The following is a 54,913-nucleotide window of genomic DNA, read 5'->3' on the forward strand; positions in this document are numbered from 1 at the left end:
AATGACGACCAGCCGTATGAGTCGAGACGGCAGTGGCAGCCAGTGGTGACGACGTCACGGTGGTGCACGTCAGCTCCGGTCCGCACGACACGAGCGTCACCCTCGACCGGCCGGCGTTTCAGATCGTCCGGTCCGGCGCGACGGTCACGCCAATTCGTCACCAGCGCCGCCGGGGCGCTGGTCCGGGGCGTTCCGGTCCGCATCCGCGGCGGACGGGCGGCGCTCACCGTGCCCGCGCGGTCGGTGACGGCGTTCCTCATCGACGAGGTGCACGGCGTGGCTCGGGACGCGGCGCTCGTCCAGCCGGGGCGCGTCTATCGGTGGGTGCGTTTTTCACCGAGTGACCTGCGCGATAGGTGTCGATGTCTGTCTGTTGCGGTCGCCGATGACCGCTGCCCTGCCCTGCCCTGCGGCTTGCCGGGTTCTCGGGGGCTCCGGGCCCACGTGCGGTGCCCCCATACCCGACGGCGGCCCCGGTTCACCACGAGCGGGACTCCCGCGCCCGCCCTCGTGCGTGGGGGCGCCGCTCCCAGTGAACCGAGGCGACGAGCCGGGAACGCGACGGGCGAGGCGGTTGCCGCCGCAGGCTGGGACGTGGTGGCGCGGTGAATAGGTGTGGCCCGTGCCATATGAAGGTCTCATGGCTCTGACCGTGAGCGAACCGCCGCCGTCAAGCGCCCCGGTTGGCCTTGCCATCGAGCCGCAGCTCGGTGCTGGGGTCGCTGTGCGCGGTGCCGGTGCCGACGTGCTTGTCACTGATCGTCGTGCCGTTCTTGATCACGTGGACGAGGGCCATGGCGTGGCCTCGGCCGAGCGCATAGTCGTCCTTGAGCCACTGGACGATATCGTTCGCCTTGGTATCGGCGCTGTAGCCGCGCGTGTGTGCCTCGGCGACCAGGTCGGCCGGGATCTTGCCGGTCTTGACCTCGATCGCGTCGAGGTATGCCTGGAAGGACATGCTGGGCTCCTGCCTGTGGCGGATGTGAGGAACAGGATCGTAACGACGGGGTACGACTCTTTTCGGGTTCGCGTCATGGCGACCGGAGTCTTCCGTGGGAGGCTGCCCGGGTCGCTGAATGATCTGCGTGTTGGATGTCGATGTCTGCCTGTTGCGGTGGCTGATGACCGGTTGGTACGGGTTGGTCGACCGGTTTCGGTAGGGGGTGGGCGGGTGGATCGTGAGCAGATCTTGCGGTTGCTCGGTGAGCGGGAAGCGGTAGGCCGGGCTGAGGTGGCCAGGCTGGAGGAGGAAGCCGATCGGCTGGCGGTGTTGATCGAGGACTGCCGGCGGGAGGTCGATCGGCTCGCGGTCGCGCGGCGGAGGAGCCGCCGGGCGGGGTGCCGGCCGGTCATGACTTGCGCTTCGGCACCGACTTCGGCAGCGGCACCGGCGACGGCGCCGCCGCTGACCGCGGTGTGGTCAGCGGCCGAGGATCTCGACCTGGATCATTCCGCCCAGGGCGCCGGCGGGGCAGATCATGAACAGTGTCGTGACCAGGGCCAGGGCGATCCGTCGGGCGCGTTCCATGTCCGGGTTGAGGCGGTACACCGCCACCGCCGTGACCGACAGGCCGGGCAGCATCACCAGGTAGGAGTGCGGGCCGTTGGTGGTGCTGGTGACCGCGACCATGAGCACGAACCCGAGGGCGAGCAGCCACAGGTCGACGGGGCGGGGCGGCGCGACCTTCAGATCCGTCACGTCGATCTTCAGGGCACGGGCGATGTCGCCGCGGGTCCGTGCCGCCCGGACGTCCTCGGTGACCCGGATCAACTCACCGTCGATCACGCGGGCGTCCAGGTTCGCCAGGACGTGGTCCTTGTCCCGGTCGGTGACCAGGCGGCCGGCGAGCGCGGCGGCACGGCCGGCGTTCTCGGCGATCACCGGCCCACCCGAGGCGGCGTCGAAGTAGGACATCCGCTGGTTCCGCACGAAGACGAGGTCGTCGGCGCGCAGCGGCGTCTGCCCGGCGACGGCCCAGGCCGGACCGGAGCCGGTCCCGTCGATCCGCTGGAGGGTGATCCGCGAGTAGCCGCCGCCGAACGAGACCTTCTTGACCGCGTAGGTCTTCCAGTCGCGGTCGCGCCGGATGCCCGGCGGTTGCGCGGTGCTGAAGTCGTGGCGGCTCGGCGCCTGGCGGTCACCCGGGGTGGCGACGGGCGTGGCGCCGGTGTCGGTGCAGGGGTGTTTGGGCCACGGCGGCCCCAGGTCGTCGAAGAAGACGCGGCTGCCGTGCTGGTTGGCGTAGAAGTAGACCGACGCGCCGCACACCGGACAGCGGGCGTTCGGGCTGATCCAGCCGGCCACCGGCGTGCTGACGGTGGTGGCCCGCGGGATCGAGGCCGAGTAGGTGCGCCGGCGCGGTGGGGACCACCTGCCGGAGGATCGGTTCACGTCGTGGGTGTTGACCCAGTGCCGGGTGCCGTGGGCGCTGGTGCGCCAATGACCGCGGCGTTTGTACCTGGTCACCGGGCCGTCACCGATATCGCGTCGTGCATCGCCGGAGGATAGCCGGACTCGATATCAAAATCGCGGCCGGGAGGTTCAGCCTTCGCTCGGGAAGAGCACGGGACTCAGCAGATAGCGTCTCCGGTCCGGGCCGGCCGGGTTCGCCAGCCGCGCGACGATCGCCGCGCGCAACTCGGCGACCAGGGCGGTGAGCTCGTCGTCGGACAGCCAGAGCCCGTGCTGGCGGTAACCGACCGGGTCGCGGGACGGATCGGTGGTGTCCCGGTCCAGGTAGGCGCCGAACTCGGCGATCAGTGTCGCCATCGCGGTGGTGAACGCCTGCCGGTGGTCGTCCTTGGACATCGACCGGGCGGCCTCCGGGTCGATGCCGGCCCGGTGGTCGTGCAGCCGGTAATGCCGCTCGACGGCGCCGCGCACCCGGCGCTCCTCGACGACCTCCAGGATCCCGCCGGTCATCAGGGCCTCGACGTGCCGGTAGACCATCGCCTTGGACACGTCCGGCAGCAGCCCGCACAACTGGGCGGTGGTCAGGGTGCGGCCACCGCGCAGCGCGTGCACGATCCGCAGCCGCGCCGGGTGCCCCAGCAGTTCCATCGTGCTCATTCGCCGACGATCTCATACAGTGCTACCTTTCTCGTAAAGTGAGAAAGGTAGAGCTGGATATGACGATCGACCCGGTGGTGATCGCTCTCGACGTCGTCGAGATGGCCCGGCAGGAGCGCTTCACCGACATCGAGGCGCTGTTCGCCCCGCCGCTGCGCGCGGTCGTCTCCGCCGACACGATGCGGACCGCCTGGGCCGCCGAGCGGGCCCGCATCGGGTCGCCCTGGTCGGTCGGGCCGGCAGTGCCCGGACCGGCCGGTCCCGGCTGGACCCGGGTGGAGGTGCTGGTCGTCGGCGACCGCGCCGGGCACACCGTGACCGTGACGGTCGACGAAGCCGGACTGCTGCAAGGGCTGCGGATCGGGCCGCTGGCCAGCACGGCCTGGCGGCCACCCCGCTATGCCCGGCCCGGCCGGTTCCGCGAGCACGAGGTCACCGTCGGATCCGGCCCGCTCGCCGTCGGCGGCACCGTGACCCTGCCCCGCCGCCGCGGCCGCGTTCCGGGAGTCGTGCTGCTCGGCGGCGGCGGTCCGTTCGATCGCGACCAGAGCGTCGGCGCCGACAAGCCGCTCAAGGACATCGCCTGGGGCCTGGCCGGCCGGGGCGTCGCGGTGCTGCGGATGGACAAGGTCACCCACGACCGTCCGGAGCTGGCCTCAGCGCCCGGCCACACCATGGTCGAGGAGTACCTGCCGTCCGCCCTCGCCGCCCTCGACCTGCTGCGGCGGCAGCCCGGGGTGGCGCCGGACCGCGTCCACCTGCTGGGCCACAGCGGCGGCGGGCGCGCCGCACCCCGGGTCGCGGCGGCGGACGGCGCCGTCGCCGGGCTGATCATCCTGGCCGGTGACGCGGCCCCGCTGCCCCGAGCCGCCGTCCGGGCCGTCCGTCATCTCGCCGCCGGGCAGCCCGGCCCCGACGGCGATGCGGCGGTCGAGGCGATCACCCGGCAGGCGGCGCTCGCCGAGAGTCCTGGCCTGTCACCGTCGACACCCGCGGCCGAGCTGCCGTTCGGCTGGCCCGCCTCCTACTGGCTCGACCTGCGCGCCTACGACCAGGTCGCGACCGCCGCCTCGCTGGGCCTGCCGATGCTGATCCTCCAGGGCGGCCGCGACCACCAGGTCACCGTCGCCGACGACCTGGCGCTCTGGCGTGCCGGTCTGGCCGGCCGCCCCGGCGTCACCATCCGCGTCCACGACGACGCCGACCACTTCTTCTTCCGCCCGGGCGAGAAGGATCGGCATGTCGACCGCGCCGTGATCGCCGACATCGCCCGATGGCTCCAGCCGTCCCGCCTGCGCCGCTGGTTCGGCTGACAGTCAGGTGGTGGCGGACGGGTCCTGGACCATGAAGGAGCTGCGGGCGGTGAAGTCGTCGCCCTCGGGCTTGGCGATGTAGAGGCTGTCGTCGTCGCGCCGGTGGAGCAGGAATTCGGGATAGTTCTCGGACCGCAGCCGGAACGCGCCGGCGGCGGCGCCGGTCTCCGGGCAGAAGGTGGCGTCGGCGCGGAACAGATCACTGTCGTCGGAGGTGTCGAACCGCAGCCGGTAATCGAAATGCCGCAGGTAACGGCCGTCCTCGAGACGGAACGAGAAGCACGAGCCGTCGGCCAGGCCGGTGACCACGGACAGCCTCGTCGGGTCGGCCGGAGACATCTTGGCGAACTCGTTGCTCACCGTGAGGTAGGTGTTCGGGTCGCCGAGCGGGGACACCAGCCACTCGCCGGTGCTCAGCCGGGCCGGTGCCGGGTCCGCCGTGGACGGCTCCGGGGCGGCGGCGGTGGTCACGCTCGCCGGGGCGGTGGCGGCGGCAGCCGGTTCGTCGGGGCCGCCACCGATGCTCGACCAGGCGGTGTAACCCAGGATCAGGACGGCGACCGCGCCGGCGCCGACGATCGCCGGGATGATCCGGGGCAGGCGGCTCGGCGCGCCCGCTGTGACGTCCAGGCCGCCGCGGCCGTAGACGGTGCCGCCGCTGCGTGACGGGCCCTGGTCGGTCATCGGTTCGCTCCCTTCGATACCGGAGACCGGCCGGGGAAGGCCGGTACCCGGGCCGAAAGGTTACGTGGTCGCCGCGCTCCGCTCCAGCAGACCTCCGCCCGTACCACCGCAGGGTTGTCAAGGGGGAGACCGCGCGTCCCGGTCAGACCGTGGCGGCGAGCCCCGCCGGGGTGGGCTTGACCAGCCGCACCACGCCGTCGGTGCGGTTCGCGATCTCGTAGCCGCAGCTGCGGTAGAGGCCGATGTTGGCGTCGCTGGCGGCGCCGGTGAACAGGACGAGGCGGCGGATGTCCGGGCTTGCGGCGGCTTCGGCGGTACGCAGCAGCCAGCGGCCGAGCCCGTGCCCGCGCACGTCCGGCAGCACCCCGAGGCGCCCGATGTGCCAGTCGGCGCCGTCGGCGTGGGCGCGCACCATGCCCAGCAGCCGCCCGTCGCGCCACACCCCGGTGACCTCGTGATCCGCCAGCCAGCCGCGGACGTCCTCGATCGACTCGTGCAGCGCCGGATGCTCCAGGGTGTCGTTGCGGATGGCCTCCTCCACCCAGCAGCACCGTTGCAGGACGGTGACCTGCGGCGCGTCGTCCGGGGTGAGCCGCCGGGCGTACGACCCGGGCACCGGAGCGGGGGCCGCCCCGGCGCGCTCCCGCATCGGCCGCAGCGCGTGCGACAGCCGGACCAGCTCGTCGAGCATGCCGAGGGCCGCGCCGTCCGGGCGGGTCTCGTCACCGATCCGGATCGCCGCCGTGGCGCCGAGCGGGACCAGCCGCAGCGTGGTGACGACCTGCTTGGCGTGCTGGACCGCGCGGGTGCCGGCCGAGGTGTGGCCGTAACTGACGAAGCCCATCGGTTTCCACGCCCACTCGCGGCTCAGGTGGTCGAGGGCGTTCTTCAGCGTCGCCGGCATCCCGTGGTTGTACTCCGGCGTCACGGTGATGAACCCGTCCGCCCCCGCCACGGTCTCGCTCCACCGGCGGGTGTGCTCGTGCCGGTAGATCCCGGTCGACGGGTGTTCCTCCTCGTCGAGGAACGGCAGGTCCAGCGGGACCGCGACGATCTCGGCGCCCAGCTCGGCCGCCCTCGGTGTGATCGTGTCGACGAGCCACTGCCCGATGGACGGGCCGAGAGCGCCGGGACGGTTGCTGCAGATCAGCACGAGCAGTTTCGTTGACATGGAAACGAAGCGTAGGTGCTAGTTTGATTCCATGTCAACGAAATCGTCGGCGCGCTGGCTCGACGCGGACGAGGAGCGGGCCTGGCGCGCGTACCTCAGGATGGTCGTGGCCGTCCAGGCCGGCACCGCCGCCGACCTCGCCGAGGCGGGACTGTCCGAGCCCGACTACGAGGTGCTGAGCACGCTGTCCGAACGGCCCGGCCACACCGGCACGCTGCACGCGCAGGCCGACAAGATGGGCTGGTCCCGCAGCCGGCTGTCCCGGCACGCCACCCGGATGGAGGCCCGCGGGCTGCTGCGCCGCGAACCCGATCCGGCCGACGGCAGAGGCTGCCTGCTCGTCCTCACCGACCGAGGGCTCGAGGTGCTCGACAGTGCCGCGCCCGCCCATCTCGCGTCGGTGCGGCGGCACTTCGTCGACCGGCTCACCCCCGAGGACCTGGCCGCCGTCGAGCGGATCTCCGCCCGCCTGACCGGCCATGATTTGATGGCCGGGTGAATCTCACGGTTGAGGACGTGCCCGAGCGGGAGCGGTTCGAGGCGCGCGACGAGGCGGGCGAGCTCGCCGGAGTGGTCACCTATCAGGTCACCGGGCCGATCATCGTCTACACGCACACCGAGGTGGATCCCCGGTTCGAAGGGCAGGGCGCCGGGTCGGCGCTGGCCCGCGCGGTGATGGACGACGCCCGCCGCCGGAACCGGACGGTCGTGCCGATGTGCCCGTTCCTGAGCGGATGGCTCGACAAGCATCCCGAGTACGAGAAGCTGGTCGCGCGCTCCACCCGCAAGGTCAAATAGTCCGGTGCGCAAACCCCTCCCACCGCCTGCGGTGACCCTCTCTTCGCCGTTACCCCCGGTGACCCTGGCCCCGCCGTTGCCCGCGGTGACCTTGGCTCCGTCGCCGGCGGTGACCCTCGTCCCGCCGTTACCTGTGGTGACCTTGGCTCCGTCGCCGCCGGTGACCCTCGCCCCGCCGCTGCCCGCGGTGACCCTGGCCCCGCCGCCGCCGGCGGGTCCTCTCGCCCGGCTGGCGGCGGCTCTCGCCCCGCTGCTGGCGGTGGCGCTTGCCGCCGGCTGCTCGGCCAACCCGCTCGACACGGTGACCCGCACACCCTGGCACGGTGTCGACGGCGGCTGTCCCACACTCTCCGGCCGACAGTTGATCAGCTCGCAGCCCTTCGACAGCGCTGACAGCTTCAAGATCAATTGCGATTACGGTACGGGTGGAGCAGTCGACGTACCCGTCCGAATCATGATCGACCGTACGATCGCGGACAGCGCCGCCGATTACGAACTCAGCGAGAAAGCCGCCCGCGACTCCGGCCTCACCGTCGTCCCCCTGCCCGACGTCGGCGACCGCGCCATGCTGATCCTCGACCCGGCCGGCCGGCTGATCCCCGCCACCACCGTCCACGCCGAGACGATCTCCCGCAACGCCATCGTCACCGCGAAAATCACCACATCCACCCCGGTCACGGCCGATGCCGCCGCCCACGCCCCCACCGTGACCACCATCCTCACCGAAGCCCTGAAATCCCTTCAAACCGCCTGACGTGTACGCGCCAAACCCTCCCGCCCTCACCGCCTCACCTTCCCGCCAACCGTTTCCGGTTCCGGTTCCGGTTCCTTTTGCTCGCCAACCGTTTCCAGTTTCGTGCAACCGTTTCTTTGCTGGCTAACCGTTTCCGGTTTTGCGCGACCGTTTCGGGTTTCTCGTCACGCGCGGCGGGTGCGGACCGTCCGCCTGCCGACGCCGATTGCTCAGGTGCGCGAGCCGTCGCCGGGGCGGTTCTGAATGGTGGACGGGTGTGCTGGGAGAGCGGGTCGCAGTCAGTTGAGGAACGGGAATGGCCCCATTCGCCGTTCGCGATTCACTCTCCGCGATTCGCCCTTCGGGTCGAAAGTCTTGTGAGATCTTGATCGAGCACGTCCTTCTGCCCGCTTATGTTCATCAGGGTCAAATTCTCGGTGGGTTGAACCGCAATCGGCTTCCATTGCCGTGATCTTGAACGATTCGCCATCCGACCGATCCTTTCCCCAGTTGCCACACGGCCCGCTGCCGACCCCCGTAGCGCCCATCGTGATCTTGGGCGATTGCTCACCGGAAACGATGAAAGAGCGTTCAAGATCGTGGTGGTGGGAGGCCTGGGCGGGTCGGGCTGTCGAGTTCGGCTCGGCCGCCGATGGCTCGACGCGGGCGGCGTGAGGGTCGGGTGAAGGTTCAGTCCGGTGGCTCCCCGTCGCGCTGTCGCGATCTTGGACGATTGCCCACCGGAAACGATGGAAAATCGTTCAAGATCGCGGTAGGGCGGCCAGGTTTGACGCGGCAGCGCTGAGCGTTGGCTGCTTATCTCGATGGCCTCGACGCCCCTCCCGAACTGGAACGGCTCGCCGAACGGGCACTCCACCACGGCGACGAGATGACCACCGGAGGGAATGGTCATGTCGACCTTGGAGGGGGCCAGGGCTCGTCCGGCGACGAAAAGGACCGCTGAAGAAGATCCCGCGCACGTGGACGTGACGCGGGATCTCCTGCAGCGATCGGTGCGCGCGGTGGCCGGTGTGCCTGTGCTGGTCAGGAATGCCCGGCGTTGTGAGGTGGGAACGTGTCGTTGGCCGGAATGCGGGCCCGGCCGACGGGTGGCGGGTCATTGAGGTGGCCGAGACCGGCGGGCCGACCAGAATCGTCGGTGACATCGGCCAAGTCCACGGGACGAGCCAAGTGTGGGTTGGGCTGGACGTTGAAGTCGTGCCCGGCAGCGCCGATGGAGGCACCGTGTCCCGGCGAGCCGGCAATGGGGGTGGGGTGCAACCCGGAAGCGTTGGTGCCCGTGGTGGGAGCGCCGTGCCATGCAGGGGAAGCGCCGGTGCCGGTGGGGGGAGTGCCCTGCCATGCAGGAGGAGTGCCGGTGGTGGGAGTGCCGTGCCGTTCAGGGGAAGCGCGGGTGCTGGCGGGGGGAGTGCCCTGCCATGCAGGAGGAGTGCCAGTGGTGGGTGTGGCGTGCCGTTCAGGGGAAGTGCTCGTGCCGGTGGGGGCAGTGGGCTGCCATGTGGAGGTGGTGGGGCCCGGGGTGTGTGGGCCTCCGGTGGAGCCGTGGGCGGCGGCCGCGCTGGTGGTGGGGATGCCGGCGGCGCTGGGTGAGTTGCGGCGGGGGAGGCCGTCGATCAGTTCGTCGAGGCGTTTGATGTGGGAGTCGTCGGCGTCGGCGTAGTAGTCGGCGGGCCGGGTGGCGTCGTGGCCGCCGGGTCTGCCGAGGGCGCGCAGGATCGCGGTCAGGGCGGTGGCCAGGATCAGGTTGACCAGCAGGGCGGCGACGCCGACGTAGATGGTGCGGCCGTCGCCGATCGGCCAGCTGGAGCCGCCGAAGTGTTCGGCGACGACGCGGCCGGTCGCGTCGCGTTTCGGGATCAGGTAGAGCATGCCGACGCCCACGGTGAGGCCGGTGATCAGTCCGGTCATCAGGGCGGCGCGGTGGAACCAGCCGGTCATCAGGCCCAGGACGGCGGCCGGGATGGTCTGCAGGATGATCACGCCGCCGATGAGTTGCAGGTCGACGGAGAATTCCGGATCGATCGCCAGGATCAGCGCGGCCGCGCCGAACTTGACGATCAGCGACACCCAGCGGCTCACCTTCGCCTCGGTGGCGGGGGAGGCGTTCGGGCGCAGGTAGGGGCGGTACAGGCTGCGGGTGAAGGCGTTCGCGGCGGCGATCGACATGACGGCGGCGGGGATCAGGGCGGCGACACTGAGTGCGGCGTACGCGACCCCGGCCGACCAGCTCGGAAAATACTCGTGGATCATCCGCGGGATCACCGTGTTGAGGTCCCTGTCGACCGGGGTCACGCCCTTGGCCAGCGCGAAGAAGCCGAGCATCGCCATCAGTGCCAGGGCGAGACAGTAGATGGGCAGGGCCGCGGCGTTACGGCGTACCGTCGCCCGGTCTTTTGCCGCAAGCATGCCGACGAGCGCGTGCGGATAGGCGAAGATGGCCAGCGACGAGCCGATGACCAGGGTGAGGAATCCGAGGTGGCCGGTGTCGGGCAGCACCAGGCCGTCGACGGTGGACGGGGTGGCGGCGAAATGCGCCTCGGCGACCCGGAAGGTGTGGTCCCAGCCGCCGTACATCGCCACCATGATCAGTGCGGTGAGCAGCATCCACGCCATCAGCACGTCCTTGAGCACCGACAGCAGGGCGGGCGCCCGCAGGCCGGACCGGAACGTGCAGATCGACACCACGGAGACCGCGGCGAGCAGCGGCCATTCGCCGCCGAAACCGACCGTGCGCAGGACCGCTTGGAGAGAGAGGAGCTGCACGGCGACGTACGGCATGGTGGCGAGGATGCCGGTGATCGCGACCGCCGCGCCGAGGCCGGGTGAGCCGAACCTGGCGCTCGTGAACTCGCTGTGGGTGAGGTATCCGTGCCGCCGCGCGACCGACCAGGCCCTCGTGGTGAGGACGAACGTCAGCGGCGTCGTGATGATCGCGAACGGGACGGCGAAGAAGCCGATCACACCGACGCCGTAGGTGAGAGCCGGTACGGCGATGAACGTGTACGCGCTGTACATGCTCCCGCCGATCAGGAACCAGGTGGTCCAGTTGCCGAAGGCCCGGCCGCCGACACCCCACTCCTCCAGCGAGTGCGGGTCCTGCGGGGCACGCCAGCGGGCGGCTCCGAAACCGAGCAGCACCATGCCGGTCATCAGGACGGCGAAGACGCCGACCTCGACGGCGCGGTCACTCATGGGGCTCCTCGCGGGTGAGGAGGTGCACCGCCGTGATCACGACGATGGCGAACAGCGCGCAGGCGAACTGGTACCAGAAGAAGAACGGAACGCCCAGCAGGGTGGGCTCGATCCGGTTGGTGAAAGGCGTGAGAAGCGGTGCGGTGGTCGGCAGGACGAGCAGCCACTGCCAGTGCCGGGAACGGCGGGCGGGTGTTGCCATCGGACTCCCTGTCGCGAATCTTGGGGCCGCACCATAAGCATTGATCGATGAGTTACGCCACGGTTACGTGTAAACGTGCGACACCTGTCTCAGCACGCCGTCAGAAGCGCCCGCGCGGCCCGCTGCGCCATGTCCAGATCGGCCGGATGACCGGCGACCAACTCGCCGTACAGGGCCGATTCGATGATCCGCACGTACAGGTAGGCGAGGTCCGGACCGGCGTCGGTCAGCCCGACCTCCTGGAAGATCTCGTGCTGGGCGGCGACCACCCGCTCGGTCAGGCCGCCGGCGCTGGTCAGCAGGATCCGCGCGGCCGCCTCCGGCTCACCGGCGAGGAACCGGCGGAACGGCTCGGCCGACAGCAGCGCCGCCGTGAACCGGTGGGTGACCTCGATCGCGCCGTCCACCCCGGCGCGGGTCCGCTGCCGCCGGGCGTCGGCGAGCGTCTGCTCGGCGAGACGCCACAGCACCTCGCCGAGGAGACGGTCCCGGCCGCCGGTCACCCGGTACATCGTGGCGCGGCTGACACACATCTCGGCGGCGAGCCGTTCCATGTCGACGGTGCCGTGCCGCAGGAAGAAACGGCAGCCGGCCCGGGCCACCTCGTCGTCGCTGACCACCCGGCGGACGCTCATCCGATGCACGGTACGACATGAGCGTCGATGTTCGTCACCCGTCGGTTCGGCGGTGTTCCGACAGTTCCAGATCGATGAAAGCGGTGATCATGGCGCGGTAGACGCTCTCCACCACGTCGGGGGAGGCGCCGGCCTCGGAGGCGAGCCCGCGAACCTTGCTGATCACCTGCTCGACCCGGGCCGGTGCGCGGACCCCCTGCTCGTCGGCCTTGAAGCCGGCGGCCCGGCGCACCTGTTCCTCCCGGACGGCCAGCAGGGCGACCACCTGCGCGTCGATGGCGTCGATCCGGCGGCGGACATCGGCGAGGGAGTTCTCCGGCGTGGGAATCATCAGCCCATCCTGACAGTGATCCACTAATCTGTGCCGATGCCACCACCGGGTCTCTTCGACGTCGGCCTGGATCTGGGCGACCGCCGGCTATCTCCGGCACCTCGAGGGCGAACAGGCGCGGCAGCGGCCGCATCACAGCGCCGGCTGACCACCCATCCGTGCCACCTTGCGGCCCGGGCGGGTGTCGGCAGTGGAGCGGCCGGGCAGTGTGCACCTCATGCAGAAGAACGTGATCCGCTTCGCCGCCTCCGCCACGCTCCTGGCACTCCCGCTGGCCGGGTGCGACTCCACTCCGGCCGCCACCGGCGCCTCGCCGCCCGTGCAGAGCCAGGCCGTGCCGGGGCAGTCCGCCGCCGCGTCGGCCGCCCCGTCGCCGGAGGACAACGGCATCCCGGCCGAGGCGCTGCTGCAGCCGGCCGACACCGGCGGGGCGGAGGCGGGCAAGCTGGCGGAAGGGGAGTTCGCGCATGTGCGGCCGCTGCGCCCGTGCGGGGACGCCCGTTACCCCAGCGACGCCAGCCGAACCGACGCGGTCGCCATGCGTTACCTCATCCCGGGCGAGCAGGCGGGCAGCGTGCCCGCCGGTGTCGTGGTCGAATTCGTCGGCAGGCACCGTGCGGGCGGGGCGGCCGAGCAGTTCACCGACATCAAGGCGGCGATCGCCAAGTGCCCGGGCGGGCTCGGCAAGGGCCAGCACAAGTGGGAGATCGTCAAGTCCGACGATGGCTTCATGGTGGTGCGGATCAGCCAGAAGTACAGCTACGCCGACGAGGCGCCGGCGACGGTCAGCACGTTCGCTGCGGTGTCCCGCGTCGGTGAGGCGATCGTCGTGGTCACCGACAACGGCTGGGAGAACTCCGGCGGCGATCAGGCCCTGGTCGAGGACCTGATCGCCAAGGCGGAGAAGCGGGCCGAGGTGATCGGCTGACGACGGCGCCCCGCGTGCCGCCCGGGCGGCCGGGCGAGACCGAGCGGCCGGGCGAGACCGAGCGGCCGGGCGAGACCGAGCGGCAGCCTGGTGATCAGGCGACGCAGAACTCGTTACCGGACGGATCCCGCAGGACGATCCACTCGTGGCCGTACTCGGCGTGCTCGGACAGGTATTCCGCACCGAGGTCGACCAGGCGTTTCACCTCGGCGGCCCGATCATCGGCGGTCAGGTCGAGGTGGCACCGGTTCTTGGCCGTCTTACCCTCGTCCACCTTGAGGAACATCAGCGTGGGGCCGGCGTCGGCGGACCCGATGGTGGCGAAATACGGGTTGGCACCGTCGTCGACCGGCTTGCGCAGCACCTGCGACCAGAACCCGGCGAGCGCTGTGGCGTCGGCGCAGTCGAACGTGATGTTGGCGATGGCGAGCATGTTCACTCCTGAACGGTGATGGGCCAGCAGATCTCGGTGCGGTAGTCCTGGTCGGAGGCGGTCTCGCCGGGGCCGAGCAGGTAATTCTCACGGACCCGGCCGGCGATCGCGTGACCGCTGCCGGCCAGCCAGACGCCGAGCGACCGATAGCCGGCCGACATGTCCGCGTAAGGCCCGGTGAACTCGGCGATGGCGAACCGGCCGCCCGGCAGCGTCTCCGGGCCGCCGGCGGCCGGGACGAACGCGGTCACGGGGCTGGGGCCGTCCTGATACTCCACCGGGAACAACGCGCCCGGCGGCCCGGCCGCCCGATGACGGCCGAGCAGCACGAACGCCTCGCCGAGGAAACCTGGGAACTCCTCTTCGGTGACCTCCCGGGTGATCGTGTAAGCGGTGAACGACGGCAGCGTCCGCTCGGTCACGGTCGCCGGGGTCACCGCGGCGGGGTCGTCGAGCAGGCCCTCGGTCAGGTGCAGGACGTGCTCGATGTGCGCCTGCCGGGCCAGTGTCCGCTCCCGGTGCTCGGCCAGCACCCGCCGGGTCACCGCCGGATCACGGGCGGCCAGGACCTCCCGGATCGCGGCGAGCGGCACATCCAGCTCCCGCAGGCTCCGGATCACCGCGGCGTCGCCGAACTGGGCCACCCGATATCCCCGATAGCCGGTGCGTGGATCCACCACGGCCGGCTCCAGCAGGCCGGACTCGTGATAGGCGCGCAGCGTGTTGGCGGAGATCAGCGTCGCCCGGGAGAACGCGCTGATCGGCAGAAGGTCGTCCACGCGTTCCAGTCTCAACCTTCGCCCGGGGCGAAGGTCAAACCCGGGTGTGTTCCCTCAAGCCACCCGATCTCGGAAACACGCCTCAGCCCACTCCCGGAACCTCGTGGGGGAACGTCCCAGCACGTCACGGACATGATCGGTGAGGACGGCGTTGTGCCCGGCGCGGGCCCAGGCGGACCCGAGGACGGCTTCCGGCGGCAGCCCGGGAACGCTGTCGACCGCGGTGGTGGCGACGGGCCGCCCGATCACCTCCGCGAGGATGCCGGCCTGCTCGGGAACGCTCAGCAGCTCCGGCCCGGTCAGCGTGTACGTCCGGCCGTCGTGGCCCGGTCCGGTGAGCGCGGCCGCGGCCACCGCCGCGATGTCGGCCGGGTCGATGACACCCTGCCTGCCGTCGCCGGTCAGGTTCGGCACCGGCTGTCCGGCCCGGATCGCGCCCGCCCAGTGCAGGGTGTTCGACGCGAAACTCGACGGTCGCAGAATCGTCCAGCTCAGGCCGCTGTCCCGCACCGCCTCCTCGGCCGCCAGATGCCACGCCCCGACCGTGGCGCCGGCGAACTCCTCACCCGTGCCGATCGCCGACAATTTCACCACCGTCGCGACGCCCGCCTCCCGTGCGGCGTCCAGCAGATCACGATCGAAACCCGGCCCGGGTACGGGCGGAGCCGTCAACAGGAACACCGCCCGCACCCCGGCCACCGCTCGGCGCAGCGAAACGGGATCGGTGAAGTCGGCGTACGCCACCTCCACCCCGGCCGGAAGCGGGCCGGATCCTCCCCGGGTCATCGCCCGGACCGGATGCCCGCCGTCGTGGAGCAGTCGCGTCAGATGGCGGCCGACAGTGCCGGTCGCGCCGGTTACCAGAATCATGACGATCACGGTTCCAGGACGGCGGGCCGCCGGCCTTGGAGATTTCGGCACGGATCGATAATGGGCAGATGGATGCTCTCGGACCGTGGTTCTCGGCTGTCACCATCGGTGCCCCGCTCGATCTCCACCGGCTGCCGGCCGTCGTCGAGGAACCCGATCACGCGACGGTCCTGACCTGGCGTCTCGGGTCCGCCGAGCCGGACGACATCGTGATCCTGGGGCCCCGGACCCGGGCCGGCTACCGCACCGTCCAGCCCGGGCGGAACTGCGCGCAGCTGCGGTTCCGTCCCGGCCGCGCCGCCGAGCTGCTCGGGGTGCCCGCGCGGGAGCTCACCGACCGGGCCGTTCCCGCCGCCGACCTGGACAGCGAGCCGTTACGGGACCTGGTCCGGCGGATCGTCCGGACCGGCCCCGACGCGGACCGGCTGCGCACGCTGGCCAGGGCGCTGCCCCCGGCCGGGCCGCGGGACTGGCGGTCCCGGCTGGTCGCCGAGGCCACCGCGCTGCTGCCGGGCGAACGGGTCGGCGCGGTGGCACGCCGCCTCAACGTGAGCGAACGGCATCTGCGGAACCTGTTCGCCGACCGGGTCGGGCTGGCGCCGGCGACGTACGTACGCATCGATCGCCTCCGCATCGCCCTCGCCGGGATGGACCGCAAGCTTCCCGCGCTCGCCGCGGAGGCCGGCTACTACGACCAGTCGCACATGAACGCCGATTTCCGGCAACTGATGGGCACCACCCCGCACGCCTTCGCGACCGGTCGCTGGCCCGCCGCCGCAACCTGTTCCGCCTGAAACCGCGGCACTTCGCAAACCATTTCACGGTACGGGCCACGCCGGTCCCGTGACCCGCGGCGGCCACGGCGGGCGTCCCCTCACGGCCGTCTCCCGGTGCGGCTCATGCATGCCCGTCCCGGTCACCCCGGCCGCACAAGGACCGCAACCGGCTCCGCCGCGCTAGTGCGGGAACATTCGGGGGATGCGGGGGGAGACCTCCTCGCGGAACGCCGCGATCCGGGTGATCACCTGGCGGCGGCCGACGGTGTTCTCGATCCGGTCCAGGTAGAGGCAGCGGGCGGCGAGTTTGTCCAGGTCGACGGTGAAGTAGACGGCCATCAGCGGATTGACGAACAGCGGGCTGCCGGCCGTACGCCGGGTGAACTGGACGTCGCCGAACTGGCCGCTCGTCGCCGCGGCGATCTGGCCGTTGACGATGCTCGGCCGTTCCGGGGTGGCGGCGGCCGCGTGCGCGACCGCGTCCCGGTAGAGCTCGGCCTCGCGGCTGCCGCCCGGAATCGACAGGGCGCCCAGGTAGCCGCCCTCCCGGTCCAGGGCCGCCAGGTTCTCCAGCACCTGCACGTGGTTGACGCCGTGGTACGCGTCGATGCCGAACCCGAGACTCGTCACCAGCTTGATCGGCAGGTCGATCCCGGCGACCGCGCCCACGCTGGTCATGTCCTCGACCGGGGTGCCGAGGCTGTTCTCGTCGCCGCGCATCAGGATGTCGGTGCCGCCGTCGACCAGCACGATCGCCTCGATGTCGTGACGGTCGATCAGGTAGCGGTAGCCGTCGCGGAGGGTCTGGACGCCCAGGGGCGGGAAGGCGTAGACCGTCGAGGGCAGGTCGTGGGCGGCCAGCCAGCGGGCCAGCGCGTGCTCCGGGAAGTACCAGTCCGGGCTCTTCGAGGCCGGGGTCACCTCGACCACCTGCTCGGTCACCCAGCACTCGTGGTCGACCAGCTCCAGCTCGGAGAAGGAGAGGTTCGCCAGATGCACCTGTACGCCCTGGTCCCACAATGCCAGGGCCAGCGGCAGACCGGCGTAGACGTCGAAACCGCCGCCCGCGCCGGCGATCAGCACACGGCGGGCCGGCTCCAGTGCGGCGAAAAGCGGGGGAGTGCTCAGCTTCGTCACTCGGCAATGATCACCTATGCGGGTGACGGCAATCGATGCAAGTCGGTCTTTCGGTAGTATTGACGGACAGTGTTAGCCTCGCTCGCTGGCAAGATCAATTCCAGCGACAGGCACCCGCGGGTCCCTCCGGCCGGTGCAGAGGTATTCATGTCCGACAAATCCGCAACGCCGTCGCCCGGCGGCGTTCCGTCCGACCGGCAGCCGACCCCCGACGAGACCACCGCGACGATCACCGCCCACGCCGGCCACGAAGAGGCGACGGCGGCGATCCCGTCCGCTCGCTCCTCCTCGGACGAAACGGCGGTGGCGATTCCGTCCGCCTCGGATGGGGCCACCGCGCCGTTGCCCACCGGCGCGGCGTCGGACGAGGTGACCACGCTGATCCCGTCTCCTCGTTCTTCGGTGGAGGCGGCTTCGGTGCTGCCGGACGCTGCCTCTTCGGAGGAGGTCACCGCGGCGTTTGATGCCGGCGCCTCTTCGGGCGAAGCCACCACGGTGATCCCCACTCCCCGTCCCGTGTCGGACGAGGCGACCACGGTGATCCCGTCTCCCGGCTCGCCGGTGGAGTCCGCTCCGGCGTGGGCCGATGACGTCCCCCCTGATGAGGTCGTCGCAGTGTCGGCTGGTGACGGTTCTGCTGATGAGGTGACCGGGGTGCCGGCTGGTGACGGCTTCTCCGGCGAGGTCACCGAGGCGCTTGCCGTCGGCGGCTCTTCTGACGAGGTCACCGAGGCGCTGCACGGTGACACCTCCTCCGATGAGGCCACAACGGTGCTGGCTGCCGGCGTCCCGGTCGACGGAGCCGCGGCGGCGGACCCGGTCGTCGGCCGGTCGGCTGACGACACCGAGGCGACGCCTGCCGACGAAGCCACGATCGCGATTCCCATCGGTGGGACCTCTGACGAGCGCACCGTGGCGTTCCCTGCCGGGAGCCTGTCCGACGAGCGCACGGTGGCGATCCCTGCGGGTGACGTGTCCGGCGAGCGCACGGTGGCGATCCCTGCGGGTGACGTGTCCGGCGAGCGCACGATGGCGATCCCTGCCGCCCTCGCCGACGAGGCGACGGTCGCGATTCCCGCCGGCGGCCTCTACGGTGGGCGCGCCGGAGCAGGGGGGACCTCTGTGCCGGCCGAGCCCGCGCCCCGCGGCACCGTCACTCCGCCGCCTGCTGTCGTGCCTACCGCCGCCCTGGCGCCGGCCGCGCCTCCGGTTGCGGCACGTCCCGCTGCTGCACCTCCTACTGCCGCACCTCCTGTGGTGCCTCCCCCGGGCGGGTCCGTCTACACCGCGACCGGTGGTGGGGCTGTGAGCCGGCGCCGGCTTCTGCTCGGCGCCGCCGGGGTGACCGGGGTGGCGCTGGCGGCTGCGGCTGTCGCCCTGGGGTCGTCGCCGGACGAGGTCCCGCCGCCCGTCGCCGCCGGGTCGACGCCGCCGCCGTCGCCCGCGACGACTCGGTCCCGGGAGCCGGAGAGTGCGCCCGTCCCCGTGCCGGTGGCGGTTCACCAGCCGATCAAGACCCTCGGGGAGTACGTGAAGGCGAGCGGCAAGCCGGCGTTCCCCTCCGACGCCATCGCTCTGACCATCGACGACGGCCCGCATCCGGTGTGGACGCCGAAGATTCTGAAGTTGCTGGACAGGCTGCAGATCCCGGCGCTGTTCTGCATGATCGGCAACCAGGTGCTCGGGCACGAGGACGTCGCCAAGCTGGTCACCGGGGACGGGCACCAGCTGGCGAATCACACCTGGAGTCATCCGCTGCATCTCGGGGGCAAGCCGTCTAACGTCACTCAGAACGAGATCCGCAAGGCCCAGTCGAAGATTCACAAGACGACGGGGCAGACGCCGACGCTGTTCCGGTCGCCTGGTGGTGACTGGTCTCCGCGGCTCCTGAAGGACATCGCGAAGGCCGGGCTGCTGCCTCTGGACTGGAGCAATGATCCGCGGGACTGGGAGCGTCCGGGCGTACCCGCGATCAAGCAGCGGATGCTGTCCGCCCGCCCGGGCCAGATCCTGCTCTGTCACGACGGCGGCGGCGATCGTTCACAGACGTACGCGGCCCTGAGCGCCGTCCTTCCCGTTCTCAAGGCGCGCGGCCTGCAGTTCGTGGCGCTGTAGTACCGGTTCGGAGGATCACCACGCCGGGTGGCCCCGCGTTGCTCGCCGGACACGGCGACCGCGGGGCGGGTCCGGGCATGCATGAGCGGCACCCGGCGGGTGGCGGTGAGGGAACGCCTGCCGTGGCCGCCGCGAGTCACGGGACCGTGGGTGGCCCGTACCGAATGATCGCCTGTCTCGCTCCTCCGAGGCCGGAGCCGGTTCTCCGCTCGGGTGCGGAGCATGGCGCCCGGGGCCGGCTGTCGTTGGTCCCGCAGCCGACCGGCCCGGCTCGAAGCCCGGCGGAGGAGCCGCCGCGGCGGTGACCGGTCTGCGGTGACCGGTTGCCGGTGGCCGCCCGGATGCCGATGGTGTTCCGCTCGCCGGGGTGCAGGGCCCGGCATCGGCGTACGGTCCGGCGGAGTCGGGCACGCGTTGCCGCGGCCTGGCAGGATCAGCGAGCGACGTGCCCACCGTGCGGGTCCCGAAGTCCGTGCAGGAGAAGGTCATCGCGGTGCACGAACTGGCCGCCGACCAGGCAGTGGCGTAGGGGTGGAGTGTCGTCAGCCGAACCAGGCAACGAGTCGTACGCCGTCGTCTCCGAAGCGTTGTGCCAGCGTTCGCATGACGGCGAAGAAGCACGTCGTTGCGGGTCACCTGTTTGTACGTGAGTGTGGTGCTGCCGTCGTGGCCGCAGAGGGGGCCGGGGCCGATCCCGGGCCGGTCCTGGCTGCAAGGCATCCTGTCCGTGCCGCACCTCGGGATCGGCTGGGACGCTGGGACGCGCCCGCCGGTGGATTCGGCGGGCGCGTGCGGAGCGGTTCGGTCAGCGGATCTCGTGGCGGTCGATCAGGCCGTCGTCCAGCGGGATGGCGTCGGCGCGGAACGGGGTGACCGCAGTGGTGGGCACGCCGGCCCAGCGGCGCAGGGTGGCGGTGGCCGCCGCCGCGTCGTCCGGGTTCAGCCGGGCGATGTTGGCGCCGTGGTTGGCGCCCGGGGCGACGTACAGGGCCGAGTCACGCTTGCTGGGCGTGAAGCGCTCGGCGCCCCACGGGTCGTTCTGGCCGTAGATGAACAGCATCCGCTCGGAGGCGGTACGGACCCACAGGTCGATGTCGATCATCGGGATCGGGTTGTGGAGGCGGCGCAGCTCCTTGGGCAGCTGCGAGTTGGCGGTGTAGATGCCGGGGTGGTTGCGCAGGCCGCGGAGGTGCTCGAAACGCAGGCTGGGCCAGCCGAGCTGGGAGGCGGCCTGGTAGTAGTACGGCCAGTAGTACTCCAGGGCCTGGTCGGTGTAGAAGCTCCACCCGGCCACCGTGTCGATCCAGGAGTACAGCTCCTCGTCGGTTGCCGTCGCCGGAGGCACCGACGCGCAGTCGGCGACCGTGCTGTACTGCCAGAACGCCCACACCGAGTCCAGCACCGTCAACTCGAACGAGCGGTCGGCCGTGCCGACGGTCCGGCTGAACGTCCAGCCCTGCTCGGCGGCGTCCGCCTCCAGCCGCGGCACCAGCGTGGCCCGCCGCTTCAGCGCCTGGATCTGCACGTTGTCCAGGGCGGCCCGGCACTCCGGGGTGGCCACGGTGTCGAAGAACCTGTCGTACGCCCGGTCCTCCGGGTTGATGACGTCGTTCGGCGCCACGTACGCCACCACGCCGTCCACGTCCCGCGGGTAGAACCGCCGGTGGTAGACGGACGTCATGCCGCCCTTGCTGCCGCCGGTCTGGATCCACTTCGCGGAGTAGACCTTCTTGAAGGCGCTGACGATCCGGTGTTCGTCGGTCGCCTCCTGCCAGATGTTCAGATCCGACCAGTCGGCCGGAGCCGGCCGCGACGGGGTGAAGAAGCGGTGCTCGACCGACAGCTGGTTGGCGTTGAGCAGCGCCGTCGGCTCGGTCTGGGTCGGCCGCGGGCTGGCGGCCAGGCCGTACCCGCTGGTGAACAGCACCGTCGGGGCGGCCGTGTCGCGGTGCAGCAGGGTGAGCCGCTGCTCGAAGGTGCCGTCGCCGGGGCGGCGGTGGTCGGCGGGCTGCCGGTAGGTCAGCACGAAGAACCGGTAGGTGGCGCCCGCGGTCTCGGAGACCACGGTCAGGCCGGGGATCGCCTTCAGCTGGTCGAGCAGAGGGTCGTCCACGGCGCGTGCGGGAGTGGCGGGCGATAGCACCACCAACAAGGAGGCGAGGACTGCCAGTATGCGAATCTTCACGCCCGCCACGATATCGACGATCGGTGATAACCCGTTAGTGGAAAACGCCCGGCACATCGAGAACGTGATCGATGGAGTGTCGCGGCGCGGGCCGGCCGTGGGGATCAGGGCAGGGTGGCAGGCCGAGACCGCCGCGGCTCTCCGGGGCGACTCGTCGCCGTGGGTCTGGCAGGTCGCGACGATCATCGCGCCGGTGCCCATCCCGGTGCCGCCCACCTTGCGGCCCTTGTCGGCGCAGTACGGCGACGGTTTTCCGGAGAGATAGGCGGGGGTGGCGTGGAGACTCACTGAGCGCGGAGATGTGCGGGATGGCACGGGAGGTGGCACGGTTGATCTATGGTGCGGCGCATGACCGCCGTACTCGAGATATCAGGCCTGCGAAAGACCTATCGCAGCCGTAAAGGTGTCCGCAATGCGCTGGACGGCTTCGACATGGTCGTGGAAGCCGGGCAGGTGCACGGATTCCTCGGGCCCAACGGCTCCGGCAAGACCACCACCCTGCGTACGCTGCTCGGGCTGATCCGCCCCAACGACGGCCGGATGGCGATCCTCGGCCAGGAGGTGCCGCGGCGTCTGCCGCAGGTGGCCGGACAGGTCGGCGCGATCGTGGAGAGCCCGCAGTTCTTCGGCAACTTCACCGCGAAGGACACGTTGAGCCTGCTCGCCGACGCGGGGAACGTGAACCGTTCCCGGGTTCCGGCCGTGCTGGACCTGGTGGGGCTGCGGGACCGGGCCGGCGAGCGGGTGAAGACCTATTCGCTCGGCATGAAGCAGCGTCTGGCGGTGGCGTCGGCGCTGCTCAAGGAGCCGAAGCTGCTGATTCTGGACGAGCCGGCGAACGGTCTGGACCCGGGCGGCATCCGGGAGATGCGCACGCTGATGCGGGACCTGTCGGCGTCCGGGATGACGGTGCTGCTGTCCAGTCACATCCTCGGCGAGATCCAGCTGATCTGCGACTCGGTGACGATCATCTCGGCGGGCCGCCGGGTGACCTCCGGTTCGGTCGCCGAGGTGCTGGCCTCGCACACGTCCGGCGCGGTCCGGGTGCGGCTGGAGCAGGGCGGCGATCTGTTCGGCGCGGCGCAGGTGCTGCGCGAGGCGGGCGCGCAGGTGACCCTGGAAGCCGACTACATGGTGGTCGGGAACGCGTCGAACCCGGCGCTGATCACCAGACTGCTGGCGCAGCGCGGGGTGTACGTCAGTGAGCTGACCCCGATCGCCGCCGACCTCGAGGACGTGTTCCTGGAACTGACCGGCACCGCGCCGGTCGAAGGGCAGAACCGGCAGGTCGACGAGTCGGCGCTGGGCGCGGGCCGGAACGGGTGGGGACAGTGAGTCTGGCGAAAGCGGAATCCCGGCGGCTGTTCAAACGCCGTTTCACCTCGCTGATCCTGATCGGTGTGATGCTGGTGCTGGCGCTGGTCGCGGCCGGCACGTTCCTCAGCAACCAGAAGGCCACTCCGGAGCGGATCGCGGAGGCGAAAGCCCAGGCGGCGGCGAGCTTCCAGTCGGCGGTGCAGGAGGCGGAACGGGAGAAGAAGCGGTGCCTCGCGGCGCCGGGCACCCCGGACGCGGCGAACTACCCGGCGGACTGCACGCAGATGTGGACGCCGACGCCGGAGGAGTTCGACTACACCTGGTACATGCCGCCGACGTTCGACATGCGCCAGAACTTCCCGGACATGATCATGGTGTTCGCGGTGGTGCTGGCCGCGGCGGCGTTCCTGGTCGGAGCGTCCTTCGTGGGTTCGGAGTGGCACAGCGGCGGGATGATGAACCTGCTGCTGTGGCGACCGCGGCGGTTGCAGGTGCTGGGCACCAAACTGACCGTCTTCCTCGGCTGGTTCACCGGGCTGACGCTGCTGCTCGGCGCCGCGTGGGCCGGGGCCTTCCAGGCGATCGCCCTTCTGCGCGGCTCCACCGAGAAGATGACGGCGGGTGTGTGGCAGTCGTTCGGCCTGACCGGGCTGCGCGGGCTGGGACTGATCCTGGCGGCCGGTGCGATCGGGTTCGCGCTGGCGTCGCTCGGCCGGCACACCGGCATGGCGCTGGGCGCGCTGATCGGGGTCGGGGCCGTGCAGATCGGGGTCTTCATCATGGCCCAGCTGGGTGGCGCCGCCTACCCGGAGGCGTACCTCGGGCCGCTCTGGGCCTACGCCTGGATGGTCAAGGAGGTTCCGCTGGAGAACATGAGCTCCTGTGACTTCTCGGCGAACGGCGGCTGCAAGCCGGAGATCTTCACGATGACGTGGCAGGTGGCGGGCACCGGCTTCGCCATCGTGACGGTGCTGGTGGTGGGCGCCGCGCTGTGGGCGCTGCGGCGCCGCGACATCAGCTAGGCGGGACGGGATGGTCGCGCCCGCACCGGCGCGACCATCCACCGCGCCGGCCGGCTCAGCTGACGGCGATGGCGGCGGCGGGGCAGACCGCCGCCGCGTTGCGGACCGCCTCCTGGTCCTCGTCGCCCGGGGTCTCCTCGAGCAGGATCACCACGCCGTCGTCGTCGCGCTGGTCGAACACTCGGGGCGCGGTCATCACGCATTGACCTGCACCGATGCACATCTCCTGGTCGACGGAGACCTTCACGGGACCCTCCGATGATCATTTTGGGGTGATTGCCACCTACTCGTCCCGCCCGTACGGTACCAAGTAATCAACCGTTTATCTCCTGGGAGGCGGCATGCTCGACTATCCGTTCACGCCCCCGACCGCGGTCGACCCGCCGGCCGAATGGCAGGAGCTCCGTGAGAAATGCCCGGTGGCGCACGTCCGCAAGCCCGACGGCAGCGAGGCGCTCCTGCTCACCCGCTACGACGACGTCCGCCTGATGATCACCGACCGCCGGTTCGTGCGGAACACCCCGGCCGGCGGCGAGGCCATGGCCGCCCGGATCGCGTTCATGAACGACGAGCAGGAGCACATGCGCTGGCGGCGGCTGCTGAGCCGCTCGTTCACCGCCAAGCGGATGACCGCCCTGGAGCCGGGCATCCGGCGGATCGCGCACGAGCTGATCGACGAGATGACCCGCAAACCGCCACCGGCCGATCTGCGGACCGCGCTCGGCTTCCCACTGCCCGTCTACGTCATCTGCGACCTGCTCGGCGTGCCCGCCGCCGATCGGGAGAGGTTCGCCCACTGGTCCGACCGGTTCCTCAACCTCAGCGCCTTCACCGCCGACGAGGTCCGGCAGTCTGGCATCGAGATGTGGACCTACATGCACGCCCACGTGCTCGGCAAACGCGAGAACCCGGGCGACGACCTGCTGTCCGAGCTGATCACCGTCGCCGGCTCCGAGGATGGCCGGCTCACCGAGGAGGAGGCGGTCTTCACCGGCCAGGCGCTGCTGGTCGCCGGCCACGAGACCACCGCCAACATGATCGGCAAGATGGCCGCCATGCTGCTGGCCCGGCGTGAACGCTGGGACCGGCTGCTGGCCGACCCGGCCCTGGTCCCGACCGCCGTCGAGGAGGTGCTGCGATACGACACCAACCTCGGATTCGGCACGCACCGGCTCGTCACCGAGACCGTCGAGATCGCCGGCACGGTCGTCGAGGCCGGCACCACCGTCCTGTCCTCGATGCCGTCGGCGAACCGTGACGAGCGGATCTTCACCGACGCCGACCGGATGGACCTGGCCCGCTCACCCAACCCGCACCTGACCTTCGGCGCCGGCCCGCACTCCTGCCTGGGCCAGTCCCTCGCCCGCGTCGAGCTGCGCGCCGTCCTGTCCGTGCTCCTCGAACGCCTGCCCACCCTCGACCTGGCCGTCGGGGTCGAGGACCTGCGCCGCCGCGAGGGCCTGCTGGTCGGCGGCCTCGAGGCGGTTCCGGTCCGCTGGTGACACACACGGTGGGCCCGGCCCCGTCCGGACCGAGCCCACCGCGTCGTCACCGGACACGCGGCACCGGTCGGCCAAGCCGCCAGCGAGCCCACCGCGTCGTCACCGGACACGCGGCACCGGTCGACCAAGCCGCCAACGGGCCCACCGTGTCGTCATCGACCGCGCGCGGCGCCGATCAGCCATGCCGACAGCCAGGCCACCCCGCCGGCCAGGACGACCAGCGACACGTCGAGGACCAGCTCCGGCACGAACGCGCGCAACGCCACCGGGATCGAACCCACGGCGTAGAGCGCCAGGGCCGCGCGGGGCGGCAGGCCGGTCCGGGCCAGAGCGGCCGCGAAGGCCACCGTACCGATCAGGAACAGCACCGACGTGCCGGTGAGCGCCACGCTCAGCGGCCCGGCTCGCAACTCGGCGATCTGGGCCGGCTCCAGCCGGGCGAACACCAGGTTGATCACGAACTCGACGCCGACGAGCGCGCCCAGGGCGAGGTAGTTGGCGACGAACGCGGCCCGGCCGAAACGGCCCAGTCGCGGCTCGCAGTACAGATACAGGGCCGTGACGAAGGCCAGGGCGAACACCTCGGCGAGCGGGGCCACCAGCTGGGTGAACGCCGTCGACGGGATGAGCTGGGCACGTTTGGCCGCGTTGACGACGAGGACGAGAGCGCTGAGCAGGCCGGCGACACCGGCGAGCCGATAGACCGAAAAGGACTGTCGCACTGGGGCGATGGTGGTCACGAGAGTTCCTCCGTTCGAGTCACTGCACTATCGCACTAATTACTGCGAGATCGCAACGAGTGATTGGTATGCTGATCACGTGCCCGGCCCCAAGAACCTGCTCGCCGACATCTGGCTGCTCGCGTCGGTCGCCACCGCGCTCATCAGCGAGGAACTCGCCGACAATCCGCTGTCCGTCGACGAGTTCGCGCTCTACGGCTTCATCAGCGACCTCGGCCCGGTCACCGCCACCCAGCTCGGCCAGTGGACCGGCCTGCCACCCACCACACTGTCCGCGATCCTGCGTCGCTGCCAGGTACGAGGCGAGATCACCCGGACCCCCAACGCCGCCGATCGCCGCAGCAACCTCGTCGAGCTCACCGACCACGGCCGGGCCGTCTACGAATCCGCGCTGCCCGCCCTGCTCGCCGCCCAGACCCGCCTCGCCGAGCACCTCGGACCCGACGACGGCGCCCGCCTCGCCGTCCAGGAGATCGACGCCGCGACCCGCAAGGCGCTGAAAGCACCCGCCCGCCCCTACCAGGTCACCGCGGAACCCGGCACACCGGACATCGGGCCGGCCGATCTGACCCCCGCCCAGCTCGCCGAGGTGCGATCCTTCACGGCCTGGCTGCGGCACCGCGACGGCTGAGCCGGAGGCGAGATCAGCACAGGGTCGCTACGTCACTCCGCGTAAACGCCGTCGCCGGGTGGATCGCCGTCAGCCGGAAGCCGTGACGGCTGGGAAGCCGGTCCCATTCCGGTCGCGGTGATCCGCGAGCCCGGCCGGTTCTCCGCCGTCGGTGTCACCGTCACGGTGACGCCGATCCGAACGCCGCACCGCGGAGGTCCCCCGGTCACCCTCGAACCGCTGCCGGACGAGGCGGAACTCACCGCGATCCGCCGCCCTGCCCCGCCGGGCCCGCCGTGACCAGTACCATCGCCGCGGAACACCGGTGAATCGGACAGGAGCACACGTGGCATCGGATGACATCTCGCGCGGTGAGGCCCAGCGGCTGCGCGGCCTGGAGGACGCGGCCCGCCTCACCCGGACCTTCGAGATCATCGGCAGCAGGGGCTCGCTGTGGGTGTGGGGCGACGAGGACGAGGTCCTGTTCACCGAGGACGGCGAGCGCCGCACCCTGCTGCCGGTGTGGCCGCACGCGACGGTCGCCCGCCTGGAGAACGAGGGCGAGGTCGCCGGGGAGCACGCCATCGAGATCCGGGCCGGCGACTTCCTGACCGAGTGGCTGCCGCAGTTGGAGGAGGACGACGCCCGGATCGCGGTCTTCCCGGTCGAGGACCGGAACGCGGCGGTGCTGGACCTGGCCGACTTCCGTGCGAGGCTGAGCGCCGCCCTCCGTTAGAGTCCCGCGGACGACCTCGCGACCGGCGGGGCGACGCGGGGGAGGACCAACGGTGACGGTGGACGACGGGACCGCGGCCGGACCGGTGGACGACGGCGCCGCCGCGGAGCCGGCCGTGATGGTGTGGGCGGACGGTGAGCGGGACCGCTGGCTGGCCCGGGCCGCCGCCCTCGATCCCGGCGTGCACGAGCCGGCCTGGAGCACGACCGGCGGCGGCACCTACCCGGTGCCCGCCCAGATGCTGTGGGCGATCGCTCGGGGCCCGGACGAGGTCGCGCGCGACGTGATCGCCCGAACCCGGCTCCGCGGGCTGCGGCAGCGGGTCGACCTGGGCCGGGTCGTGATCGCCCGGTTCGGGATCGACGCGCTGGACCACGCCGTCACCGAGGCCGAGGGCAGCCCCGATCAGCTCGGCATGCTGCTGCTGCCGTTCCGCGCCCCGCGGATCGCGCCCCTGGCCGCCGGCTGGCTGCGGCATCTCGGGTCGGCGCGGCTGTGGGCGCGGCTGTGGCTGCGGCGGCATCCGGAGACGGCCGTGCGGGCGCTGCTCCCGGCCGCGACCGGCAAGCCCGGCCGGGTGCGGCAGCAGGCCGAGGATGCGCTCCACTTCCTGACCACTGCCGGTCACGGTGAGATCGACATCGTTGCGGGGTACGCCCGGGGCGGTCCCGCCGGGATCGACAGCGGGGTGCGCGCGCTCTTCGCCGTACCCCCGGGGTTCGCGGTGCCGCCGCAAGCGACACACACCGCGAGAAAAGGGGGAGACCCCGCCTGGACCTGCCCGGAGGGGTTGCCGGAGATCCGGCTGACCGACGGCGGAGCCCTGCCGGAGGACGAGGTCGCCGCGCTGATCGCCGGGCTGCGGGAGGCCCGGCTGGAGGATCCGCCGGAGCCCGCGCCCGGTGATCCGGAGCCGGCCGGCAGCGAGCAGCCGCTGGTGGTGGAGGCCCCGGCGGCGGCCCAGCCGATGGTGCGGGCGCCGGAGCCGGAGGTGGAGAAGCTGATCGCGCGGTGTGACCGGGCGAGCCTGGCCGCATTCGGTCGCGCGCTGCTGGACGAGTGGCTGACCGCGGACATGCCGGCGGCGCAGGCGTGGGTGCTGCTGGCGCAGGCGCACGTCGGCGACGACACCACCATGGACCGGCTCGCGCCGCTGGTGCGGGGCTGGCCGCCGAAGAGCCGGTACCTGCGCGCGATCGACGGGCACGCGGTGCTGGCCACGATGGGAACGGACGTGTCGCTGCGGCATCTGCTGGCGATCGAGGAGAACATGTCGGGCGGGGCGATGAACGAGCGGGCCACCGTCTACCTGACGCAGGCCGCCGCCCGGCGCGGGCTGTCGGTGACACAGCTCGCCGACCGGCTGGCGGTCACGCACGGGCTGGACACCGGGATCCCGATGGACTACGGCACACGCGCGTTCACCGTGACCGTCGACGAGAAACTGAGCCCGCAGGTGGTGGCCGCGGACGGGCGGGTGCTGGCGCGGCCGCCGAAACCCGGGGCCAAGGACACCCGGCCCGAGGCGTACCAGTGGTTCCTGCAGTTCAAGAAGGAGCTGCGGGCGACCGTCGCGGGGCACGTCGCCCGGCTGCGCAAGGACATGACCCGGCACCGGTTCCGCCCGGCCCGTGACCTGCCGGCGGTGGTGCTGCCGCACCCGCTGCTCGGGCCGCTGGCGCGGCGGCTGCTGTGGGGTGAGTACGACGCGGCGAACCGCCTGGTCCGGGCGCTGCGGATCGCCGAGGACGGCAGTTTCGCCGACCTGGACGACAGCACCGCGACCGTCGACGGCGACACCCCGATCGGGATCCCGCATCCGGCCGAACTGGGCGCCGACCTGGCCGACTGGCGGCAGATCTTCGTCGACTACGAGATCCTCCAGCCGTTTCCGCAGGTGCACCGGCCGGCCGTGAGCCTGACCGGGTCGCAGCGCGCGGCGACCGGCCTGCCCGGGTGGGGGCCGGTCGCCCCGGAGCGGATCCTCGAGCTGGTGCGGGAGCAGTGGACCGGCAACGCCGAGTACTCGGCGGCGCCGCACACCCGGATCACCCGCGACCTGCCCGGCGGGCACACGCTGGTGGTCGATTTCGCGCCGGGCGTGCCCGCCACCGGCAACCCCGTGGCGGCGGGCCCGCAGCGGATCGTCGAGATCTGGGCGGATCATCGCTGGTCGGATCATCTCCAGCGGGCCCGGCGTACCCCGATGGGGGTGTGTGATCCGGCCGCCCTGTCGGAGGCGCTGGTCGAGCTGTACCCCGGCGTGATCGTCTGAACAGATCTCCCTCGGCCGCACCGGCGTCGCCGCCGGCCGCGCCCTTCAGGAGGAGACCGTCAGCGCTGCTTCTGGTCGATCAGGTCGCGCATGCGGTCCGGGTCGGAGCGGCTGAGGCCCCACAGCAGGTGGGTGAGGACGTCCGGCACGGAGAAGCACAGCACCGGTACGGGATGCTCCTCCAGACCGTGCGTGTGCGGCGCCGCCTCGATCGCCTTGCGGAGCACCTCGCCCTGGCCGGCGTACGCCATCGACGTGACGCCGGCCTGCGCCGGCCACGGGTGGCACACCGGGTGCGGACGGCCGGCCTCGCCGGTCGGGTCCTGGGCGAGCAGCGTCTCGCTGGCGGCGAACAGGATCAGCCGCTCCGGCGGGGTCAGCTGGGAGTGCAGCATGTTGAAGGCGGTCTCGGCCATGCAGGCCGGGTTCTTCCCGAGGTCGTCGGCCCATTCGACGAGGGTGTCGGCGACGGCGTCGACCGCGGCGATCATCAGGGCGGCGGGGTGCTGCGACGCGAACTGGCTGATCAGCTTCTGGGTCGCGATCTGACCGCCGGCCTGGTCGTTGAGGAGACGGGAGTCGGCCAGCTGCCAGAAGGTCCGCCACGCCGCGGCGGTCTCCGGGTCCGGCTGGAGTCGCAGAGTCATGGGTACAGTGTCTTACCCATCGATGCGCGGTTGACCTTGGGGGTCACGACGGCGCCGTTGACACCAGGGTTCATGATCTAGCGGGTGACGGGGTACAGGAGCACGCCCGAGTTCGACGACTTCGGGCCGTGGATCGACGAGGTGCGCACGGTCGCCGACCTGCCGAGGCTCTACCGGCAGGCGGGGATCGAGCCGGCCGCGTACCGGCTGGTGCTGAAGGTGCCGCGCGACATCGAACGGCGCGAGGCCCACCCCGGCATGCATCTGTACGACCATCTGCTCGCCGTCGACGCGGAGACGTTCACGGTGCTCAGCCGGCGCGACGACACCTATGACACCCGGCGGATCCCGCTCGACCAGGTGGTGGCCATCCAGGACAGTGTGCGCATGCTCGACGGCCGCCTCACCGTCCGGACGGTCGGCGGCGGCGAGCTGACCGTGCCCTACAACGGCTCGTCGAAAGCCCCGATCCGGGAGCTGATCCGGGTGCTGCGGCGCTCCTACCTGCCGGCGGGGCCGCCACCGGACGACCTGGCCGCGCCGGTCATGCCGTACATGGGCCGGGCGGACACCGCCCTGCTGACCGAGTATCAGCGGCTGGTCGCCGAGGAGCCGGGCCTGCGGCTGACGCTGGTCGGCGAACGGCAGCTGCTCACGCCGGTCACCCCGCTCGACCGGATGCGCAGCCGCCTCCGACCGGTGACCCTGCACGCCTCGATCCTGGTCACCGACGACCGGGAGATCCAGGTCCTGCACCGCAGCCACTGGATCACCACGACCGCCGGCGACTGGTCGCTGGCCCGGACCGTCCTGCCCCGGAACCGGATCACCGACATCACGGTCCGCCCGCACGAGCGCTACCACTACGTGCACGTGCTCGCGGTCGAGTCCGGCGCCACCCGCCTGGAGTTCCCGGTGACCGCGAGCCGGCACGCCGACGCGGCCCTGGCCCGCGGGTTCCTCTAACCCGTGTGCACGGGCAGGGTGGCGTAGCCGCGCAGGACCAGCCGGTCGCGGCGTTCGGCCGGGGCGGCCAGGGACAGGCGGGGCAGCATGGTCAGCAGCAGCGGGAACGCGACCTGCGCCTCCAGCCGGGCCAGCGGCGCGCCGAGGCAGTAGTGGGCGCCGCCGCCGAACGAGACCGGCTGGATGTTCGGGCGGTCCGGGTCGAAGCGGTGCGGGTCGGGGTAGCGGGCCGGGTCCCGGTTGGCGGAGCCGAGCAGCATGGTCAGCCCGGCGCCCGGGGCGATGGTCTGGCCGCCGACCTCGAGCGGGGTGGTGGTGAACCGGGAGGTCAGCTGCACCGGTGAGTCGTACCGCAGCATCTCCTCGACGAACGGGGCCGCGAGGCCCGGGTCCGACCGCAAGCGGGCAGCCTGCTCGGGATGGTCGAGGAGGATGTGCAGGCCGGTGCCGAGCAGGTTGGTGGTCGTCTCGAAGCCGGCGACCAGCAGCAGCACCAGGTTGGCCAGCAGCTCCGGGCCGGTCAGCCCGGATCCCTCGGCGGCCAGCGCGCTGGTCAGGTCCTCGCGCGGCTCCCGGCGGCGGTCGGCGATCAGGCCGGTGAAGTAGTCCTCCAGGTCGCGGCCGGCGCTGTCGGCGCGGGCCATCTCCTCCTCGGTGCTGATCGGCTCCAGGACCACGGTCAGGTCGGCGGCCCGCTGCCGGAACCAGGGCATGTCGGTGTCCGGCACGCCGAGCAGCGCGCAGATCACGCCGATCGGCAGCGGGTAGGCGAACGCGGACATGAAGTCGGCGTCGGCCGGCATCGCCTTGATCAGGTCCTCGGCCTGGCGGGCGATGACCTCGCGCATCGCGGCGACCCGGCGGGCGGTGAAGGTGGCCGCGGCGGCGCGGCGCATCCGGGTGTGGTCCGGCGCGTTGGACTGCAGCATCGAGGTGACGACCGAGGCGACGCCGCGGTTCTCCCGCCAGCCCGGCCAGTTGCGGTCGTAGTCGGTGGTGTCGGCGACCCGCAGCCCCGGGTCCCGCAGCAGACGGCTGACCGATTCGTGGGTGGTGACGAACCAGCCGCCCTCGAAGGCGGGGAAGACCGGCTTGGCCCGTAGCACGTCATAGGCGGGGTACGGGTTCCGGCGTCCCTCCGGCTGGAACAGCGACGCGAGCGCACTCTCGAAAAGCATGACTCCCATCATTGCCGTACGAGGCGAGAGGAGGCCTTTACCGGTGCTTCACATCGCCCGTAGCAAGATCACCCGAATGGGTAGGGCGAGGATCGTTCGTGCGTTGACAGCGGCCGGGGCGGCCGCACTGCTGGCCGCCTGTTCCGCCGGGTCGGAACCGAAGGCGCCGCCGGCCTCGGCGTCCGCGGCGCCGGGCGTCTCCGGCCCGGCGCCGATCCCGGCCGGCCCGAGTCCGGAGTCCGCCCGGACCGCCCAGCGGGCCAGGTACGGCATCCCGGACTTCGCGCCCGCCCCGCCGGCTCAGCCGATCACCCTGCCGGCCGGTGACTCGGTGGAGTTCCTGCGGCGCATCCCCACCACGCAGAAGGTGGCGTTCCTGACCATCGACGACGGGTACCTGAAGAAGCCCGAGGCGCAGGAGCTGATCGCGGCCGCCGGGGTGCCGGTCACGCTGTTCCTGACCACCGACGCGATCAAGGACGACCCGGACTTCTTCCAGCCGATGGTGGCGGCGGGCGCGGTCATCGAGGCGCACTCGGTGTCGCATCCCGGCATGCGCGGACGCTCGCACGAGTTCCAGCGCCGGCAGATCTGCGAATCCGCCGACCAGCTGGCTCGGTGGTTCGGCAAGCGCCCAACCCTGTTCCGCCCGCCGTACGGGGAGAAGGACGCCACCACGCTGCGGGCCGCCAAGGAGTGCGGGATGGCCGCCACCTTCTTCTGGACCGAGACCGTGCACAAGGGGAAGGTCCGCTACCAGGAGGGCAGCACGGTCCAGCCGGGCGACATCCTGCTGATGCACTTCCGGGAGGCGTTCCGGGCGGACTTCGTCGGCGCGCTGAAGGCCATCCACCGGGCCGGGTTGACTCCGGCGCTGCTGGAGGACTACATCCCGGTGCCGCCGGCCCCGGCGCAGGGCTCGCCCGCGGCGCGCTCTAGCGATTAAAAGCATCGGCGTGTTTCAATTCCTGACGATCCGAGAGTCGTTCGTGTTTCGTCGGGAGGAAGCATGGAACAACCGAGATCTCCCCAGCTCAGCCGTCGGGCGGCGGTCGGCATGGCCGGCGGCGTCGTGGCGGGCGCGGCCGTCGGGCTACCGGCCTTCGGTGCCGCGCCCGCGACCGACGCGGACGCCATCGTGGTCGGCCACGGCCTGGCCGGGCTGGTCGCCACCGCCGAGCTCGTCGCCGCCGGCCGCAAGGTGCTGCTGCTCGACCAGGAGAACGAGGCGAACATCGGCGGCCAGGCGCACTGGTCGTTCGGCGGGCTGTTCTTCGTCGACTCCGACGAGCAGCGGTTGATGGGTGTCAAGGACAACCTCGACCTGGCCTGGCAGGACTGGCTCGGTACGGCCGGGTTCGACCGGGGCGTGGACGACCCGGCCGGAGCCGACTACTGGGCGTACCGGTGGGCGCAGGCGTACGTGCGGTTCGCGGCGGGGGAGAAGCGGTCCTGGCTGGCCGGGCTCGGGTTGCAGTGGTTCCCGATGGTGGGCTGGGCGGAGCGGGGCGGCGGGCTCGCCGACGGGCACGGCAACTCGGTGCCGCGGTTCCACGTCACGTGGGGCACCGGGCCGGCGATCGTCGAGCCGTTCGAGAAGAAGGTGCGGGCCGGGGTCGCCGCCGGGAAGGTGGTCTTCAAGTTCCGGCACCGGGTCGACGAGATCGTGCAGACCGGCGGGGCGGTCACCGGCGTACGCGGCAAGGTCCTGGAAGCGAGCACCGCCGCGCGCGGGAAGCCCTCCTCGCGTACCGTCGTCGCCGATTTCGAACTGAAGGCGCCGGTCGTGATCGTGGCGTCCGGCGGGATCGGCGCCAACCACGACCTGGTCCGGCAGAACTGGCCGGCGCGGCTCGGCCGGGCCCCGCAGACCCTGATCACCGGCGTGCCGGCGTACGTGGACGGGCGGATGCTCGCGATCACCGCACGGACCGGCGCGCGGATCGTCAACCCGGACCGGATGTGGCACTACACCGAGGGCGTGCGCAACTGGGACCCGATCTGGCCCGGCCACGGCATCCGGATCCTGCCCGGCCCGTCGTCGGTGTGGCTCGACGCCACCGGCAAGCGTTTCCGGGCGCCCGACTTCCCCGGCTACGACACCCTGCACACGCTCGGGTCGATCACCGCGTCCGGGTACGACTACTCCTGGTTCGTCACCACCCAGAAGATCGTCGACAAGGAGTTCGCCCTCTCCGGCTCCGAGCAGAACCCGGACCTGACCGGCAGGAACCTCTGGCTGCTGCTGTCCCGGGTCTGGCAGACGCCCGGCCCGATCCAGAGGTTCCAGCAGTACGGCGCCGACTTCGTGAAGGCCGCCACGCTGCCGGAACTCGTCGCCGGGATGAACCGGCTCACCGGCACCGACCTGATCGAGCTGGACGCGCTGAGACGGCAGATCGAGGCGCGGGACCGGGAGATCGACAACCCGTACAGCAAGGACGCCCAGGTCCAGGGCATCCGTAACGCCCTGTCGTACCCCGGTGACGTGCTCGGCCGGACCGCCTCCGCCCACCGGATCCTCGACTCGTCGGCCGGCCCGCTGGTCGCGGTCCGCCTCAACGTGCTGACCCGCAAGACCCTCGGCGGCCTGCAGACCAACCTCCAGGGCCAGGTCCTCGGCGCCTCCGGCGCTCCGATCCCCGGCCTTTACGCGGCCGGGGAAGCCGCTGGTTTCGGTGGCGGCGGCGTCCACGGTTACCGATCCCTCGAGGGTACGTTCCTCGGCGGCTGCCTCTTCTCCGGCCGCGTCGCGGGCCGGGCCGCCGCCGCGGCCCTGTAGACCCGTGGGTGGTGGATCCCGCTCCGCCACCCACGGCAGCATTCTTCGATCGCCCAGCGGGCGCCGGCGACACTCACCAGAGTGTCATCGGGCGCTGAACCTACGCGACACATCCGGTCGCGCCGGCGACCCAGCGATGCGAACGCAAGAACACGTTCTCGTCGTTTCGCAGGAATCCCTGCGAGACGCACCAGTAGAAGTTCTGATAGCCCGATGCGCGGTACACCGCCACGCCGGCGTACCGGCTGCTCGTGCCGTTGTTGAAGATGGACCTGACGGGCTGGCTCGCGGACCAGGAACACCTGATGGGGGCGGTCTGCCAGTCGTTGTCCGCGTCACTCCACAGGCACCGCGATCCGGTGCCGTAGGGGCCGGTCCAGACACAGACATTGCCTGACGGGCATTCCCAGGCCGCCGGCTGTCGCGCCGCGGACGCCGGAGCCGCCACCGTCGCGGTGGTCGCGGCGACCCCCACGGTGAGCGCCGCGGCCAGGATCGCGCGCCTGAAGAAATATCTCATTCCGACCTCCCTGTATCGCCGGCTCCGACGTTGCGGGCTAATGGCTTGATCCGGTCCAGGCGCCGGTCCTCGGATTCACGAACGACCACTCGCCCGTGCTGCGGTTCTCCCTCATCTGCATGGTGCGCGTACCGCTCGGCTGTCCGCAGTAGACGTAGTAGGTGTAGCTCCCCGAGATCCAGTCGTCGCAGAATCTCTGCGCGAAGCCCCAGGTGATCGGCCCGACCTCACCATCGGATTGATTGTCGCCGATGTATGTGTACTGATACTGGAACGTCTGGTTGTGGGTGTTCGTGCCGTACCCGCCGTCGATGAACCCGGTTCCCTGTCCATTGTCGAACCCGTCGACCCACAGGATGGCCTGCCACATGCGGACGACGTTGCCGTTGCGCACGCACCAGCTCTGTGTGCAGAGCGTGTGGTTGTCGCTCCACCCCCAGGACACCGGGTGGGCGGAGGCGGGAGATGCCACCAGGGTGCTGCCGACGCCGGCCACTGCCGTCAGCATCACTGCTGTCAGAACTCGTTGAAAACGGCGATACATGGTCTCCTCCATGTGCCGAGTACAAGTAGGAAACCAATCGTTATGCGTGGATCTGTAATGGATCTGTAGAAAATCTGTGGAGAATCCGGCGGCCGGAGGTCGCCGCACCAACGCCTCCGGCGCTCCGATCCCCGGCCCTTACGCGGCCGGGGAAGCCGCGGGTTTCGGTGGTGGCGCCGTCCACGGTCATCCACCGGCGAGTTCGACCTGCCGGATGAGGTGGGCGACGCCGAGCAGCGTTGGCAGCGGATGCTGACCGCCGAGCTGGGTGACCCGGTCCGGGCGCGGCTGGTGCGCCTGGTCGGTGACGGGCTGTTCCTGGCCGCCCTGACCGGTCCGCCCCCGACCTCCGGCGAGGTGGAAGAGCTGCTGCGCCACCTCGGTCTGCGCACGGCAGCGCCTATCTGACCGTCCTCGCGCTCGGGGCCGTGGTGTACGTGGGCGCCGACATCGTCGCCGCCGGCGTCTTCACCATCGCCGTGCTGGCCTGAACCACATGTCCCATCCGGTGATCACGATGTCCTCCCCGTTCCGGCCGGCCATTGCGCTCGGTACGCCTGGGAGGTTCCGGGCACACCTGAGATAAGGCGGTCTCCCTCTCCGTACGGACCGGCCGTTGCGGGCCGAAGGGGCTGCGTCTCATATTCCGGCCCGTCGGTTGACCTCAACACGACTTGAGGTTTTAGCGTTCTGACGTGCAGAAACGCCTATGGAACCTGATGCGCCCGCGGACCGTCGTGAGCGCCCACTGCGACCTGCCCTGCGGCGTCTACGACCCGGCCCAGGCCCGGATCGAGGCCGAGTCGCTGCTGGCGATCGCCAAGAAGTACCAGGACAACGAGGACCCGGAGTTCCGGACCCGGGCCCTGATCATCAAGGAGCAGCGGGCCGAGCTGGTCAAGCACCACCTGTGGGTGCTGTGGACCGACTACTTCAAGGCGCCGCACTTCGAGAAGTACCCGCAGCTGCACGGCCTGTTCAACGAGGCCACCAAGCTGGCCGGGGCGGGCGGGGCGAAGGGCTCGGCCGATCCGGAGGTCGCGGAGAAGCTGCTCGCCAGGATCGAGGAGATCGCCACGATCTTCTGGGAGACCAAGCAGGCGTGAGGCGGCGCGGCCCGGCCTGCTCCGGCCGGGCCGCGCTACTTCCGATGGTGTACGCCCCGATGACGCCGCCGGGACGACGCGCTCGCCCGGCTGCCGTCCATAGCGTCGGGACATGCGAAGGAGACTCGACACCGTCCCGGCCGGACTGGCCGGATTCGTGGCCGCCGCCGGGCTGGCCGACCTGCTCAACCCCGGCTGGAGCCCGGTCGAACGGATGGTCAGCCACTATGTGCACGGCCGGGCCGGCTGGCTGATCCCGCTGGCCCTGCTCAGCCTGGCCGTCGCGTCCGGGGTGCTGCTGCGGCGGATCGCCGGCCACACCCGGGATGGGCGGGCCGGCCTCTGGTCGCTGGGGGCCTGGACGGCCGCGGTTCTGCTCGGCGCGGTGTTCCCCGCGGATCCGTACGGGCGGTGGCATGAGCCGCCCACGACGGCCGGGATGGTGCACGGGGCCGCCGCGCTGGTGGCGTTCACCGTGTTGCCGGTGGCGGCGGTGCTGCTCACCCGTACCCTCGAGCAGGGTCGTGCAAGGCCGGCAGGCCGCCTCCTCAGGGTGATGGCTGCCGCGACCGTGGCGGCCTGCCTGATCCTGGTCGTCGCCTTCCTCGACGTGTCCGACGGCCCGTCGCTGACCGCCGGACCGTGGGAGAGCCTGGTCGGGCTGGCCGAGCGGCTGACGCTGTGGACCTATGTCGCGTGGCTGGCCGTCGCCTCCTCGGCGGTCGACCGGCGGGCGGCGCCCTCCACGGCCCGCAGTCGATCATGAGCGGCTCACTCCCGGAAGATCTCCAGGACCGGCCGGCGTACCGCGGTGGAGCTCAGGTACTCGCCGATGCCGTGATGATTCCAGCTGGTGTTGGTCACCGAGAAATCGGCGCAGCGGTCGGCCGGACTGAACTCCGGCCGGATCGTGTGATCGAGCGCCACGAGATCGCGGAAATCGGAGACGTTGCGCCAGGAACGGACCGGAGACGGGACCTGCAACGGGCGTGCCACCAGATCCTGCACCTCGGTGACCCCGAGCGGCGAGCCGGCCGTCACCAGCAGCGGCACGTCCCGATCGCGCAGACCCTGCTCCCGCAGCACGTCGTAGGCGATGATCGAGCCGAGACTGTGCCCGATCACCACGACCGGGCCGCCGGCGCCGGACAGAGCCTCCCGGACGACCTGCCGCATGGCGTCGCCACGGCCGCCGAAGAAGTAGGCGTACACATCCTTGAAGGTCCGTTTCACCATCTCCCGGAACGCCGCCCGCCGCAGCGCCCTGGGCAGCGGCAGCGCCTCGAACGGCGAGGTCACCGGGGGAGCGGTGTTCTCGCCCTCGATCAGGGCGTCCGCGGTGTAGGTCAGGTCCCGCAGCCAGGACTCCAGATGCTCGGTGGTCGTCTGCGGGCCCGCGGAGTCCACCTCGCGCATCACCCCGGCGACGAACGTCTCCGGTGGGTCCGTGGTCTCCGGCGTGGTCTCCGGCAGCTGCTCGACCTCGTCGGCCGCGAACGGCGGCAGCGCCCGCGCGTGCGAGACGGGCGCCCAGTACGCCATCCGGGAGGCCGTCCCCATGTCGCGGCCGAACAACGCCTGATCCCATTGCCGTTTCAACGGAGCGGACGGGATCTTGTTGCCGTTTCCGTGTACGTAGACGATCGTTGCCATCGAGGATCTCCCGCCTTTCCCGGTTGCGGTATCCACGCGGTTTTCGCCCCGATTATCCGGCGGCCTTTCCGCACTCTTCGCCCGCAGTCCGCTTACCGACAAGGCGGGGAGGGCCTATGCTGCGGTCGATCGTCCCCATCGGACCCCGGGAGTGGTGTGTTCGCCGAGCACGTTCGTGACCTCGCCGTGACCGCGGCCGTGTTCGGCTTCTTCGCCGCCACCTGGTTCGGGTGGGCGCAGGAGGGTCCGCCCCGCCCCTGGCGGCGGTACCTGATCGCCGGCACGGTCGTCAGCTACCTCGTCATGCTGGCCGGGATCGTGCTCGCCTGGCGGCACTGGGACGACGGCACCGTCTTCACCGCGGATTCGAGCCGGACCTTCGGCATCGTCGTGGGCATCGAGTTCGGCGCGGCCGCCGCCATGGCCGTGCTGCTCACGGTGATGCGCCGGAAGGAGCTGATCCCGGTCTGGATCGCCTTCATCGTCGGCGTGCACCTGTTCCCGGTCGCGGCGATCATCGAGTACCCGCTCGTGCACGTCACCGCCGTCCTCGTCACGGCGGTCGTGCTGGCGTCCCTGCCGTTCGCCCGCAAGCGCCGGCTCCCCGTGAGCGCCGTCGTCGGCGCCGGAACCGGGGTGGTGCTGCTCGCCGCCGCGATCGCCTCGGCACTCGCGGCATCGTGGGGCTAGCACTACCCCGAAGGGGCGAGCCAGCACCATGGAAGGGCTTTCCATCGGTGGGTACGGTCGGCGCAGCGAACCGAACCGGGGTGACGCAAGTCTGGCAGGGGTTGACGTGATCGGAGACAATCGTCGTCCGATCAGGGAATCGGATGAACCATGGGGCCCGGCACGGCGTAGGAGCTGGTGTCGACCCCACAGCCGACCACCGCACCGCGGGAAGGGACACGATGCTGGACCAGGTGATGCCACTGATCTGCTCGCCCTGGCTCTACCTGATCGTCTTCGTGGCCGTGACGATCGACGGGTTCATTCCGGTCGTTCCCTCCGAGACGGTCGTGATCGGTCTCGGCGCGGTGTCGGCAGTCGGCTCGCCGAACCTGCTGGCCCTGGTCGCGGCGGCGGTGGCCGGCGGTGTCGCCGGTGACCGGGTCTCCTATCTGCTGGGCCGCAAGGCCGGCGCCCGGCTGCGCAAGGGCCGGATGGCGAAGGCGGTCGCCAAGGCCGAGCAGGCCCTGCTGAGATACGGGGCGGTCGCCATCCTGGTCGGCCGGTTCCTGCCGAACGGGCGCACCGCGACCGCGATGATGTCCGGCTCGGTGTCGCTGCCCATGGGCCGGTTCCGGACGTTCAGCCTGCTGGCCAGCATGGGCTGGGCGGTGTACGCGATCGGCCTCGGCCGTCTCGGCGGGGAGACCTTCGACGGATCGCCGTTGCTGGGCACGGCGTTCGGCCTGGCCATCGGGACGGCCCTGGCCGGAGTGTGCGCGCTGGTGGAGCGGCGGCTGGCGGCGGTCCGGCGGCGGAAGCTCGTCACCGTCGGCTGAGACGCCTATCCTCCGTGGTATGAGCGCGGGCTCGTACCGCATCGGGAGAGGACTGGCCGCGACCTCGCGGCCGGTGGGCTTCGCCGTGGTGACCCTGACCTATGTGATCGCCGGGCTCGCCGGCTGGGGTGTGGCCGTCCTGGCACGCGGTCAGCATCCGCTGCTGGTCACGTTCCAGGCCGACCTCGTCGCCACCCTGGTGGTGTTCGCGGCGAGTGTGCTGGTGGCCAACGCGAGCGTCTACGACCCGTACTGGAGCGTCGCCCCGCCGGTGATCGTCGCCGTCTGGGCCGCCACGGACGGTCTCACCGCGCGGCAGACGATGGTTCTGCTGCTGATGCTGGCCTGGGCGGTGCGGCTCACCGCCAACTGGGCGGTGTCCTGGCGCGGGCTGCGCCACGAGGACTGGCGCTACGTGCAGCTCCGCGAGCAGCGGCCCCGCGGCGTCCCGTGGTGGCTGATCAACCTCACCGGCATCCAGCTGATGCCGACCCTCGTGGTGTTCGCCGGGCTGCTCGCGGTCTGGCCCGCGGCGACCGTGACCGGTCGCCCGTGGCGGCTGCTCGACTACCTCGCGGTCGTCGTGACCGTGGCGGCCGTGCTGATCGAGGCGACCGCCGACCGGCAGTTGCACCGGTTCGCCCGGGACCCCGCCAACCATGGTGAGATCCTCGACCGGGGCCTGTGGCGGTACTCGCGGCACCCCAACTATCTCGGCGAGATCCTCTTCTGGTGGGGGATGTGGCTGTTCGGGCTGGCGGCCGCGCCGGACTGGTGGTGGACGATCGTCGGGCCGATCGCCATGGTGCTGCTGTTCGCGGTGGTCAGCGTGCCGATGATGGACCGGCGGTCGCTGGTGCGGCGGCCCGCGTACGCGCAGCACATGCGCCGGGTCCCGGCCCTGCTGCCGTGGCGGTTCAGGACATGAGCTCGGTGTACGACGACAGGTACTCCGCCAGCACCCGGGCGTGATTGTCGGTCGTGTCGCGGACACCGTGCAGCAGCGTCACCGTGCCGTGCTCGCTGTCGCACCGGCGCAGCGCGGCGACCGCCTCCGGATTGGCGTCCAACTCGGCCCGGTACCGCAGACTGAACTCGGTGAACGCGCCGCTGTTGCGATGGAACCACTGCCGCAGCGCGGTGCTCGGGGCGGCGTCCTTCGCCCACTCGTCGAGGGCCGCACGCTCCTTCGAGACGCCGCGCGGCCACAACCGGTCCACCAGAACCCGGTAGCCGTCGGCCGGATCGGCCGGCTCGTGGATCCGCTTCACCAGGAACGCCATCCCCGCAGATTACCGGGACCGATCAGGCCGGACGCAGAAGCCGGAGCGCGCGGTTCACATGACCCTCGGTGACGGCCAGGGCGCGGGCCGCCGTCTCGGTGCTGGCATCGGTGATCAGCGAGACCAGAGCGATCTTCGCGTCACCGCCGGCGGCGTGCAGCACCTCCCGGCAGCGGGCCGGGTCGGCGCCCGCCGCCTCGGCCAGGATGCGCAGTTGCCGGTCGCGGAGCTTGGCGTTGCACGCGAGCATGTCGGTCATCAGGTTCGAATAGGTGCGGCCCAGCCGGACCATCGTCGCCGTGGAGAACGCGTTCAGCACCAGCTTCTGCGCGGTTCCCGCCTTCATCCGGGTGGAACCGGTCACCACCTCGGGGCCGGTGTCCGGGGCGATGTGCACGTCGGCGCAGGCGGCGATCGGGGACGCCCGGTTCGCCGAGACCAGGACGGTCCGCGCGCCGCGAGCACGGGCGGTGGTCAGAGCAGCGTGGACGTACGGCGTACGCCCACTGGCCGTGACCCCCAGCACCACATCGCCCGCCGCGACGTCCGCGGCGGCCGCCGCACCGGCGCTCTCGTCGTCCTCGGCGGCCTCCGACGGGTTCGTCAGCGCATGCGCACCGCCCGCGATGTGCGCGACCACCTGCCCCGGCTCCAGCCCGAACGTCGGGATCAACTCGGCCGCGTCCAGAACCGCGATCCGCCCGGACGTGCCCGCGCCGACGTAGTGGACCCGATGGCCGCCGGAGAGCGCCGCCACGGCCAGTTCCACGGCGGCAGCGATCTCCGGCAGCACATCGGCGACCGCCTCCGGCACAAGGCGGTCCTCGGTGTTGATCAGGTGCAGCAGGTCGAGGGTGGACATCCGGTCGATCGAGGCGCTGCGCGGGTTCCGCTGCTCGGTCCGCGCCAACGAGCCCTCCCCGGCCGTCCCGTCCACGTTTCCCCTGTCCGCGGTCGTCCTGTCCGCGGTCCAGCCGTCCACGGTCTTGTCCGCGGTCCAGCCATCTACGGTCTTGTCTGCGGTCCAGGCGTCCACGGTTCTCCTGTCGGGAAGTCTGCCGTTCACGGGCCGCTCGTTGCGGGGCCGTCCGCCCACGGGGATCATCCGCGCCTCCGGTCGGTGCCGATGCGCCGGTCGCGCACGGCGGTGTAGGTGGCGTCGAGCGCCGTCCGGGTCTCCTGGAACGTGCGCTGGGCGACGCCGACGAAGACACAGTCGATGACGGTGAGCTGCGCCAGGCGGCTCGCCATCGCACCGGACCGGTACGTCGTCTCCCGGGCGGCGGTGGTCAGCACCAGGTCGGCGACCCCGGCGATCGGCGACTTCGGGAAGTTGGTCAGCGCGACCGTCCGCGCCCCGTGCCGTTTCGCCTCGGTGAACGCGTCGATGGTGTCGGTGGTGCTGCCGGTGTGCGAGATCGCGAACGCCACATCGCGCTCATCGAGCAGCGCGGCGCTGGTCAGAGCCACATGAGTGTCACTCCAGGCGAACGCCACCCGCCCGATCCGATGCAGCTTGTGCTGAAAGTCCGCGGCGACGAAAGCACTCGCCCCGACCCCGTAGACGTCCACCCGCCGGGCACCCGCGATCACCTCGACCACCTGCTCCAGCACCGTCACGTCGATCTGGGCGGCGGTCTCCTCGACCGCCCGCGCATCCGCGAAGGCGATCTTCTTCACCACCTGTGCCAGGTCGTCGCCGGGACTGATGTCGCTGCCCACCGGTTCGCCGCCGTCATCCCGGCGGCCCGCCTCCGTGGCCAGGGTCAGCCGCAGCTCCGAATAGCCCGCGAAACCCATCGCCCGGCAGAACCGGATCACCGTCGTCTCACTGGAACCCGCGCGCTCCGCGAGGTCGGTGATGGTCAGCCGGGCCGCGGTCGCCGACTCGTCGATGATCACCCGCGCCACCCGCTGCTCCGCCGGCGACAGCGACGGCAAGAGCCCCCGTGCCCGGACGACCGTCTCCGCTGTGCCGCGCATGCCGCCATTCATGAAGAAAAGTTTCCGTCCAACGACCTCTCCCGTCAATATTCTCCATTCATCTGTATCGAGTCGAAGATCGCCACCCGGGAACGCCCGGATGCCCACCGGCAGCCGAGTCGTCGTCCTTGCCCCGTCGGTCGGCGCCCTGCGGCCGGTTGCATCCCGTCGGTCACGGCAGGCGGCCCGGTGCGGGCTTCGACCCGAGGAGCGGCGGTACGGGGATGACGCTCGGTGCGGCGACCACCGTCCGAGGCGTGCTCCGCGCCGGACGAGACGCCGCGAATCTGGACCAGGTGACAGCCGCCGGCGCCGCACGCCGAACCGGCCGTACAGCGGCTGATCTTGCCGAGCTGCTCGCCAGTGCTGTCTCGCGCCGGTCGAGAGGACGGTGAGAACCAGTCGGCGTTCTCCGGCTGGTCGCCAGTGTTGTCTCGTGCGGGTTGAGGCAGCTGTGGGAGCCGGCCCGAAGAGCCCGGTGTCAGGTTCGCCCACCCGTAAACAGGTAAGCCTCCGCAATTCGGCACATCGAGGTCCGTGCGGTGCCCATGGCGGGTGTAGCGGATCGGGAAGCGGGCGTTCGTGCGGCAACGGTGACCGGATCGGGTGCTGGTGTGGCGGGGGTGGAGGCGGCAGGGTCGGCAGGTATGGGCACGGCGCTGGTGGTGGGTGTGGACGCGGGGGCGACGAGCACACGATGTGTGGTCGCGACGGTCGACGGCGCGATAGTGGGCCGGGGCGTGGCCGGCGGCGCGAACCGTAACAGCAGCGGCGGCGACCTGACCACGACCCTGGCCACGGCGCTCGAACAGGCCCTGGAGGGGACGCCTCGACCGTCCGTGCTGCTGGGCGTGTTCGGCGCCGCCGGTTCCTCGGGCGCCGGGCGGGCCGCTGTCCGGGTCGCCGCGGCGAACGCCTGGCGGGCCGCCGGGCTGACCGGCGAACCGGTCACGGTCACCGATCTCGAGGTGGCGTTCGCGGCCGGGACCACCTCGCCCGACGGTGTGCTGCTGCTGTCCGGCACCGGAGCGCTGGCCGCCCGATTCGCGGGCGGCCGTCTCGAACACCGCTGCGACGGTTACGGCTGGCTGCTCGGGGACGAGGGGTCCGCGGTCTGGATGGGGGTACGGGGACTGCGCGCGGCCCTCGCCGCCCTCGACGGCCGGGGCGTGCCGACGGTCCTGGTCGACGCCGCCCGCACCCACTTCGGCATCGGTTCCGGTCGCGCGGAGGACACGGCGCAGGCCCTGATCGCCGCCGCGTTCGCCGTGCCACCCGCGGCTCTCGGCGGGTTCGCTCCCGCGGTGAGCGCCGGCGCGGAAGCCGACGACCCGGTGGCCGTGCGCATCTGTCACACGGCCACCGGTCGCCTCCTGCACACCTTCGACAGCGTCGGGCCGCCACCCGGCGCCGTCGTGGTGCTGGCAGGGTCCGTGCTGCTCACTCCCGGACCGGTCAGGCGGATGGTTCGCGCCGCCGTGGCCGCCCGCACCGGCGCCGAACCGCGAGTCGGGTCCGACGGCGCGGCCGGGGCCGCGGTTCTGGCTGTCGCGCGGCTCACCGGCACCCCCGTGGCGCCGGTGACCCACGCCCGCCTGACCGGCAGTCATGGACTGTCCCGTGAGTAGCAGCCCTCCGTCGGCCGTCGGCCACCCGCGGGCCACCCACCCGCGGACCACCCGCGAGCCGCGGGCCACCCGCGAGCCGCGGGCCACCCGCGAGCCGCGGACCACCCGCCAGCCGCGGGCCGTCGGCCATTCGATGGCTGGCGGACACCCGTCGGCCAGTGCTCATCCGTCGGCCACCGGCCACCCGCTGGCCGCCAGGCATTCGATGGCCGGCGGACGAGTTGCCCGCTCATCGGCCATCGGCCCCCGTTATTCGGCCTGAGCGACCATGGAAGGACTGTCTGTTGACGGGCGGGCAAGCCCGGCCCCGATTCCTTCCGGCCGGTTCGGAGTGCTGTTTTGGGTCCGGTGAGGCAGCACTGGGGACCAGTCGAAGAACAGCGGCTGGTTCGGAGTGCTGTCTTGGGTCCGGTGAGGCAGCGCCGGGCACCAGCCGGAGAACAGCGGCTGATTCTGACTGCTGACCCTGCTGGCCAATTGCTTGCCCGTCGGTTGTCGATCTTGTGAGGTTGTGGTGAATCGGTTCGCCCGAAACTCACAAGATCTCGCGCGGAAAGAGCGGAAGGAGCGGAAGGAGCGGAAGGAGGGGAAGGAGGGGAAGGAGCGGAAGGAGCGGAAGAAGGGGTGGAAGGGGAAGAAGGGGAAGAAGGGGTGGATGGGGTGAATCCGTCGCGGGCGGGTTTTCGTCCGCTGGGTTGGATCTGGTGAGCGCGTGGTGGGGCGGACAGCGCAATCTCCACGATCGACAAGAGGGGCGGCGAATCAGCCAGCAGGGTCACAGCTGTCTCGGAGCCGGCGAGACAGCAGTAGCGACCAGCCGGGGAAACCCGGCCGGCTCTGACGGCTGTCTCCACCGGCGGAAGAGAGCAGTGAGGGCCAGCCGGGGGAGTTCCGTCGGGGGTGGCGGCTGGTGATCGGGTGAGGGGCCGTCTCATGGGGTGCTCCGGGAGTAGAGCAGGTAGGGCTTGCGCTGCTGATCGAAAGCGGCCAGCTCGCCCGACCAGGAGGCGATGATCTCGTCCGGGGCGGCGCCGCCGTCGATCATGGTGCGCAGGCGGGTGGATCCGGTGAGGAGGTCGATCCAGTAGCGGGATCCGTCGAGGCGCCAGGTGAACGCCGGCTCCTTGCGCGCTTCGGTGAGCATGGCGACGGCGGTGCGGAGGGGATCGTACCGATGCGGGTCCTTGATCTTGATCTCGACGCCGGCGCACGATCGGCCGGTGAACTTGCCGAAGGTCGGGGTGAAGTACGCCTCGCGGAACCGGGTGCCGGGCAGATTCAGCGCGGTCAGCCGGTCGCACCAGCGGTAGTCGGAGGCGGGGCCGCCGATCAGCTCGAACGGCCTGGTCGTGCCGCGGCCCTCGGACAGCGACGACACGCCTTCGAACATGCCGGTGCCGGGGTAGACGAGCGCGGTGGTGGGGGTCGGCATGTTCGGGCTGGGCAGCACCCACGGCAGATCGAGATCGGACCCGAGCAGCCGCCCGTGCCACCCCTGGCAGGTGATCACCTCGAGGTCGACCGCGCGCGCGAGGAACTCACCGTTGTAGAAGCGGGCCAGTTCACCGGCGGTCATGCCGTGCTGCTGCACGATCTTGAGGCGGCCGACGCCGGAGGTGAAGCCGTCGGTCATCATCGGCCCGCGGGCGCTGCCGCCGACAGGGTTGGGCCGGTCCAGCACCAGGTAGCGCAGCCCGAGCCGCCCGGCCGCGGCCATCGAGTCGTAGAGCGTGTAGATGTACGTGTAGAAGCGCGCCCCGACGTCCTGGATGTCGAAGACGACGGTGCGGACCCCGGATTCCCGGAACATCCGTTCCCAGGCGGCCTGGGTGGCCAGGTACGCGTCGTGGACCGGCAGTCCGGTGCGCGCGTCGGTGCCGGTGCCCTCACTGCCGCCGGCCTGCGCCGATCCGCGGAATCCGTGCTCGGGGCCGAAGATCGCGCCGATGGTCACCCGGTCGGCGTGCATCCGGTCGACCAGGTGCCGGTAGTCGCGGTCCACGCCGGTCGGATTGGAGACGATGCCGACCCGCGTGCCCCGCACCGCTGCCCAGCCGTCCGCGGCGAGCCGATCCAAACCGGTCTGGAGGGAGACCGGGACGGAAGCCGGGGAAGGACCCGCGGGAGCGGCCGGGACTAAGGCCGGGGGAGGACCCGCTGGAGCGGCCGGGACGGAGGCCGGGGGAGGACCCGCTGGGGCGGGCGGGACGAGCAGGCCGCCCGCGCCCGCCGCGAGCAGGCTCCGGCGGTTCATCGGACCCCCCAGGGGTCGATAGCCGGGAAAGCGACGCTACGTGTCCGCATGATGTCGCAAGGTAGCCGGGTGGCAGGCGATTGGCAATAACCTTCGCCCCCCTTGCGAGTTGCGAAGGAAAGCTCCATCCTCGACGGGTTGGTGTATTGAGAGGCTTAGATGATCAAGCTTCCGTCCCTGGTGATGTCGGTGCTGGTCGCGGCGACGCCCGCACCGGCCGGGAGCGCGTTCGCCAACGATGTGCTGCGCCCCGGCACCGCCCGCCAGGCCGGTCTGCTGCCGGACCGGATCGCCGCGCTGCCGGTGATCGCCGCCGCCTATCTGGAGCCCACCCTGGATCATCCCGGGCATCCCGTCTATGCAGGTGCGACGGTCCTCGCCGCGCACCGCGGCCTGGTGGTGTCCCGGTTCGCCGTGGGGGACGCGGTCCGCTACACCGCCGGACCCGACGGAATTGTCGAGCTTCCGACAGATCAGCGGGTCCCGGCGCGCACCGATACCCTGTGGGACCTCGCCTCGATCTCCAAGCTGTTCACCGCGATCCTGGTGCTCCAGCAGGCCGAGGCGGGCCGCCTCGACCTGGACGCTCCGGTCGCGAGGTACGTCCCGGAGCTCGCCGCCGCCCACGTCACCGCCCGGCAGCTGCTCACTCACACCTCCGGGCTGCCGGCCTGGCTGCCGCTGCACCTGCGGTACCCGACGGCGGCGCAGCGGCTGGCCGCAGCTCTCGCCACCCCGGCCGGTCCCGCCGGCGCCCACGTCTACTCGGACATCGGCCTCATCGTGCTCGGCGTGCTGGTCGAACGGGTCACCGGGAAGCCGCTCGGCCAGGCCGTCCGGGCCGGGGTGACCGGGCCGCTCGGGATGCGCTCGACCGGCTACAACCCCGGCCCCGCGCTGCGGGAACGCGCGGCCGCCACCGAACATCAGCCGGCCGTGGGGCGCGGCATGGTCCGGGGCGAGGTGCACGACGAGAACGCGTGGGCGCTCGGCGGCGTGGCCGGGCACGCGGGGCTCTTCTCCACGGCCGACGACCTGGCGATCCTGTGTCAGGCGCTGCTCAACGGCGGCACCCACCGGGGACGGCGGATCCTGAGCGAGGAATCGGTGCGGCAGGCGCTCACCGACCACGGTGACGGGCGCGGGCTCGGGTTCCAGCTCGGCGAGCACACGTACATGGACGGCATGGCGTCGCCGATCACCTTCGGGCACACCGGATTCACCGGCACGTCGGTGGTGATCGACCCGATCGACCGGTCGTTCCTGATCGTTCTCAGCAACCGCGTCCACCCGGACCGGACCTGGGCGAGAATCGACGTCGCACGGCGCGCGCTGGCCCGTACCCTCGCGCAAGCCCACCCCATCCCCGGACCAGCCGCGACCGGAACGCCCTGGCGGGCCGACCGGCGCGACGGCGCCGTCATGACCCTCACCGCCGGCCCGGCGCACGGTTCCTTCCAGATCTGGTACGACACCGAGCCGCGCAACGACACCGTCACCGTCGAGTCCTCCGCCGACGGGATCACCTGGGCGCCCCTGCCGATGACCCTGCGGTCCGGCGCGGACGTGGCCACCAGCGACGGCACGCTCACCGGTTTCGGCGGGCGGCGCTGGTGGCGGGTGCACACCGACGCGTCGCGGCTGCGTTTCACCTACCGCACCGACGCCGCGTCGCAGGGCCGTGGCGTTCTCGTCGCCGGGATCCGGCAGCCGTACACCGCGGACGGCTGGACCAGCTCACAGGCAGGAGCCGAACGATGACATCAGCGATCAGCAGGCGCCGGCTCCTCCACGGCACGGCCGGTGCCGCCGTGGCGGGCACGCTCGGCGGCTGCGCCATGGGCGGCGAGGCGGACGGCGACACGGCGAAGGGCGTCGCCAGCGCGGCCAACCCGCTCGGCGTGAAGGAGGACGCACCCCTCGAAGTGGTGATCTTCAACGGCGGGTTCGGGGAGGAGTACGCCAAGGCGCACGAGGCCATGTACCGCGAGCGGTACCCGAAGTCGCAGATCAAGCACGCGGCGACCCAGCAGATCGCCGAGACGCTGCAACCCAGGTTCGTCGGCGGCGACCCGCCGGACGTGGTCAACAACTCCGGGGCCAGCCAGATGGACTTCAACGGCCTCGTCTCCCAGAACGCCCTGACCGACCTGGGCGAGCTCCTCGACGCGCCGAGCCTCGACGACCCGTCGGTGAAGGTGCGCGACACCCTCCTGCCGGGCACCGTGGACGTCGGCTCGTACGACGGGAGGTTCCTGTCGCTCAACTATGCGTACTCGGCGTACGGCATCTGGTACTCGCAGACGCTCTTCGCGGCGAAGGGCTGGGAGTATCCGAGGACCTGGGACGAGATGATCGCCCTCTGCAAGACGATCAAGGCGGCCGGCATCGCGCCGTGGACCTACCCCGGCAGACACTCCCGGTACATGAGCTGGCCGATCGTCGCCGCCGCCGGCAAACTCGGCGGCCTCGACGTGATCAAGGCGCTCGACAACCTGGAGCCGAACGCGTGGCGGCACGAGGCGGTGCGGGCCGCCGCCGAGGCCTACTACCAGCTCGCCGTCGACGGATACCTCCAGCCGGGCGCCGAGGGCATGGACCACATCCAGGCGCAGACCGCATGGTGCCGGGGCCAGGCCGCGTTCCTCTCCTGCGGCTCCTGGCTGGAGAGCGAACAGAAAGCGGTCACCCCGCCGGACTTCCGGATGGCGATCGCGCCCACCCCCAGCCTGACCAGCGCCGACAAGATGCCGTACGAGGCGTTTCGGGGCGCCGGCAGCGAACCGTTCATCGTCCCGGCCAAGGCGAAGAACGTCCGCGGCGGTCTCGAATACCTGCGGGTCATGCTGTCCAGGAAGGGCGCCTCCGACTTCACCCGCAAGGTCAGCAGCCTGACCAGCGTGCGCGGCGCCGGCGACGGCATCACCCTCGGACCCGGCCTCACCTCGGTCACCGCGCTCATCGAGGCGTCCAACGGGGGAGCGTTCACCTGGATGTACAACTCGTACTACCGCAAACTCGAACGGGAACGCATCGACGGGGCCTGCGCCGAACTGTTCACCAGACGGATCAACGCCGCCCAGTGGTGCGACAGGGTGCAGAAGTCCGCCGACGAGTTCGCCGCCGACCCCGCGATCAAGAAGTACAAGCGGGCCTGACGTGCGCCGACTGTTCATCGCCACGTTCCTGGTGCCGCCGCTGCTGCTCTACGGGATCTTCGTCGTCTCCCCGTACACCCAAGCCTTCCAGATCTCCACCACGAACTGGACCGGCCTGTCGCCGACGTTCGAATTCGTCGGCCTCGCCAATTTCCAGCGGCTGCTCGACGACGGCTACCTGTGGAACGCGCTGCGCCACAACGGCCTGCTCCTGCTGTTCCTGCCGCTGGTCACGATCCTGCTCGGCCTGTTCTTCGCCTCGATGATCAGCGTCGGCGGGCGCGCCGACCGGGTGGGCGTGCACGGCGTCCGCGGCGCCGGCTTCTACCGGGTCGTCTACTTCTTTCCGCAGGTGCTCTCGGTGGCGATCATCGGGGTGCTGTGGAAGGAGATGTACGCGCCGCACACCGGCATGATCAACGGCCTGCTCCGGGCTGTGGGGCTGGACCGGCTCGCGGTCGCCTGGCTCGGCGACCCACGGTTCTCGTTCTGGTGCGTGCTGGCCGTTCTCATCTGGATGAACGTCGGCTTCTACGTCGTGCTGTTCAGCGCCGCCATGCAATCGATACCCCGCGACCTGTACGAGGCGGCGCTGCTCGACGGCGCCGGCCGGCTCGTCACCCTGGTCCGGGTCACCGTGCCGCTGGTCTGGGACACCATCCAGGTCGCGTGGGTCTACCTGGCCATCATCGCGATCGACGGTTTCGCCGTCGTGCAGATCATCACCGACGGCGGTCCGAGCGCCTCGTCGGACGTGGTCGGTCTGCGCCTCTACAAGACCGCCTTCGGCGACGGCCAGTTCGGGTACGCCTCCGCGATCGGTGTCGCCATGTTCTTCCTGACCCTCACCGTCGCCGTCATGTTCCTGCGGGTCACCCGCCGCGACCGGGTGGAGCTGCAATGACCGCCGTATTGACCGACCGCGTGACGACACCGGTGCCCGCGCCGGCAGTCCCGCCGCGCCGGACCGTTCCGATCGTGTCGCATGCGTTCCTGGCCGGGTGGGCGCTGCTCACCACGCTGCCGCTGGTCTGGGCGGTGCTGAGCTCGTTCAAGAGCGACGAGGAGATCCTCACCGACCCGTGGAGCCTGCCCGCCCGGATCCGCTGGGAGAACTGGGGCCGCGCCTGGAACGAGGCGCACATCGGCCGGTACCTCCTCAACAGCGCGGTCGTCGTCACCGGCGCCCTCACGCTGACCATGCTGTTCGGGGCGATGGCCGCGTACGTGCTGGCCCGCTACCGGTTCCGCGGCCACCGGATCGTCTACTACGCGTTCACCGGCGGCATGATGTTCCCGGTCTTCCTGGCCCTGGTGCCGCTGTTCTTCGTGGTCCGCAACCTGGGGCTGCTCGGCACCCTGCCCGGCCTGACCCTGGTCTACGCCGCGTACTCGCTGCCGTTCACGGTGTTCTTCCTGACCGCGTTCTTCCGCACCCTGCCGACGTCGGTCGCCGAAGCCGCCATGGTCGACGGATGCGGCCACTTCGGCCTCTTCTTCCGGATCATGCTGCCGATGGCCAGGCCCGGCCTGATCAGCGTCGGCATCTTCAACTTCCTGTTCCAATGGAATCAGTACGTGCTGCCGATCGTCCTCATGCAGGGCGAAGGCGCCGAACGCAAGTGGGTGCTGGCGCAGGGGCTGACGGCGCTCGCGGTCAACGAGGGATATCGCGGCGACTTCAGCGGCCTGTTCGCCGGCATGACCATCGCGATGATCCCGGTCGTCGCCGGCTACCTGATCTTCCACCGGCAGGTCCAGACCGGCCTGTCCGCCGGACAGCTCCGCTGACCCTGACCCCGGCGGCTCAGAACTGCTCGCGGAAGCGGTCGTACTCCGGTTCCGTGGGCAGGGACGAGCGCGGTTCGGCGAGGATCTGGCGGGCGCGCTCGTTGCCGGGGGCGATCTGCTCGGCCGCCCGCCGGGCCGCGTCGTCGTCGCCCCGCATCCGGAGCAGCCGGATCAGCATGAACAGCGCCAGGAGGTCGCCGGCGAGCGCCCGCTGCCGCAGGTCCGCGGCCCGGCCGTCGGCGTACAAGCGGACGTCGAGCTGCCGTCGCGCGAACCGGTGATCGGCGGCGAGCGCCGTCAGTTCGTCGAGACGGCCCGCACCGGCCAGCGCTGTCGCGTATCCGTTGCCCGCGGCGGAATGCGCGTGGCACAGATCCTCGTCGTCCCGGGGCGCGTGTTCGGTGTCTCGGGCGACCGATCGGAAGAGGCCGGCCGCTGTCTCGAAGTCATGCCTTTCCAGCGCCCGGTACGCCGCGGTGAGGGTGGAGTAGGGCAACTGGTAACGGCTGCCCGGGACGAACGTCTCGGTCATGACGAGGGCGGCGGCCTTGTCATCGTGCCGCCTTTCGCGCGGCCGGCGCAGGCGGCGGGGATCGGTGTCCTCGACCGCGTGGACGTGGTCCACGAGCGCTTGCACACCGCCGGTCGCGACGAGTTCCAGGATGTCGCGCTCGTGGGGGAAGCCGGCGCGGCTGAACCGCTCGGTGACGGCGGCGACTCCGTCGTTCATCAGGAGCACGGCGTCGATGTCCTCCCGCGGCCAGCTGCGGACGGCGGCGGGTCGGCCGCCGCGCGCTATGTGGACCCCACCGTCCCGGTGGCTGACGAAAGCGGTCGCTGTGCCCATGACCAGGACCTCGATCACCTCGTCGGTCCACCGGCAGACGGCCACCGTCGGTCCGGCTGTCCGCGCGAAATCGGTCAACGGGCCGGGCAGGAGCCGCGGGGCCCCACCGGTGCGGGGGCCGTCGAGCACGATGGCCGCGTCGTCGAGGACCACCGTGCGCGCGTGGGCCGGCTCGTCCGGGCTTCCGGGTCTCTGCGCCGTCTCGACGCGTACGGTCACCGTTCTCGTTCCGGGCTGGGCATGGGCATGGGCATGGGCATGGGCGGATCCTGGCGGGTCCCGGGCGGCGCCGGCAACCGATTTCCGGGCGGGCCGCGACGCGGACGTTCGAGGGGCGCGTCTCCTAGCGCGTCGCCGGCTGGAGGCCGTACTCGGCCAGGGACTGGAGCAGCTGTCGCCGGGTGGTCTCCACGAGACGGCCTCCGGTGAAGCGGATGTCGTCGGTCACCTCGGCCACGCAGTCCGCGGGCGGCACGAAAAGCTGTGCCTCCTCGTCGGTGGTGAACTCGGCTTCCGCGAGGACCAGACCCTGGAGACGGCCGTCGAAGACGTCGACGCCCAGCGGCGGCACGCTGAAACGGATCTTCGAGAGCACGGTGGCCGGCAGCCGGGCGAGGACGTCGTACTCGGCGGGCGACAGGTAGGTGTTCGTGATCAGTCCCTGAACGGCGCCCGGCCGGGCGGCCGGCACTTTCTGGGTGAGTTTGAGTTCGCAGCCGCCGTCCGATCGGTCGGCGCGCCGTAGCCGCAGGCGGGTCCCCGTCAGATAACGGTCGGTGATCGTCCGGGTGACCGTCACCGCTGCCGGTGGCGGCGGTGCCGCCAGCAGGAACCGCCGTTCCCGTTCGACCCGAGCGTATTTTCCCTGGTGAACCGACTCGCCTCGCACACCGCCGGCCTTTTCGGTCATGGGGCGAGCCCGTCAGCCGAGGTGGCTCCGGGCCTCTCCTCCGTCTTGAACGGGTGGAGACCGCGGCGCCGGTAGTTGGGCAGCGCGTTGGGGTGATCCTGGGTCGACGTGTGCAGCCAGATCCGCCGTACGCCGGGCGTCAGGTTCCAGGCGTGCCGGATCGCGAGGGTCAGCGCGTAGCCACCGAGCCGCCTGCCGACGAAGCCCGGGACCAAGCCGAACGTCTCGATCTCCACCTCGTCGCCGGGGTGGTGGTCGTAGGCGGCCAGGCCGGCCGGCGCACCCTCGAAGGACAGCAGCCGGAACAGGCGATCCGGTCGTTCGGCGAACCAGGTGACCCATTCGTCGGCGGTACGGGTCGCGCACTTCCAGCCGTACGGAGCACCGATCCTGACCTGCAGATCAACGACCAGTGGCGACGCCCGGTCCAGGGGCGTGAGTGTCAGGCCGGGCACCGGGGCCGCGGGAACGAGCCGATCGCGGTCGGTCATCTCCAGATAGGTCACGATCTCTCCCATCCACCCGAGACTACTCACCGTGGCAGCCGAACGCGCCGCCTTCGAGGCCCGGTGCGGCCCGG

General features: G+C 71.1%; 57 protein-coding genes. 28 read left to right on the forward strand and 29 right to left on the reverse strand.

The genetic code is table 11. The features are described from left to right. The 4 genes from Aut01nite_RS27705 to Aut01nite_RS27720 form a co-directional block, all read right to left on the reverse strand. The coding region (locus Aut01nite_RS27705; RefSeq protein ID WP_204037708.1) for a hypothetical protein at positions 1 to 260 on the reverse strand (260 nt) is incomplete at its 3' end. Positions 261 to 670: 410 nt separating this feature from the next. Beyond that, positions 671 to 958 (reverse strand): DUF4287 domain-containing protein, encoded by a 288-nt coding sequence (locus tag Aut01nite_RS27710; protein ID WP_043523952.1) that lies wholly within the window; start codon positions 956 to 958, stop codon positions 671 to 673. A gap of 462 nt (positions 959 to 1,420) precedes the next feature. Further along, a complete protein-coding gene (locus Aut01nite_RS27715; RefSeq protein WP_043523953.1) occupies positions 1,421 to 2,467 on the reverse strand; it encodes a hypothetical protein in 1,047 nt (348 codons plus the stop codon). A gap of 75 nt (positions 2,468 to 2,542) precedes the next feature. Continuing rightward, positions 2,543 to 3,070, reverse strand: coding sequence for a helix-turn-helix domain-containing protein (locus Aut01nite_RS27720; protein ID WP_043523955.1), 528 nt, complete (start codon positions 3,068 to 3,070; stop codon positions 2,543 to 2,545). A 59-nt stretch (positions 3,071 to 3,129) separates the two neighbouring features. Here Aut01nite_RS27720 and Aut01nite_RS27725 point away from each other — a divergent pair, with 59 nt between their 5' ends. Continuing rightward, positions 3,130 to 4,383, forward strand: a complete 1,254-nt coding sequence (locus Aut01nite_RS27725) for an alpha/beta hydrolase family protein (RefSeq protein ID WP_043523957.1) — start codon at positions 3,130 to 3,132, stop codon at positions 4,381 to 4,383. A 3-nt stretch (positions 4,384 to 4,386) separates the two neighbouring features. On the opposite strand, the gene Aut01nite_RS27730 is transcribed toward Aut01nite_RS27725, so the two are convergent. Both Aut01nite_RS27730 and Aut01nite_RS27735 read right to left on the reverse strand, forming a co-directional pair. After that, positions 4,387 to 5,067 (reverse strand): AbfB domain-containing protein, encoded by a 681-nt coding sequence (locus Aut01nite_RS27730; protein WP_043523959.1) that lies wholly within the window; start codon positions 5,065 to 5,067, stop codon positions 4,387 to 4,389. A 142-nt stretch (positions 5,068 to 5,209) separates the two neighbouring features. Then, positions 5,210 to 6,238, reverse strand: a complete 1,029-nt coding sequence (locus Aut01nite_RS27735; protein ID WP_043523961.1) for a GNAT family N-acetyltransferase — start codon at positions 6,236 to 6,238, stop codon at positions 5,210 to 5,212. A gap of 31 nt (positions 6,239 to 6,269) precedes the next feature. On the opposite strand from Aut01nite_RS27735, the gene Aut01nite_RS27740 reads away from it, so the two are divergent. The 3 genes from Aut01nite_RS27740 to Aut01nite_RS27750 all read left to right on the forward strand — a co-directional run bounded on the left by Aut01nite_RS27740 (position 6,270) and on the right by Aut01nite_RS27750 (position 7,790). Next, positions 6,270 to 6,737, forward strand: coding sequence for a MarR family winged helix-turn-helix transcriptional regulator (locus tag Aut01nite_RS27740; RefSeq protein ID WP_043523962.1), 468 nt, complete (start codon positions 6,270 to 6,272; stop codon positions 6,735 to 6,737). Further along, the gene (locus Aut01nite_RS27745; protein ID WP_043523964.1) at positions 6,734 to 7,036 is read left to right on the forward strand and encodes a GNAT family N-acetyltransferase; all 303 of its coding nucleotides are present in this window, start codon (positions 6,734 to 6,736) and stop codon (positions 7,034 to 7,036) included. Before Aut01nite_RS27740 ends, Aut01nite_RS27745 begins: the two co-directional genes overlap by 4 nt. Before the next feature lie 136 nt (positions 7,037 to 7,172). Then, complete coding sequence (locus tag Aut01nite_RS27750) at positions 7,173 to 7,790, forward strand: hypothetical protein (protein WP_152628591.1); 618 nt, start codon at positions 7,173 to 7,175, stop codon at positions 7,788 to 7,790. Positions 7,791 to 8,813: 1,023 nt separating this feature from the next. Here the strand turns inward: Aut01nite_RS27750 and Aut01nite_RS44425 are convergent. From Aut01nite_RS44425 to Aut01nite_RS27770, 4 genes are all read right to left on the reverse strand, one after another. Continuing rightward, positions 8,814 to 10,982 (reverse strand): sodium:solute symporter family protein, encoded by a 2,169-nt coding sequence (locus Aut01nite_RS44425; RefSeq protein ID WP_268871693.1) that lies wholly within the window; start codon positions 10,980 to 10,982, stop codon positions 8,814 to 8,816. Continuing rightward, entirely contained in the window at positions 10,975 to 11,184 is a 210-nt protein-coding gene (locus tag Aut01nite_RS27760; protein ID WP_043523968.1) for a DUF3311 domain-containing protein, read from the reverse strand. The genes Aut01nite_RS44425 and Aut01nite_RS27760 overlap by 8 nt, the downstream gene beginning before the upstream one ends. A gap of 89 nt (positions 11,185 to 11,273) precedes the next feature. Then, positions 11,274 to 11,819 carry a QsdR family transcriptional regulator gene (locus tag Aut01nite_RS27765; RefSeq protein ID WP_043523969.1) on the reverse strand — a complete coding sequence of 182 codons (546 nt, stop codon included), beginning with the start codon at positions 11,817 to 11,819 and terminating at the stop codon, positions 11,274 to 11,276. Between the two features lie 34 nt (positions 11,820 to 11,853). Next, positions 11,854 to 12,150, reverse strand: coding sequence for a chorismate mutase (locus Aut01nite_RS27770; protein ID WP_043523971.1), 297 nt, complete (start codon positions 12,148 to 12,150; stop codon positions 11,854 to 11,856). Positions 12,151 to 12,367: 217 nt separating this feature from the next. On the opposite strand from Aut01nite_RS27770, the gene Aut01nite_RS27775 reads away from it, so the two are divergent. After that, positions 12,368 to 13,078 (forward strand): hypothetical protein, encoded by a 711-nt coding sequence (locus Aut01nite_RS27775; RefSeq protein WP_204037710.1) that lies wholly within the window; start codon positions 12,368 to 12,370, stop codon positions 13,076 to 13,078. A gap of 94 nt (positions 13,079 to 13,172) precedes the next feature. Here the strand turns inward: Aut01nite_RS27775 and Aut01nite_RS27780 are convergent, their stop codons facing one another. Genes Aut01nite_RS27780 through Aut01nite_RS27790 form a run of 3 tightly spaced genes read right to left on the reverse strand, consistent with a single transcriptional unit; the run spans position 13,173 to position 15,160 of the window. Further along, the gene (locus Aut01nite_RS27780; RefSeq protein WP_043523974.1) at positions 13,173 to 13,511 is read right to left on the reverse strand and encodes a VOC family protein; all 339 of its coding nucleotides are present in this window, start codon (positions 13,509 to 13,511) and stop codon (positions 13,173 to 13,175) included. A 2-nt stretch (positions 13,512 to 13,513) separates the two neighbouring features. Then, entirely contained in the window at positions 13,514 to 14,290 is a 777-nt protein-coding gene (locus Aut01nite_RS27785) for a MerR family transcriptional regulator (RefSeq protein WP_043523975.1), read from the reverse strand. Positions 14,291 to 14,344: 54 nt separating this feature from the next. Continuing rightward, a complete protein-coding gene (locus Aut01nite_RS27790; protein WP_043524120.1) occupies positions 14,345 to 15,160 on the reverse strand; it encodes an NAD(P)H-binding protein in 816 nt (271 codons plus the stop codon). A gap of 68 nt (positions 15,161 to 15,228) precedes the next feature. On the opposite strand from Aut01nite_RS27790, the gene Aut01nite_RS27795 reads away from it, so the two are divergent. Beyond that, positions 15,229 to 15,954, forward strand: a complete 726-nt coding sequence (locus Aut01nite_RS27795; RefSeq protein WP_043523976.1) for a helix-turn-helix domain-containing protein — start codon at positions 15,229 to 15,231, stop codon at positions 15,952 to 15,954. Between the two features lie 162 nt (positions 15,955 to 16,116). On the opposite strand, the gene Aut01nite_RS27800 is transcribed toward Aut01nite_RS27795, so the two are convergent. Further along, on the reverse strand, positions 16,117 to 17,073 hold the full coding sequence (locus tag Aut01nite_RS27800; protein WP_043523977.1) for a DUF1152 domain-containing protein: 957 nt from the start codon (positions 17,071 to 17,073) through the stop codon (positions 16,117 to 16,119). Between the two features lie 147 nt (positions 17,074 to 17,220). On the opposite strand from Aut01nite_RS27800, the gene Aut01nite_RS27805 reads away from it, so the two are divergent. Then, positions 17,221 to 19,188, forward strand: coding sequence for a polysaccharide deacetylase family protein (locus Aut01nite_RS27805; protein WP_052163472.1), 1,968 nt, complete (start codon positions 17,221 to 17,223; stop codon positions 19,186 to 19,188). An 805-nt stretch (positions 19,189 to 19,993) separates the two neighbouring features. Here the strand turns inward: Aut01nite_RS27805 and Aut01nite_RS27810 are convergent. Further along, complete coding sequence (locus Aut01nite_RS27810; protein WP_043524122.1) at positions 19,994 to 21,373, reverse strand: S28 family serine protease; 1,380 nt, start codon at positions 21,371 to 21,373, stop codon at positions 19,994 to 19,996. Here Aut01nite_RS27810 and Aut01nite_RS27815 point away from each other — a divergent pair. From Aut01nite_RS27815 to Aut01nite_RS27825, 3 genes are all read left to right on the forward strand, one after another. After that, a complete protein-coding gene (locus tag Aut01nite_RS27815) occupies positions 21,360 to 21,638 on the forward strand; it encodes a hypothetical protein (protein ID WP_152628592.1) in 279 nt (92 codons plus the stop codon). The genes Aut01nite_RS27810 and Aut01nite_RS27815 overlap by 14 nt on opposite strands. An 83-nt stretch (positions 21,639 to 21,721) precedes the next feature. Continuing rightward, entirely contained in the window at positions 21,722 to 22,708 is a 987-nt protein-coding gene (locus Aut01nite_RS27820; RefSeq protein WP_043523979.1) for an ABC transporter ATP-binding protein, read from the forward strand. Continuing rightward, positions 22,705 to 23,712, forward strand: a complete 1,008-nt coding sequence (locus Aut01nite_RS27825) for an ABC transporter permease subunit (protein ID WP_043523980.1) — start codon at positions 22,705 to 22,707, stop codon at positions 23,710 to 23,712. The genes Aut01nite_RS27820 and Aut01nite_RS27825 overlap by 4 nt, the downstream gene beginning before the upstream one ends. Before the next feature lie 55 nt (positions 23,713 to 23,767). Here Aut01nite_RS27825 and Aut01nite_RS27830 read toward each other — a convergent pair whose 3' ends face one another. Beyond that, positions 23,768 to 23,959, reverse strand: coding sequence for a ferredoxin (locus Aut01nite_RS27830; protein WP_043523981.1), 192 nt, complete (start codon positions 23,957 to 23,959; stop codon positions 23,768 to 23,770). A 94-nt stretch (positions 23,960 to 24,053) separates the two neighbouring features. Between Aut01nite_RS27830 and Aut01nite_RS27835 the strand changes: the two genes are divergently transcribed. Beyond that, positions 24,054 to 25,214, forward strand: a complete 1,161-nt coding sequence (locus Aut01nite_RS27835; RefSeq protein WP_043523982.1) for a cytochrome P450 — start codon at positions 24,054 to 24,056, stop codon at positions 25,212 to 25,214. A gap of 152 nt (positions 25,215 to 25,366) precedes the next feature. Here Aut01nite_RS27835 and Aut01nite_RS27840 read toward each other — a convergent pair whose 3' ends face one another. Next, on the reverse strand, positions 25,367 to 25,936 hold the full coding sequence (locus Aut01nite_RS27840) for a hypothetical protein (protein WP_236642620.1): 570 nt from the start codon (positions 25,934 to 25,936) through the stop codon (positions 25,367 to 25,369). Positions 25,937 to 26,033: 97 nt separating this feature from the next. Between Aut01nite_RS27840 and Aut01nite_RS27845 the strand changes: the two genes are divergently transcribed. The 3 genes from Aut01nite_RS27845 (at position 26,034) to Aut01nite_RS44430 (ending at position 29,575) form a co-directional block, all read left to right on the forward strand. Beyond that, positions 26,034 to 26,585, forward strand: a complete 552-nt coding sequence (locus Aut01nite_RS27845) for a MarR family winged helix-turn-helix transcriptional regulator (RefSeq protein WP_052163473.1) — start codon at positions 26,034 to 26,036, stop codon at positions 26,583 to 26,585. Between the two features lie 325 nt (positions 26,586 to 26,910). Continuing rightward, entirely contained in the window at positions 26,911 to 27,300 is a 390-nt protein-coding gene (locus Aut01nite_RS27850) for a DUF2750 domain-containing protein (RefSeq protein WP_052163474.1), read from the forward strand. Between the two features lie 52 nt (positions 27,301 to 27,352). Next, the gene (locus Aut01nite_RS44430) at positions 27,353 to 29,575 is read left to right on the forward strand and encodes a DUF4132 domain-containing protein (protein WP_043523984.1); all 2,223 of its coding nucleotides are present in this window, start codon (positions 27,353 to 27,355) and stop codon (positions 29,573 to 29,575) included. Positions 29,576 to 29,634: 59 nt separating this feature from the next. Here Aut01nite_RS44430 and Aut01nite_RS27860 read toward each other — a convergent pair whose 3' ends face one another. Next, positions 29,635 to 30,222 (reverse strand): hypothetical protein, encoded by a 588-nt coding sequence (locus Aut01nite_RS27860; protein ID WP_043523985.1) that lies wholly within the window; start codon positions 30,220 to 30,222, stop codon positions 29,635 to 29,637. An 84-nt stretch (positions 30,223 to 30,306) separates the two neighbouring features. Here Aut01nite_RS27860 and Aut01nite_RS27865 point away from each other — a divergent pair, with 84 nt between their 5' ends. After that, on the forward strand, positions 30,307 to 31,188 hold the full coding sequence (locus Aut01nite_RS27865; protein WP_043523986.1) for a hypothetical protein: 882 nt from the start codon (positions 30,307 to 30,309) through the stop codon (positions 31,186 to 31,188). On the opposite strand, the gene Aut01nite_RS27870 is transcribed toward Aut01nite_RS27865, so the two are convergent. After that, positions 31,185 to 32,366, reverse strand: a complete 1,182-nt coding sequence (locus Aut01nite_RS27870; protein WP_236642621.1) for a cytochrome P450 — start codon at positions 32,364 to 32,366, stop codon at positions 31,185 to 31,187. The two genes, Aut01nite_RS27865 and Aut01nite_RS27870, sit on opposite strands and share 4 nt — an antisense overlap. A 103-nt stretch (positions 32,367 to 32,469) precedes the next feature. Here Aut01nite_RS27870 and Aut01nite_RS27875 point away from each other — a divergent pair, with 103 nt between their 5' ends. Together Aut01nite_RS27875 and Aut01nite_RS27880 are read left to right on the forward strand one after the other, a co-directional pair. Further along, a complete protein-coding gene (locus Aut01nite_RS27875; RefSeq protein WP_052163476.1) occupies positions 32,470 to 33,312 on the forward strand; it encodes a polysaccharide deacetylase family protein in 843 nt (280 codons plus the stop codon). A gap of 63 nt (positions 33,313 to 33,375) precedes the next feature. Beyond that, positions 33,376 to 35,148 (forward strand): FAD-binding dehydrogenase, encoded by a 1,773-nt coding sequence (locus Aut01nite_RS27880; protein WP_043523987.1) that lies wholly within the window; start codon positions 33,376 to 33,378, stop codon positions 35,146 to 35,148. Positions 35,149 to 35,248: 100 nt separating this feature from the next. Here Aut01nite_RS27880 and Aut01nite_RS27885 read toward each other — a convergent pair whose 3' ends face one another. Both Aut01nite_RS27885 and Aut01nite_RS27890 read right to left on the reverse strand, forming a co-directional pair. Beyond that, positions 35,249 to 35,668 (reverse strand): peptidase inhibitor family I36 protein, encoded by a 420-nt coding sequence (locus Aut01nite_RS27885; protein WP_052163477.1) that lies wholly within the window; start codon positions 35,666 to 35,668, stop codon positions 35,249 to 35,251. Positions 35,669 to 35,705: 37 nt separating this feature from the next. Further along, on the reverse strand, positions 35,706 to 36,224 hold the full coding sequence (locus Aut01nite_RS27890) for a peptidoglycan-binding domain-containing protein (RefSeq protein WP_152628595.1): 519 nt from the start codon (positions 36,222 to 36,224) through the stop codon (positions 35,706 to 35,708). Positions 36,225 to 36,431: 207 nt separating this feature from the next. On the opposite strand from Aut01nite_RS27890, the gene Aut01nite_RS27895 reads away from it, so the two are divergent. From Aut01nite_RS27895 to Aut01nite_RS27905, 3 genes are all read left to right on the forward strand, one after another. After that, a complete protein-coding gene (locus Aut01nite_RS27895; RefSeq protein ID WP_043523989.1) occupies positions 36,432 to 36,620 on the forward strand; it encodes a hypothetical protein in 189 nt (62 codons plus the stop codon). A gap of 311 nt (positions 36,621 to 36,931) precedes the next feature. Further along, complete coding sequence (gene sodN, locus Aut01nite_RS27900) at positions 36,932 to 37,318, forward strand: superoxide dismutase, Ni (protein ID WP_043523990.1); 387 nt, start codon at positions 36,932 to 36,934, stop codon at positions 37,316 to 37,318. 112 nt (positions 37,319 to 37,430) lie between these two features. Then, positions 37,431 to 38,084: a DUF998 domain-containing protein gene (locus tag Aut01nite_RS27905; protein WP_052163478.1), complete on the forward strand. Its 654-nt coding sequence runs from the start codon at positions 37,431 to 37,433 to the stop codon at positions 38,082 to 38,084. A gap of 5 nt (positions 38,085 to 38,089) precedes the next feature. Here the strand turns inward: Aut01nite_RS27905 and Aut01nite_RS27910 are convergent, their stop codons facing one another. Beyond that, complete coding sequence (locus tag Aut01nite_RS27910; protein ID WP_043523991.1) at positions 38,090 to 38,971, reverse strand: alpha/beta hydrolase family protein; 882 nt, start codon at positions 38,969 to 38,971, stop codon at positions 38,090 to 38,092. Positions 38,972 to 39,127: 156 nt separating this feature from the next. Here Aut01nite_RS27910 and Aut01nite_RS27915 point away from each other — a divergent pair, with 156 nt between their 5' ends. The 3 genes from Aut01nite_RS27915 to Aut01nite_RS27925 all read left to right on the forward strand — a co-directional run bounded on the left by Aut01nite_RS27915 (position 39,128) and on the right by Aut01nite_RS27925 (position 41,407). Beyond that, positions 39,128 to 39,661 carry a hypothetical protein gene (locus tag Aut01nite_RS27915; protein WP_043523992.1) on the forward strand — a complete coding sequence of 178 codons (534 nt, stop codon included), beginning with the start codon at positions 39,128 to 39,130 and terminating at the stop codon, positions 39,659 to 39,661. 221 nt (positions 39,662 to 39,882) lie between these two features. Next, positions 39,883 to 40,479, forward strand: a complete 597-nt coding sequence (locus Aut01nite_RS27920; protein WP_043523993.1) for a DedA family protein — start codon at positions 39,883 to 39,885, stop codon at positions 40,477 to 40,479. Between the two features lie 19 nt (positions 40,480 to 40,498). After that, positions 40,499 to 41,407, forward strand: a complete 909-nt coding sequence (locus Aut01nite_RS27925; RefSeq protein ID WP_052163479.1) for a DUF1295 domain-containing protein — start codon at positions 40,499 to 40,501, stop codon at positions 41,405 to 41,407. On the opposite strand, the gene Aut01nite_RS27930 is transcribed toward Aut01nite_RS27925, so the two are convergent. The 3 genes from Aut01nite_RS27930 to Aut01nite_RS27940 form a co-directional block, all read right to left on the reverse strand. Next, positions 41,397 to 41,762: a DUF488 domain-containing protein gene (locus Aut01nite_RS27930; RefSeq protein ID WP_043523994.1), complete on the reverse strand. Its 366-nt coding sequence runs from the start codon at positions 41,760 to 41,762 to the stop codon at positions 41,397 to 41,399. The genes Aut01nite_RS27925 and Aut01nite_RS27930 overlap by 11 nt on opposite strands. 22 nt (positions 41,763 to 41,784) lie before the next feature. Continuing rightward, complete coding sequence (gene murQ / locus Aut01nite_RS27935; RefSeq protein WP_307837529.1) at positions 41,785 to 42,798, reverse strand: N-acetylmuramic acid 6-phosphate etherase; 1,014 nt, start codon at positions 42,796 to 42,798, stop codon at positions 41,785 to 41,787. A gap of 65 nt (positions 42,799 to 42,863) precedes the next feature. Continuing rightward, the gene (locus Aut01nite_RS27940) at positions 42,864 to 43,745 is read right to left on the reverse strand and encodes a MurR/RpiR family transcriptional regulator (protein ID WP_043523995.1); all 882 of its coding nucleotides are present in this window, start codon (positions 43,743 to 43,745) and stop codon (positions 42,864 to 42,866) included. Between the two features lie 647 nt (positions 43,746 to 44,392). On the opposite strand from Aut01nite_RS27940, the gene Aut01nite_RS27945 reads away from it, so the two are divergent. Continuing rightward, positions 44,393 to 45,373 carry an N-acetylglucosamine kinase gene (locus Aut01nite_RS27945; RefSeq protein WP_043523996.1) on the forward strand — a complete coding sequence of 327 codons (981 nt, stop codon included), beginning with the start codon at positions 44,393 to 44,395 and terminating at the stop codon, positions 45,371 to 45,373. 931 nt (positions 45,374 to 46,304) lie between these two features. On the opposite strand, the gene Aut01nite_RS27950 is transcribed toward Aut01nite_RS27945, so the two are convergent. Then, positions 46,305 to 47,450 (reverse strand): exo-beta-N-acetylmuramidase NamZ family protein, encoded by a 1,146-nt coding sequence (locus Aut01nite_RS27950; RefSeq protein ID WP_236642622.1) that lies wholly within the window; start codon positions 47,448 to 47,450, stop codon positions 46,305 to 46,307. A 336-nt stretch (positions 47,451 to 47,786) separates the two neighbouring features. Here Aut01nite_RS27950 and Aut01nite_RS27955 point away from each other — a divergent pair, with 336 nt between their 5' ends. The 4 genes from Aut01nite_RS27955 (at position 47,787) to Aut01nite_RS27970 (ending at position 52,576) form a co-directional block, all read left to right on the forward strand. Continuing rightward, positions 47,787 to 49,388 carry a serine hydrolase domain-containing protein gene (locus tag Aut01nite_RS27955; protein ID WP_052163480.1) on the forward strand — a complete coding sequence of 534 codons (1,602 nt, stop codon included), beginning with the start codon at positions 47,787 to 47,789 and terminating at the stop codon, positions 49,386 to 49,388. Then, complete coding sequence (gene ngcE, locus Aut01nite_RS27960) at positions 49,385 to 50,785, forward strand: N-acetylglucosamine/diacetylchitobiose ABC transporter substrate-binding protein (protein ID WP_173476654.1); 1,401 nt, start codon at positions 49,385 to 49,387, stop codon at positions 50,783 to 50,785. Before Aut01nite_RS27955 ends, ngcE begins: the two co-directional genes overlap by 4 nt. Position 50,786: 1 nt before the next feature. Continuing rightward, positions 50,787 to 51,689: a carbohydrate ABC transporter permease gene (locus Aut01nite_RS27965; protein WP_043523998.1), complete on the forward strand. Its 903-nt coding sequence runs from the start codon at positions 50,787 to 50,789 to the stop codon at positions 51,687 to 51,689. A 74-nt stretch (positions 51,690 to 51,763) separates the two neighbouring features. Next, complete coding sequence (locus tag Aut01nite_RS27970; protein ID WP_043524139.1) at positions 51,764 to 52,576, forward strand: carbohydrate ABC transporter permease; 813 nt, start codon at positions 51,764 to 51,766, stop codon at positions 52,574 to 52,576. Positions 52,577 to 52,592: 16 nt separating this feature from the next. On the opposite strand, the gene Aut01nite_RS27975 is transcribed toward Aut01nite_RS27970, so the two are convergent. The 3 genes from Aut01nite_RS27975 to Aut01nite_RS27985 form a co-directional block, all read right to left on the reverse strand. Then, positions 52,593 to 53,642 (reverse strand): hypothetical protein, encoded by a 1,050-nt coding sequence (locus tag Aut01nite_RS27975; RefSeq protein ID WP_052163482.1) that lies wholly within the window; start codon positions 53,640 to 53,642, stop codon positions 52,593 to 52,595. Between the two features lie 124 nt (positions 53,643 to 53,766). Beyond that, on the reverse strand, positions 53,767 to 54,333 hold the full coding sequence (locus Aut01nite_RS27980; protein WP_043523999.1) for a CYTH domain-containing protein: 567 nt from the start codon (positions 54,331 to 54,333) through the stop codon (positions 53,767 to 53,769). Then, positions 54,330 to 54,851 (reverse strand): GNAT family N-acetyltransferase, encoded by a 522-nt coding sequence (locus tag Aut01nite_RS27985; protein ID WP_052163483.1) that lies wholly within the window; start codon positions 54,849 to 54,851, stop codon positions 54,330 to 54,332. The genes Aut01nite_RS27980 and Aut01nite_RS27985 overlap by 4 nt, the downstream gene beginning before the upstream one ends. Between the last annotated feature and the right edge of the window lie 62 nt (positions 54,852 to 54,913).

Source organism: Actinoplanes utahensis (assembly GCF_016862455.1).
GTDB lineage: Bacteria > Actinomycetota > Actinomycetes > Mycobacteriales > Micromonosporaceae > Actinoplanes > Actinoplanes utahensis.

Coding starts and splice junctions, on each gene's coding strand:
- Aut01nite_RS27710 (WP_043523952.1), bottom strand. CDS start 958: ATGTCCTTCCAGGCATACCTCGACGCGATCGAGGTCAAGACCGGCAAG.
- Aut01nite_RS27720 (WP_043523955.1), bottom strand. CDS start 3,070: ATGAGCACGATGGAACTGCTGGGGCACCCGGCGCGGCTGCGGATCGTG.
- Aut01nite_RS27725 (WP_043523957.1), top strand. CDS start 3,130: ATGACGATCGACCCGGTGGTGATCGCTCTCGACGTCGTCGAGATGGCC.
- Aut01nite_RS27730 (WP_043523959.1), bottom strand. CDS start 5,067: ATGACCGACCAGGGCCCGTCACGCAGCGGCGGCACCGTCTACGGCCGC.
- Aut01nite_RS27735 (WP_043523961.1), bottom strand. CDS start 6,238: ATGTCAACGAAACTGCTCGTGCTGATCTGCAGCAACCGTCCCGGCGCT.
- Aut01nite_RS27740 (WP_043523962.1), top strand. CDS start 6,270: ATGTCAACGAAATCGTCGGCGCGCTGGCTCGACGCGGACGAGGAGCGG.
- Aut01nite_RS44425 (WP_268871693.1), bottom strand. CDS start 10,982: ATGAGTGACCGCGCCGTCGAGGTCGGCGTCTTCGCCGTCCTGATGACC.
- Aut01nite_RS27760 (WP_043523968.1), bottom strand. CDS start 11,184: ATGGCAACACCCGCCCGCCGTTCCCGGCACTGGCAGTGGCTGCTCGTC.
- Aut01nite_RS27765 (WP_043523969.1), bottom strand. CDS start 11,819: ATGAGCGTCCGCCGGGTGGTCAGCGACGACGAGGTGGCCCGGGCCGGC.
- Aut01nite_RS27770 (WP_043523971.1), bottom strand. CDS start 12,150: ATGATTCCCACGCCGGAGAACTCCCTCGCCGATGTCCGCCGCCGGATC.
- Aut01nite_RS27775 (WP_204037710.1), top strand. CDS start 12,368: ATGCAGAAGAACGTGATCCGCTTCGCCGCCTCCGCCACGCTCCTGGCA.
- Aut01nite_RS27780 (WP_043523974.1), bottom strand. CDS start 13,511: ATGCTCGCCATCGCCAACATCACGTTCGACTGCGCCGACGCCACAGCG.
- Aut01nite_RS27790 (WP_043524120.1), bottom strand. CDS start 15,160: ATGATTCTGGTAACCGGCGCGACCGGCACTGTCGGCCGCCATCTGACG.
- Aut01nite_RS27795 (WP_043523976.1), top strand. CDS start 15,229: ATGGATGCTCTCGGACCGTGGTTCTCGGCTGTCACCATCGGTGCCCCG.
- Aut01nite_RS27805 (WP_052163472.1), top strand. CDS start 17,221: ATGTCCGACAAATCCGCAACGCCGTCGCCCGGCGGCGTTCCGTCCGAC.
- Aut01nite_RS27815 (WP_152628592.1), top strand. CDS start 21,360: ATGCGAATCTTCACGCCCGCCACGATATCGACGATCGGTGATAACCCG.
- Aut01nite_RS27820 (WP_043523979.1), top strand. CDS start 21,722: ATGACCGCCGTACTCGAGATATCAGGCCTGCGAAAGACCTATCGCAGC.
- Aut01nite_RS27835 (WP_043523982.1), top strand. CDS start 24,054: ATGCTCGACTATCCGTTCACGCCCCCGACCGCGGTCGACCCGCCGGCC.
- Aut01nite_RS27860 (WP_043523985.1), bottom strand. CDS start 30,222: ATGACTCTGCGACTCCAGCCGGACCCGGAGACCGCCGCGGCGTGGCGG.
- Aut01nite_RS27870 (WP_236642621.1), bottom strand. CDS start 32,366: ATGCTTTTCGAGAGTGCGCTCGCGTCGCTGTTCCAGCCGGAGGGACGC.
- Aut01nite_RS27880 (WP_043523987.1), top strand. CDS start 33,376: ATGGAACAACCGAGATCTCCCCAGCTCAGCCGTCGGGCGGCGGTCGGC.
- Aut01nite_RS27885 (WP_052163477.1), bottom strand. CDS start 35,668: ATGAGATATTTCTTCAGGCGCGCGATCCTGGCCGCGGCGCTCACCGTG.
- Aut01nite_RS27890 (WP_152628595.1), bottom strand. CDS start 36,224: ATGGAGGAGACCATGTATCGCCGTTTTCAACGAGTTCTGACAGCAGTG.
- sodN (WP_043523990.1), top strand. CDS start 36,932: ATGCGCCCGCGGACCGTCGTGAGCGCCCACTGCGACCTGCCCTGCGGC.
- Aut01nite_RS27905 (WP_052163478.1), top strand. CDS start 37,431: ATGCGAAGGAGACTCGACACCGTCCCGGCCGGACTGGCCGGATTCGTG.
- Aut01nite_RS27910 (WP_043523991.1), bottom strand. CDS start 38,971: ATGGCAACGATCGTCTACGTACACGGAAACGGCAACAAGATCCCGTCC.
- Aut01nite_RS27920 (WP_043523993.1), top strand. CDS start 39,883: ATGCTGGACCAGGTGATGCCACTGATCTGCTCGCCCTGGCTCTACCTG.
- Aut01nite_RS27925 (WP_052163479.1), top strand. CDS start 40,499: ATGAGCGCGGGCTCGTACCGCATCGGGAGAGGACTGGCCGCGACCTCG.
- Aut01nite_RS27930 (WP_043523994.1), bottom strand. CDS start 41,762: ATGGCGTTCCTGGTGAAGCGGATCCACGAGCCGGCCGATCCGGCCGAC.
- Aut01nite_RS27940 (WP_043523995.1), bottom strand. CDS start 43,745: ATGCGCGGCACAGCGGAGACGGTCGTCCGGGCACGGGGGCTCTTGCCG.
- Aut01nite_RS27945 (WP_043523996.1), top strand. CDS start 44,393: ATGGGCACGGCGCTGGTGGTGGGTGTGGACGCGGGGGCGACGAGCACA.
- Aut01nite_RS27955 (WP_052163480.1), top strand. CDS start 47,787: ATGATCAAGCTTCCGTCCCTGGTGATGTCGGTGCTGGTCGCGGCGACG.
- ngcE (WP_173476654.1), top strand. CDS start 49,385: ATGACATCAGCGATCAGCAGGCGCCGGCTCCTCCACGGCACGGCCGGT.
- Aut01nite_RS27980 (WP_043523999.1), bottom strand. CDS start 54,333: ATGACCGAAAAGGCCGGCGGTGTGCGAGGCGAGTCGGTTCACCAGGGA.
- Aut01nite_RS27985 (WP_052163483.1), bottom strand. CDS start 54,851: ATGGGAGAGATCGTGACCTATCTGGAGATGACCGACCGCGATCGGCTC.